Here is a 54680-nt window from a genome sequence, read left to right on the forward strand (position 1 = left end):
CCGCGCTCAAGGCTGCGGCGTTCGGTGCGGGCATCCATGCCGCCGATACAGGTCGAGATGCGCACCCCGGTCTTGCCGTAAAGCCACTCCAGCTCGCGGGCCACCTGCATCGCCAATTCGCGTGTCGGTGCGATTGCCAGAGCCAGCGGGCTTCCGGCATGATCGAACCGTTCGGCGTCGCCCAAAAGCGTCGGCGCGATGGCGAGACCGAAGCCCACGGTTTTGCCCGACCCCGTCTGGGCCGACACCAAAAGATCCGCCTCCGCAAGCTCGGGGGCGGTGACGGCGGTTTGCACGTCGGTAAGTGTGTCAAAACCGCGCTCGGCGAGCGCGTCGGAAAGGGGCGTCAGCATCAGGGGAAAATCCGTATGGGCGCCAAACACAGGCGCAAGATAGCGCCGTTTAACGGGTTTGGGCGTGGGAGTCTACAGAAAGCCGCATGGGGGATGGGGCCGCAAGCCTCGCGATATGAGTATTTTCACCACGGAAAAGATCAGGTGGGCCAATTGTCGCGCATTCTTATCGGGCATTAAGGTTAATCAGATTAAGGTTAATGCGAGGGAGTGCGCGCATTAAGAGGCGATCAGGCCTCTGCGGCTTCGATCTCGGCCCATTCCTCATCCGTAAACACCCGAGAGCGCGACAGAAAACAGGTGCCGCGTCCGGTATCCAGAGAAAATCCCGCGCCATGACCGGGGCCTGCGTCCAGGATCATCTGGCTGTGCCGCCAAATCTCGAACAGGCTCTCGGAAATCCAAACCGGCGCGCCTGCGACCTCGCCCAGTTTGATGTCACGCGACCCGATCAGGTAATCACCGTCTTTGTAACACATCGGCGAGGAGCCGTCACAACAGCCCCCCGACTGCACGAACATCACTGGGCCATGGTCCGCAACAATCTCATCGAGAAGGCTGCGGGCGGCGTCTGTGATCGTCACACGGTCGAGGGGCATTGTGTCCGGCTTTCAAAAGCGGGGCATATGCGCACCCAAGGGGGGAGGAGGTATGCGCATATGCCCCGGGATAAGCCCGGTCAGGATAATCCCTGAACTGGGCTTAGCGGAGGCTGGATTTAGAAGAAGCCCAGCTTGTTCGGGTTGTAGCTCACCAGCATGTTCTTGGTCTGCTGGTAGTGGTCGAGCATCATCTTGTGGTTCTCACGACCCACACCCGACTGTTTGTAGCCACCGAAGGCCGCATGCGCCGGGTAAGCGTGGTAGTTGTTCACCCAAACACGACCGGCCTGAATATGACGCCCGAAGCGGTAGCAGGTGTTCATATCGCGCGACCACACACCGGCACCGAGGCCGTACATGGTGTCATTGGCGATATGGAGCGCTTCTTCTTCGTCCTTGAAGGTGGTCACGGAGACAACCGGGCCAAAGATTTCCTCTTGGAACACACGCATTTTGTTGTGGCCTTTGAGGATCGTCGGCTGGACGTAGTAGCCGCCCGAAAGCTCACCGTTGAAGCGGGCTGCATCGCCGCCCACGAGAACTTCGGCGCCTTCTTCGCGACCGATGGTCAGGTAGGACAGGATTTTCTCCTGCTGCTCAGAGCTCGCCTGTGCGCCGACCATGGTTTCGATGTCACGCGGATCGCCTTGTTTGATGGCTTTCACACGGGCAATACACCGCTCGATGAACTCTTCGTAGATGTCTTCCTGAATGAGCGCGCGGCTCGGGCAGGTGCAGACCTCGCCTTGGTTGAAGGCGAAGAGCACGAAGCCTTCGACAGCCTTGTCGAGGAAAGCATCGTCTTCGCGCATCACGTCGGAGAAGAAGATGTTCGGGGATTTGCCGCCAAGCTCAAGCGTCACCGGAATGAGGTTCTCGGTGGCGTATTGCATGATCATGCGCCCGGTTGCGGTCGAGCCGGTGAAGGCGATTTTCGCGATGCGCGGCGAACGGGCCAGCGGCGCACCCACTTCGGCGCCATAGCCGTTGACGATGTTGAGAACACCATCGGGCAGCAGGTCGGCGATCAGCTCCATCATCACCATGATCGCGGCAGGGGTCTGTTCCGCCGGTTTCATCACGATGCAGTTGCCCGCAGCCAGAGCCGGCGCAAGTTTCCATGCCGCCATCAGGATGGAGAAGTTCCACGGAATGATCTGGCCCACGACGCCCAGCGGCTCGTGGTAGTGATAGGCCACGGTGTCCGCATCGATCTCGGACATCGAGCCTTCCTGACCGCGCAGCACGCCGGAGAAGTAGCGGAAATGGTCAACCGCCAGGGGAATGTCGGCGGCCATAGTTTCCCGAATCGGTTTACCGTTGTCCCAGGTCTCAGCGGTGGCGATGATTTCGAGATTCTCTTCGATACGGTCCGCGATTTTCAACAAAAGGTTGGAGCGTTCCGTCGCGCTGGTCAGGCCCCAAGCGGTTTTCGCAGCATGGGCGGCGTCCAGCGCCAATTCGATGTCAGCCGCATCAGAGCGCGCCACTTCACAAACCGCTTCGCCGGTGATCGGCGTGGTGTTGTCGAAATAGCGACCATTGACGGGCGGGGTAAACTTGCCGCCGATGAAGTTGTCATAGCGGGATTTGAAAGGCGACGCGTATTTTGCGTTGGCTTCGGTTTGTACGTTCATGGGGTCCTCCTCACGTGTTGGCATGACGTCCTCCACGTCAGCCTATGATCCGAAGGTGACCGCTCACTTAACTCGGGTCACCCCCGACTTTAGTAGACGCAGCGCAGCAATGTCTCATCTCTGAGACAGGTGCGTGTCAATTTTCGCCGTTCTCACCGATCCCGAGCCGCTTCATCCGGCGATAGAGGGTTGCGCGTCCGATCCCAAGCTCGCGCGCCGCCGCCGACATATTGCCGCCTGCGCGTGCAATGGCCCGTTTGAGTGCTGCGCGTTCGGCACGTTCGAGGGCAGAAACAGAACTGTCGCGGCCCAAAATGTCAGAGGCCGGACGCGGATCGATCACCGTGCCGAGCCCCAAACCATAGGCCCGACGCGCCGCCCGCGTCGCCCCGATCACGAGATCGTCCTGATCCACGGCCAAAAGCACAGCGCCCTCGGGGCGATCCTCGGGCCCGGCGATGATCCGGGCTTTGGGGAAAGCTGCGCGAAAGGCCTCCGATTCGATCTGTTTGGCGGTTTGCGCCACAACGCCTGAAATCAGGCGGGCGTAGGCCTCCGTCTGGTCGGCGCGGCAGGAGGAGACATCGAGTGCGGCGATCAATTCGCCATCAGGTCCGAAAATCGGCGAGTCCATACAGGACATCGCGGTGTTGCGGCTCATGAAATGCTCATCACGATGAATGATGAGATTGCGGCCTTCGGCGATACAGGTGCCGATGCCGTTGGTCCCCTCAGATTGTTCCGACCAATCGAACCCGGCCCAAAGGCCCCAAGCCTGAAACGTGTCGCTGTCGGCATCTTTCGAGCGCTGGTCCAGAATGACCCCGTCGCGATCCGTCATCAACACGGAACAGCCAGTGTTGCCGACCATCTGGAACAGGTGATCGAGCTTTGGCGTGGCCAGGTCCATGAAGCCTTCGAGCCGCGCGCGACGTTCCTGAATTTCGAGATCGGAGAATCGCTTTGGCTGCGGCGTGCGGGTCGGATCAAGCCCGTGTTTCTTCATCGAGCGTCGCCAACTGGCGGTCAGACGCGTCCCGACCGTGTCTGATTCGACGGTAGAAATGATGTGATCAGCGTGACTTGTGCGCATTTTTCGCCGCCTCCTCCCAAACGCGGCGTGTGTTAGCCTTACCATAGGCAAGCCCGCTTCGACAAATCCCGGATGCGTGAGCCATTCTGATAGGGGTCAAACCGGCAGAGCCGTCGTCTTGAACACCGTGCGCATGGCAAAGGAGGATTGCATCGTCTGAACCCCCGGCAGGCGCACGAGCTGGCGGTGCACCTCGGCGAAATGGTCGGTGTCGGCGGATACCACCTTGAGGATGTAATCCGCCTTGCCGGCCATGAGATGACATTCCAACACGTCCGGCATATTGCGCACGGCCTTCTCGAAAGCGGCCAAAATATCGTCTGCTTGGCTGGTCAGGGTCACCTCGACAAAGACGGTTGCCCGGCGATCGAGATGGCGCGGGTCCAGAAGCGCGACGTAATCGCGGATGATCCCTTCGGCCTCCAACCGTTGCACCCGGCGATGACAGGCGGAGCTCGACACATTGGCCTCCTGCGCCAGATCGGCGTTCGAAATGCGGCCACGCCGCTGCAAAATGCGCAAAATGCGGCGATCTGTGTCGTCGAGCTTGGTCATATTGCGTCTTTCTCCCAACGATACGGCACTTTCGCGCATAATCTTTCACGTTTATTTTTTTACGACAAGTGGCGACGGAAACCGGGAGGGCCAACGTACTATAGATGTGTCCCCGTTGCTGGTGGCCGTAAGGTGCCAGCAAAAAGGCCCGTTGGAGCGATCCAACGGGCCTTTCGTATCAAACGCTTGAGCAAGTCACTTTTTGAGCGAGTCGCGGATCTCGATCAGGATATCAAGCTCGGACGGGCCGGCCGGCACCTCTGGCACAACCTCTTCCGGCTTTTCGGCCAGGGACTTCACCTTGTTGACGTAGCGCACCAGCATGAAGACCACGAAAGCGATGATCAGAAAGTTGATCACGGCCATGACGAAGGAGCCATAGGCGAAAATCGACGCCCCCGCCTCGCGCGCCGCCTCCAAAGAGGTGCCCGGCGCCACATCGCCGGAGATCACGACAAAACGGTTTGTGAAATCGAGACCGCCGGTGAAAATGCCGATGATCGGGTTGATCAGATCGGCAACCATGGATTTGACAATCGCCGTGAATGCCGCGCCGACGATGATGCCGACAGCCATGTCCATGACGTTGCCCTTGGCGATGAACGCCTTGAATTCTTTTAACATTTGGAATGCCCCACACAAATTAGAAAAGTATGCCGTACCTGCGAGAGACGGCTGTGCACATTGCATAGCACAATGGCGCACATGTGCAGCGGTTTTTTTAAACTGCAAAAGCAATAGTTTGGAACCAGACAAATGCCGAACCCGCCTCGTAGGAGACCTGAATGACCCAATCCGTCACCCATCCGATCACTGCCCGCTGGCCCGCCGAAACCCCTGAAAAACTTCAACTTTATTCCTACCCCACGCCAAATGGGGTCAAAGTCTCCATCGCGCTTGAGGAAATGGGTCTCGACTATGAGGCGCATCTGGTGACGCTCGCCGACGCCGATGTCAAAAGCCCGGAGTTCCTCGCCCTCAACCCGAACAACAAAATCCCCGCGATCATCGACCCGAACGGGCCGGAGGGCGCACAGATCGAACTGTTCGAAAGCGGCGCGATCCTGATTTACCTGGCCGAGAAGACCGGCAAGTTCCTCTCGAAAGACCCGAAAACTCGCTACGAGACGATCCAGTGGCTGATGTTCCAAATGGGCGGCGTCGGCCCGATGTTCGGCCAGCTCGGCTTTTTCTACAAATTCGCGGGCGCGAAGATGGAGGACCCGACCGCACGCAATCGCTATATCAACGAGAGCAAACGCCTTTTGAATGTCCTCGAGCAACGCCTCGAAGGCCGCGATTGGATCGTGGGAGACTACTCCATCGCCGACATGGCCATTGCGCCCTGGATCAACGGCCTTGAATTCTACGGCGCGAAAGAGGTTGTGGGCTATCACGAGTTGAAAAACGTACCAGCCTATGTCGAGCGGTTCTATGCGCGCCCCGCGGTGGCCAAAGCCATCAACATTCCGCCGCGTCCCGAATAAGAGCGCGCGTTAGGTCATGGACCCTGCCTGTGTCACCGGATAGCATGTCGGCACATAGAATTTCCGATAGAGCAGATGATGACACAGGCGATTTCCGGACAGACCGCGGCCTCAGACGCCCGCGCAACCCGCCTCTTTTTCCTCGCGATCACCGCCTATTACATCTTGCAGATTGTTCAGCGTCTGGTGATGGGCGGCGGGCTTGAGGCGGATGACGGCGAAATGCTGATGATGACGCCGGGGATGCAGTGGGGATATGGCCCGCAGCTTCCGTTCTACAACTGGCTGCAAGTCGGCGTCTTCGCGGTGACGGGCAAGACCCTTTTGGGCATCACCTTTCTCAAACATTTCATGCTTTGGGCCACGTTTGCGCTGCTTTTTGTCGGGCTGCGCGCCTGGCTTCCGGCGAAACAGGCGGCGATCGCGAGCCTGTCGCTGTTCCTGATCCCTGACATCGCCTGGGAAGCGGAACGGATCACCACGCATTCGAATGCCATGCTCGCCGCCATTTCCGGCACTTTCGCGGGGTTTCTCTGGGTGATGCGCAGGGGCCGCTGGCGGGATTGGCTTCTGCTCGGGCTGGCGGTCGGGATCGGCGGCATTTCCAAATATAATTATTGGGTCGTCCCTCTCACACTGGCTCTGGTTGCCCTGACCCTGCCCGCGCCGCGCAAAGCGCTCTTGAGCCCGCGCGCGCTCGTCGTGCCGGTGATCGCCGCCGCGATCTGTGTTGGTCCCTATCTCTGGATGCAGGCCAACAAGACCATCGCCATGGCCTCCGCGAGCAAGTTCGGCATGAGAGAGGCGCCCGCAGCACGGATCCCCGAAGGCGTCATCGAATACCTTGGCGGCCTCGTGGCGCTTCTGGCTCTGCCGATGATCGTCGCCGGGATCATGCACCTCCTGTCGCGCAAAGCCCCGCGCGCTCCAAACCCGGCCCCATGGTTGCCCAAGCTGATGATGCGCATCGCCGTATTCAGCATGATCGCAGGGCTGGCGGTGGTCTGGCTGTCCGGCGCGGGCAATGTGACCACGCGCTGGCTTTTGCCCATCGTGATCCCGCTTGTGCTGGCGATCTACATGACGTTGTCTGACCGCATCAGCCGCAAAGCGACCCTTACCGCGTGCCTGTCCGTGGGCCTGTTGGCCTTGGGCGTGTTCGCCGGTCTGGCCCATGATCGCTACAAGGACGGCGCGCGGCGCGACTACGATTTCGAAGGGCTGGCCCAGCACATCGAATCCCTGAACCTGCCGCCCGACACACTGATCGTCAGCGGGTTTTACCTCGGTGGCAACCTCGCCCTGCTGCGCCCGGACTGGGACATCGCCTCGACGCTTCCGACCGCGATCCGTGATCGCGAGGCCGCGCATGTGCTTTTTGTCAGCCGCTATGACGAAGACCTGATCGCACGCGCAGAGTTTGTCGGCTGGTCGCATGTCAACGACGCCATCTTTGATCCGCGCGTCCAGATCGACCTGCCGGCGCACCACAGCGATGCGACGATTTCGGTCTATTACCGTTTTGCACACCGGCAATGAAAAGAGCCTCAAGGCCATGACCACAGCCCCCTCCACCCCTGACACGCTCACCCGGCAGGATCGCCTGTTTCTCGGCCTTGTCTTTGGCTATTTCGCGATCCAAACCGCGCTGCGCACCGCCCTCGGCGGGTCCTTAGAAATGGATGAAGCCGAAATGATCGCCCTCGCGCAGGATTTCCGGCTGGGTTACGGCCCGCAGCTTCCGCTGTTCAACTGGCTCCAGGCCGCGGCGTTCAGCCTCTTCGGCGTCAATACCTTTGCCCTGACTGTTCTCAAAAACCTCTTGCTCTGCCTGACCTATGCCGGTGTCTACCTTGGACTGCGCCACAAACTGACGGTGCGCTTGTCAGTCCTGGGAACGCTGGGGCTATTGCTCTTGCCCAATCTATCCTGGGAAGGACAACGTGCCGGTTCTCATACAATCGCAATGTTGGCGGCGATGGCGTGGAGCTTTTGGGTTTTGATGCGGCAATGGCGTACCGCACATCTCTGGCACTGGATCGCCTTTGGGCTGCTGCTCGCTGCAGGAGGACTATCGAAGTATAATTTTTGGCTCTTCCCCCTCACCTTATACCTCTCCGCCATCTGGCTCCCGGAGCTGCGCAAGGCCCTTTGGCGGCGCGAGGCGCTTCTCAGCCTTGTTCTCGCCAGCCTTCTACTCGTCCTGCCCTATGGCTGGATTGTCTCCCATCTGGACACAGCATTTTCTTCTGCCCAGAAGCTCTATTATTTCTCCGACGACTCCGCGCTTTCTCCGCGTCAGCAGGGGCTTTTGGAATTTGTCACCCAAAGCCTCGTAGCTCTGCTCCTGACCCTGCTCACCTTGCTCCTCGCGTGGCTTCCTGCCCGCAAGCCGCTTGGCAGCGCAGGGAATGATTTCGGCATCGGTGTCTGGCTCATGCGCGCGGGCGTCTTTGGCCTTCTGCTGTCCCTCATCGGTGTCATCGCCTCTGGCACCAGCGACATTCAGGCGCGCTGGCTTCTCCCCGCCCTGATCCCTCTGTCGGTCGGGCTTATGGTCCGGGTCGGCACCGCTTTGACGCTGCGTGCCAGCCGCAACGTCATGCGGTTCTCTGCTCTCCTCGCCCTCCTGCTCGTTGCGGCGATGGCCGACATCCGACTGCGTGGTGCGGGCTCAGACTCGATGCGTGTCGATCTTCTGGCCGAGGACATCGAGCGCCACTGTGATCCCGATGCGCCCGTGCTGATTGGATCGACGGGCTATTATTTCCTCGGCAATCTGAAATTTCACCGTCCCGACTGGATCGCGCTGCCCAGCCTGAAAGACAGGATTCTTCCCGAAGCGGCGGCCTGTCTCGTCGTTGTGAACACCGATGACCCCGCGCAGGCCGAGGCCGTGCTGCAACAGTATGATGCGACCTCGCGCGTGATCGGCACGCCCGAACGCGTCACCGCAGCGCTGCCCTATCGGTTCGAGCCGCCCGAGCGCACAAAAGACGTCAGCTATTTTGTCCACAAATTGAAAAACGGCGCCCGTTAAAGGCGCCGTTTCTGTTCAGGGTCACGGAAGCGGAATTCAGCCGCGCAGCGTGCCGCCAGTGGCTTTTTCGACTTTCGCGATGATTTTCGCAGAAAGCTCTTCGAGATCTTTCTCTTTGAGCGTGCCGCCCGTGGGTTGAATGCGCACGGTGATCGCGAGCGATTTCTTGTCTTCGCCAAGAGAGCCGCCGATGAACTCGTCAAAGATGCGCACCTCTTCGATCAGTGCCTTGTCGGCCCCGCCAGCGGCATTCACCAGATCAAGCGCGTTGACGCCCTTGTCGACGACAAAGGCAAAATCGCGCTCAACAGCTTGCAAGTCATTGGTGAAGAACGCGGACCGCGCGATTTTATTGCCACGCGGCATCGGGGCCTCTTCGAGGTAGACGGTAAAGGCCACGGCGGTGCCTTTGACGCCCATCTCCTTGAGAACCTTCGGGTGCAGCTCGCCGAATTCGGCCAGAACCTTTTTCGGACCAAGGCAGATTTTGCCCGAGCGACCCGGATGGAACCACGGCGAGGTGTCGCGCAGGATTTGTGCCTTGGCAGGCGCACCGATGGCGGCCAAAACGGCCTCCGCATCGGCTTTCGCGTCATAAAGATCATAGACACGGCGCTCGCCATGCACGTCTTTCGCCCCCGTCGCACCGACCCGCAGGCCAGAGATTTGCGCACGCTGTTCGCCCGGCTCGCCGCCAAAGAACGCAGGACCGCATTCGAACAGGTTCAGATCGGCAAAACCGCGCGCCTGATTGCGCGTCGCCGCCGCCAGAAGACCGGGCAGAAGGTCCGGGCGCATATGGCTCATCTCAGATGAGATCGGGTTTTCCAGACGCACCGCATCGGTGCCCCCGCCGAAGAGTTCCGCGGATTTCTGGTCGATGAAGCTGTAGGTCACGCATTCGTTGAACCCGAGGCCTGCCGCCTGATGCCGGGCGGAAGATTCACGCACCTGCATCGGCGTCAGGATTTGCTTTGCCACACCAGCCGGACGCGTCATCGGCTTCGGCTCGAGATGCGTCAGGCTTTCGACACGGGCGACCTCTTCGACCAGATCCGCTTCACCCAACACATCGGGACGCCAGCTCGGCACTTGCGCCATATCCCCGTCCATCACAAAGCCAAGGCTTTCGAGGATTGCGACCTGACGCTCCGCCGGGATGTCCATGCCGACAAGCGACTGCACCCGGTCGGTGTCGAGGTGATAGGCGCGGGACACGTCCGGCATCTCGCCCGCGACGACAACCTCAGAAGCTTCGCCACCGCAAAGCTCGAGGATCATCGCGGTCGCATCGTCCAGAGCTTGCATGTTGTAGGCCGGGTCGATGCCGCGTTCGTTGCGGTAGCGCGCATCCGAGTTGATCTTGAGCGCGCGGCCGCCTTTCGCGATGTCGAGATGGTTCCAGAACGCCGCTTCGACAAACACATCCGTGGTCTCATCCGTACAGCCGGTCTCTTCGCCGCCCATAATGCCGCCGATGGACTCCACTTTGCCACCGGAGAAAATGCACATCGCACCTTCGGGCATGTTGTAGGTCTTCTCGTCGAGCGCCAGCAGTTCTTCGCCGCCTTTCGCGCGGTCGATCACCAGACCGCCCTCCACCGTCGCCGCATCAAAGACGTGCAGCGGGCGGTTGCGGTCATAGGTGAAGAAGTTGGTGACATCGACCAGAATCGAAATCGGACGCAGGCCGATCGCGGTCAGGCGATCCTGCAACCATTTCGGCGAGGGACCGTTTTTGACGCCTTTGATCAGACGCCCGGCAAAGACATGACAGCCGTCTTTCGCGGGTTCGGTGATCTCCACCGAGATCGGGTTCGGGAATTTCGCTTCGACCGTTTCCACTTTGAGCGGTTTCAACGTGCCAAGCCCCCGCGCCGCAAGGTCACGGGCGATGCCGTGCACACCCAACGCATCCGGGCGGTTCGGCGTAATCGCAATCTCGATCACCGGATCGACCTTGGCAGGCTGATGTTTCGCCAGCCAATCGGCGAACTCCATGCCGATCTCTCCGTCTTCCAGCTCGATGATGCCATTGTGCTCGTCCGACAGTTCCAGCTCGCGCTCAGACGCCATCATGCCGTGGCTCTCAACGCCGCGAATTTTGCCGACGGAAATGGTGATATCTAGGCCGGGGATATACATGCCAGGTTTGGCCAAGACGGCGGTGATCCCCGCACGGGCATTGGGCGCGCCACAGACGATCTGGGTCATGCCCTCGTCGGTCTCGACCTGACAGACCCGCAACTTGTCGGCGTCGGGGTGTTTCTCGGCCTCTTTGACTTTGACCAGCTTGAAGCCCTTAAGCTTATCGCGCGGGTTCTCGACGCCTTCGACCTCAAGCCCGAGATCGGTCAGCGCGTAAAGGATGTCATCGAGGGAGGCCTCGGTTTCCAGATGCTCTTTGAGCCAGGAGAGTGTGAATTTCATCTTAGGGGTCTCCCTAGGTTTCTTCGCGCTCGGCAAGATCGGCGATGCGACCCATTTTGAGCAGTTTGATTTCGCGCATCAGGCGCAATGTCGGTTTGGCGGCGAACAGGATCGAACCGATGAGGAAAAACCATGTCCCCGCCCGTACAAGACTGTCGTAGAAAAAGAACACGGACCCGATGATGAAACAAAACGCCGCGCCGAAATCGACCAAGGTATGCACCAACTCATAGGCCGCGTAGACGCGATGGGTTTCGGCATTCTTGGTCCGGTTTCTGTTGTCGAAAAGGGTCATATCCGTCTCTTATCGTTCAGCGCAGGCCTAAATCTTCGACCAGTTCAAAGGTTTCAAACACCAACATCGTGTCGCGGTCCAACACGCCTTTGGTGCCGAATGCCTTGGCGGTGCGCTTGCGCCACGCCTCGATGTCTTTGTCTTCGCCCTCAGCCATGGCCATTTGCGGCGTCACATGGCGGAATTTGACCTTATCGACGCTCACAGTGCGCACCACCATGGCGGGCGTGCCGTCCCAATTGGCGACGATGTCACAACGCCCCACTTGCGGCAGCGCGTCTTGGTCATTTTCAAACTCGGACCACGGCAGACAGGTGGCGGTTTTCTGTTTGGCGGCGACCAATTTATTGAGATGCTCCACCCGACCTTTGGTCGCGCCCAACAGAAACGTCCCCGCCCCCGGATAGGTGACTTGGAGATCTTCCATGGTGTCGTTTTGGTCGGTCATTTTGTGGGTTTTTCCTTAGAGTGTCAGGTCAGGCAGCGCGTAAAGGATGTCATCGAGGGAGGCCTCGGTTTCCAGATGCTCTTTGAGCCAGGAGAGTGTGAATTTCATAGCTGAGCCTCATCCTTTGTGTGCCAAGCTTTTTTCCTTATATACTTGGCCCATTCCAGTAGCATTGAATATGGAGTGGGTTGCTCCAAATCCCAAATTTCTCCGTATTCCTCAGAAACTTTACCTGTCGCAACAGAAACAAAGGTGGTTTCGGTTAGCTCAAATTCCCTGTCACTCAGATAAAGACGCATCTTCAACATCTCTCGTTCAAAAGAGACAAGTTCAGAAAATGCATCCCGGTCTTTGTCTCCGACAGCATTGTGCGCCACATGCCCCGCATGAAGAAAGCGCTCAGCCGCCGCTAGCAATTGTGCACTCACCCGTGAATCCCACCAGCCAGCGTCGGCGTGCCCAGCGCACTAAACCCATAGTGGCGCAGCCAGCGCAGGTCGGAGTCAAAGAACGCCCGCAGATCCGGGATGCCGTATTTCAGCATCGCGAGGCGGTCGATCCCCATGCCAAAGGCAAAGCCTTGCCACTCTTTCGGGTCGATGCCGCCGGCGGTCAGGACTTTGGGGTGCATCATGCCGGAGCCTAAGACTTCGAGCCAGTCGTCGCCCTCGCCCACGGTCACGGTGCCGTTTTCCCATTTGCACTGCACATCCACCTCGGCGGAGGGTTCCGTGAAGGGGAAATGCGAGGCGCGGAAGCGGGTTTTGACCTTGGTGCCGAAAAACGCGGTGTAGAACTCTTCGAGCACCCATTTCAGGTTCGCCATGGAGATGTCCTTGTCGATGGCCATGCCTTCGACCTGGTGGAACATCGGCGTGTGGGTCTGGTCGTAGTCGGAGCGATACACACGGCCCGGCGCGATGATGCGGATCGGCGCGCCTTGGGAGATCATCGAGCGGATTTGCACCGGCGAGGTGTGGGTCCGCAGCACGTTCGGCGGACGATTGTCGCCCTCTCCACGGTGCATGTAGAAGGTATCATGCTCTTGGCGCGCCGGGTGGTTCGGCGCGATGTTGAGCGCGTCGAAATTGTGCCAGTCATCCTCGATCTGCGGACCTTCGGCGACGGCAAAGCCGAGATCGGCGAAAATGGCGTAGATTTCCTCAGACACACGCGAGATCGGATGAATCGTGCCTTGCGGACGCTGACGGCCCGGAAGCGTCACATCCAGCCATTCCTCGGCCAAACGCGCGTCCAGAGCGGCGTCTTCCAGCGCGACCTTTTTGGCGGCCAGCGCAGAGTTGATCTCGTCTTTCAAGGCGTTGAGCTGCGGCCCCATGACCTGACGCTCTTCCGGGCTCATCTTGCCCAGTTCGCGCATCTTGAGCGCCACTTCGCCTTTTTTGCCGACCGCCTGAAGACGGATGTCTTCCAGCGTCGCCTCGTCCCCGGCCGCGAGAATGGCGGTGAGGTATTTGTTCTTCAGATCAATCATCTGAACCCCTCGTATTCATTGGTCCCCGCCTCGATACCACGAGAGACCCAAAAGACAAGAAGCCGCGAGACCCCATGAGGTCCGCGGCTTCAAAAATGTTCGTTCTCTAAGAGGTAGAGAGCTTACGCGAGCGCGGCCTTCGCCTTATCGACGATGGCACCAAACGCATCCGGCTCGTGGATGGCGAGATCGGCGAGGACTTTACGGTCCACTTCGATGCCAGCCAGCGCGAGGCCGTTGATGAATTTGGAGTAGGTCAGCGCTTCATCATGCGAACGCACGGCAGCATTGATACGCTGGATCCACAGGGCGCGGAAGTTACGCTTGCGGGCTTTACGGTCGCGGGTCGCGTATTGGTTCGCCTTGTCGACGGCCTGAGTCGCGGTGCGGAAGTTCCGGGAACGGGCGCCGTAGTAACCTTTAGCGGCCTTCAGAACTTTTTTGTGACGGGCGTGGGTAACGGTACCACCTTTGGTGCGGGACATGTGTCTCTCTCCCTAATTAGCGGTTGTAGGGCATGTAGGACTTCACGATCTTCGCATCGGGTGCGGAGAGCGTGGTCGTGCCACGTGCGTCACGGATAAATTTCGTGGTGCGTTTGATCATGCCGTGGCGTTTGCCGGCCTGACCCGCTTTGACCTTGCCAGTGGCGGTCATTTTGAAGCGCTTTTTGGCGCTCGACTTCGTCTTCATCTTAGGCATTTCCATCTCCTTTGGTTCGATGGTTGATCGCGCGACTCGGCATGCCATATCGCCGGACGCGCCCCATGAGCGGCTGCCATTACAGCCGATAGGACCATTTGGCAAGCCTTGTGACGCTTACGTGCGGAAAAAAGCCCGGATTCGCGAGATCACGCGCAGAACAGCCTCCGGGATGTCCTCGAACCGGTAGCCTTCCGGGTGCAGCACGAGGGCCGAGACGAACATCACGCCGCCGACCACGACCATGCCGGTCGCGACCCGAGGGGAACGCACCTCGGAGTAGGCTTTGATGGCATTGGGCACAGCGAGCAAAATGAGCACCGCGCCCAACACAAGAAGGAAATCCGTATCCACGTGACCGTGCCGTTATTCCGGGTCGGTGTTAAAGATCAGCCGCTCTTCACAGGGCGCAACCCGCAGAATGTTGGTCGAGCCCGCATGGTTGAACGGAATCCCAGCCACCACGACGATCTTGTCGGCCTCGGTCGCAAAGCCCGAGGTGCGCGCGGCGCGCGCGGCATTGACCACAGCCATTTTGAACCGCTCCACTTCACCGGTCATGACGCAATGCATGCCCCAGTAGAGGCAAAGCTTGCGCGCGGTGTTCCGGCGCGACGTCATGGCGATGATCGGCACATGCGGACGTTCGCGGGCGGTCAAAGCGGCGGTGGTGCCGCTCTCGGAATAGCAGACCACGGCTTTGACATCGGTGGTTTCCGCGATCTCACGCGCCGCCGACACGATGGCGTCGGCGGTGGTGTTGCGCTTGATCCCGGCGCGCGAGGCGTCGAGCACGTCGCGATAAACCGGATCGCTTTCGACCGACACGGCCACGTTGTTCATCGTGGTCACGGCCTCAATCGGGTAATTGCCCGCCGCGGATTCCGCCGACAACATGATCGCATCGGCGCCCTCGTAAATGGCGGTCGCCACATCGGAGACCTCGGCGCGGGTCGGCATCGGGCTTTCGATCATGCTTTCCAGCATCTGCGTCGCGACGATCACCGGCTTTGCCACCGCACGACAGCGGCGCGTCAGGCGTTTCTGGATCGGCGGCACGGCCTGCACCGGCAATTCAACGCCCAGATCGCCACGGGCCACCATGATGCCGTCGGACACGGCGAGGATGTCTTCAAAGGCCTCAACGGCGGAAGGTTTTTCGATTTTCGCCAAAACAGAAGCGCGACCTTTGACCAAGTCCTTGGCTTCGAGCATGTCTTCGGGACGCTGCACAAAGGACAAAGCCACCCAATCCACGCCCAGCTCGCAAACGAATTCCAGGTCTTTGCGGTCTTTCGGCGACAGAGCGGCGAGCGGCAGCACCACGTCAGGCACGTTCACGCCTTTGCGGTCGGAAATCGTGCCGCCGACGGTGACCACGCAATTGGCGTAATCCGGGCCACAGTCCTCGACCTTGAGACGGATTTTACCGTCATTGACCAGAAGCGACGAACCGGGTTGCAAGGCCGCGAAAATCTCGGGATGCGGCAGCTGCACGCGGATGCTGTCCCCCGGCGCATCGTCGAGATCGAGGCGGAACTTGTCACCCTCTTCGAGGTCATGCGCACCGGAGCCAAATTTGCCGACTCGAAGTTTCGGGCCCTGCAAATCCGCCAGAATGGCGATGGGGCGCCCGAGATCGGTCTCGATCTTGCGGATGATGGCATGACGGGCACGAATTTCCTCGTGGTCACCATGGCTCATGTTCAAACGGAACACATCGGCGCCGGCCTCTGACAGCGCGCGGATGGTGTCGTAATCATTGGATGCGGGGCCCAGCGTGGCCACAATTTTTACGTTCCGAAGGCGTCTCATGTCTGCCAAAAGTCCTTTTCTTTCCATCGCTTCAATTTCGCGGGCCATTTTCTCTATGCAGCAAATGTTAGCGCCATACAACTGGCACCCCGCCAAGAAACCGCTTAATGGAGATATGATAGCGAAAGGTGACGCAAAAATGACCTTATCTGCCTCTTATCACGTTCAGGGCGAAAACCGAAGCGGCCGTTGGCTTGTCACCTGTGATCACGCCACCAATCGCGTGCCAAGTGAAATCGGCCCCGATCTTGGCATTGGCGCGGACGACATGGCCCGCCATATCGCCTATGACATCGGCGCGCTGGGGGTGAGCCGGGAGTTGGCGCGTTTGCTCGACAGCCCGATGATCCACACGGATTTCTCTCGTCTCGTGATCGACCCGAACCGGGGCGAGGATGATCCGACGCTGGTGATGAAGCTCTATGATGGGACAATCATTCCGCGCAATCGCCACGCCGATGCGGCAGAGGTCGAGCGGCGCCTCGCGCTGTTTCACCGCCCCTATCACGACGCCTATGAGGCGCTCTGTGCCGCGCGCGACGATGTGGTGATCTGCGCCATCCATAGTTTCACGCCACAGCTCAAGAACCGCCTGCGCCGCCCGTGGCAGATCGGCATTCTCTCGGCCTATGACAAACGCTTTACCGATCCCTTCATCAAAGCGCTCGAAACCTCTGAGGCCTTGCACGCAGAGGCCGACAAGATCGGCGAACGTTTGGTCATCGGCGACAACGAACCCTATGACGGCCACCTGCCGGGCGATGCCATCGACCGCCATGCGCTGCACCACGGACGGCTGAACCTTTTGATCGAACTGCGCTCCGATCTCATTGAAACGCCCGAAGGCCAGGCCCATTGGGCCGCGCTTTTGGCGCCTATCCTCACCGACACCCTGACCAAAAACGGATTATAACCATGCCCCATGTTGTCATCGACTTTTCCGAAGGCTTAGAGCGCACCCACGATATCCAAGCGCTCTGTGAAGCCGTCTTCGACGCGCTTATTCTCGACGTGGAAGTCAACGCCCCCGCATTGAAAACCCGCGCACGTCCCCAGCCCTATTTCAAGATCGGCACCGAGCCCGACACCTTCGCCCATGCGACGCTCTACCTTCTCGAGGGCCGCGATGACGAGACAAAGGCGCGGCTGTCGGATATTGTCCTGAAGGCGATGGACAAGATCATGCCGACGGTCGGCAGCCTGTCTGTCGATGTGCGCGACATGAATGCGCCCGCCTATGCCAAACGCGTGAGAGGATAAGCGATGCCCGAGATTGACGAAAAAACCATGATGGAAATCGAAGCAGCCGCCTTTCGCACGCTGCGTGATCACCTCATGACCAAACGTCCCGATGTGCAGAACATCGACATGATGAACCTCGCCGGGTTTTGCCGCAATTGCCTGTCGCGCTGGGTGCAAGAGGCCGCAGGCGAGCGAGGCATCGACATGTCGAAAGAAGAGGCACGCGAGCTGTACTACGGCATGCCCTATGACGAGTGGAAGACGCAAAGCCAGACCGAGGCCTCGCCCGAGAAACAGGCCGCCTTCGAGAAAGCCTTTGCCGAGAATGTCGGGAAAGACCCGAACGCATGAAGCCGACTGAGCAGCTTGCGCAATTCACCCGCGAGGCGCTGATTTCCGGCCAAAGTCGTGACGAGATCGCCACCGCCCTGCGCGAGGCGGGGTGGGCCGACAGCGAAGTGCGCGATGCGCTGAGCGCCTGGTCTGACACGGATCATATCCCGCCGGTGCCACGTCCGCGCCCCTATGTCTCGGCCCGGGAAGCGTTTTTCTACGCCTTGATGTTCGTCGCGCTGAGCATGACCGCCTGGCACATCGTCGATCTCGGCTTCGACCTGATCAAACGCTGGCTCTCCGACACGCCGCGCGCCTATGTGAGCAATCGCTCCATGCGCTGGTCCATCGCCGCACTGATGGTGTTCTTCCCGCTCTTCCTGCTAATGCAACGCGCCGAAGTCCGCAAACTTGCCCGCGACCCAAGCCACAAACGCTCCATCGTGCGCAAATGGTTCGGCTATTGCGCCCTGTTCTTTTCCTCTCTGGCGCTTCTGGGCGATCTTTTGGGGGCTATCTATTCGCTTTTGAGCGGCGAGCTGACTCTGGAATTCATCGCGCAGCTTCTTTTGGTTGCGGCCGTCGCGGGCACGGTGTTCGGCTATTTCCAAGGCGCCATGAAAGAGGCCGAAGATGGGCACTAGGCTTTGGCCGCAATTGGCGCTCACCGCTCTGGCTTTGCTCGTCATCATTGGCGGGATCGCCACCGTGGGAGGCCCCGAAACCGCGCGCGTCGAACAGCGCGACGATCAACGATTTGCCGAATTGCGCCGCCTGATCTGGCAAGCACGCTGCCTGAGTGGCGAGGATGGCGTACCGCCGGAAACGCTCGCGGAAACCGAAAGCTGTCAACTGCCTCTCGAAGATGACGCTCTGTTGCGCGAGGAAGGCTATTCTTACGAGAGAGGGCAAGGCAGGGATTTCAAGATTTGCGCCGAGTTTGAGAATCTGGAATCCACCCGCCATCGCCAGACCTATGGTCGCCTCGACGCCGATGGGTGTCTGGATGGAAAGCCCTGACCTGAGCGCAAAGGAAACAATGCGTCCAGAACTTTTAGATTGTCTCGGGCGGCGACATTAACCTTTCGTTAACCTTGACCGCTCCATGCGAGCCACAGTACTGCTCCCGTATATATATATTGGACGTATTGGACCCTCCCGATGTTATACGCATTGCTTTTCCTTCCCGCCTTTTTGGGAATGGCCTTTTTGATCGACAGCGACGACGACGATCATGAGACCGACCACGACAGCGGCACCCCGCCCGAAGACACGGATGATGGCGACACAGGCAACGGTGGTGGCTCCGGGGATGACACAGATGGCGACACAGGGGATGACACGGGGGATGACACAGGGGATGACACAGGGGATGACACAGTCGATGAGCCCCTTATCCCAATCAGCGTTTTGGATGGCATCTTCCTAGGCACCGACGCAAACGAAGAGGTCGCGGGCTCAATGGGCAATGACACGATCGACGCGGCCGGCGGCGATGACGTGGTCCAAGGCTATGCCGGTGACGACGACATCACCCTGGGCAGTGGCGATGACTGGGTGCATGCCGGTTCCGGCAACGATTACGTCGAAGGCAATGGTGGCAACGATGTGCTCTACGGTGGACGTGGCGACGACATCGTCGAGGGCGGCTATGGCGATGATGTGATTTCCCTCGGGGATGGCAATGACATGACCGGCGTGTCTTCGGGAGACCCGAACGTCATTGGCTCGCAATTCCTGGAGACCGGGGATGACACAATTCACGGCGGGGCTGGCTCGGACATCCTGGTCGACCGCATCGGGTCGAACACGCTCTATGGCGACGAGGACACCGATTGGCTCAGCGCCCTCGATGCCGATGGCACACATGCGCCCGACACGCTGGATGGCGGATCTGGCAACGATGTGCTCGTCGGCGATGACGGCGATACGATGATCGGTGGCACAGGCGCGGATTCGTTCAATCAAATGTTTGCCAGCGGCGACGATCCCATCGTGGTCCGGGATTTCAACATGGCCGAGGATGAGATCAACATCTACCTCGAAGACATTGCGACCGCAGACGTCACCGCCGAAGCCGAAGAGACCGCGACCGGCGTGAATTTGTACTTCAACGGGGAACTGACCTGTGTCGTCGACGGGCTGACGCTCGAAGATGTCTACACCGCCGAGATTTACTACTACACGGACGACTGAAGCGCGCCACGCGAACGCCCCGGAGGCATCAAGGAGACATCAAAAAGCCCGCCGGTTTGGCGGGCTTTTTCATTTGCATAGCAGATCGGCTCAAAGCGCCGTTTTCGGCATTTCGTCGATGTAAATCTCACGCAGGCGCGTGGACACCGGACCCGGTTTGCCGGTGCCGACCGTCACGCCGTCGATCTCCACGACCGGCTGGGTAAAGCCCGTGGCCGAGGTCGCGAAAGCCTCATCCGCGTTCTGGGCCTCTTCGATGGTGAAGGGGCGCTCCTCGATCTGCATCTGGGCTTCTTGCGCGAACTTGAGGATCGCGGCGCGGGTGATGCCATGCAGGATGTCGTTGGACAGCTCGCGGGTGATGATCACGCCGTCTTTGACGATATAGACGTTGTTGGCATAGCCCTCGGTCACATAGCCATCTTCGACGAACCAGGCGTCGGTCGCACCGGCTTTCTTGGCCTGCATCTTGGCGTAGGACGGCCACAGAAGCTGCGTCGTCTTGATGTCGCGACGGCCCCAGCGCAAGTCCTCGACGGAGATCACCTTGATGCCTTCATCGAGGTTCTTGTTCGAGGTGATTTTCTTGGCAAAGGTAAAGAGCACGATGCCGCCTTTCACCTCTTCGGGGTCCGGCCAGACGAAATCGCGGTCGGCGCCCGCACCACGGGTCACCTGAAGGTAAATCCCGCCCTCTTCGAGGTTGTTTTTCTCGATCAGTTGGTGGTGGATCTCCAACAGCTCGTCCATGGTCACCGGCGACACCATGTCGAGTTCGGCCAAGGACCGCTGAAGACGGGCGACGTGGCCCTGAAAGTCGATGAGCTTGCCATTCAGAACAGAGGTCACCTCATAAACCGCGTCCGCCATCAGGAACCCGCGGTCGAAAATGGAAATTTTTGCCTCGGTTTCCGGCAGGTAGTCGCCGTTCACGTAAACGGTGCGGGTCATGGTGGTCTCCTTGAGATACAGGTCTTTAGCTTATCAGCCCCAAAGCGCGCGCGCAGGCGGGTGAACGCCCTCTGCGTCATAGTGCAAAGGTTCAGGTCGGTCTTCTGCCAAAAGCAATGGTCCGTCAAGGTCCACCACGCGCGCGCCCTGCGCCACGATCACAGCGGGCGCCATCGCCAAAGATGTGCCGACCATACAGCCGACCATGATGCCATAGCCCTCGGCACGTGCCGCCTTGCGCAGTTCCAAAGCCTCGGTGAGCCCGCCGGTCTTGTCGAGCTTGATGTTGATCACATCATATTTGCCCTTGAGATCCGGCAGGCTCGCCCGGTCGTGACAGGACTCGTCGGCGCAGACCGGAAGGGGTCTCTCAATCTCCGCCAACATATCGTCCTGCCCCGCGGGCAAGGGCTGTTCCACAAGCTGCACGCCAAGCCGCACCAGATGCGGCGCGAGATCTGCATAGACCTCCGCAGTCCAACCCTCATTCGCATCCACGATAATCTTCGATGTCGGCGCGCCGCGACGCACGGCCTCCAGACGTGCCATGTCGTCGGGCGTGCCGAGTTTGATCTTCAACAGCGGCCGATGCGCGTGTTTGGCCGCCGAACGCTCCATCTCCTCGGGAGAGGCCAGCGACAGCGTGTAAGCCGTGATCATCGGGATGGGCGCAGGCAGGTCGAGCATCTCCCAGACGCGCTTCCCGGCCTTGGACGCCTCCAAATCCCAAAGCGCACAATCGACCGCATTGCGCGCGGCGCCTGCGGAGAGCGCCTCTTGCAAACTCGCCCGCGTGATGTTTTCGGGCAGACCTTCGATCTCGGCGGCAACACTCTCAAGGCTCTCACCATAGCGCGCATAGGGCACGCATTCGCCCCAGCCGGTCTGATCGCCCTCCGTGGCGCGCACCGTGATCACCTTGGCCTCCGTGCGCGATCCGCGCGAGATGGTGAACACTTCGGCGAGACGGAAACTCTCTGCGGCGACGGTCAGTTTGGGCATGGGATGTCCTGAATTTGGTCCGTTTCATGAAAAGGGCGCCCGAAGACGCCCCTCACTCTTAGAGCGCTGCCAAAGCATCGGCCAGACGGTCCGCACCCTGACGGAACGGATCGACGGTGGGCAGGCCCATTTCTTCTTCGACCTTGGCGAGATAGGCGAGCGCCTCCTCCTCGGACAGGTGCTGGGTGTTGATCGAAATGCCGACCACCTGACAGTCCGGGTTCGCCACTTTCGCGAGGTTCAGCGCGGTATCGCGCAGCGCCTCAAGCGACGGCAGGGAGAACCCCGGCAGGCCGCGCATATGCTCGCGGGTCGGCTCGTGGCAGAGGATCAGCGCATCCGGCTGACCGCCATGCACCAAGGCCATGGTCACGCCCGAGTAAGACACGTGGAACAGGCTGCCCTGTCCCTCGATCAGGTCCCAGTGATCCGCATCGTTGTCCGGCGTCAGATATTCGATGGAGCCCGCCATGAAATCGGCGATCACCGCATCGAGCGGCACGCCGTCGCCGGTGATCAGAATGCCGGTCTGGCCGGTGGCGCGGAAGGTGGATTTCATGCCCTTTTCGCGCATGGATTTGTCCATCGCCAGAGCCGTGTACATCTTGCCCACGGAACAATCGGTGCCGACCGCGAGGCAACGCTTGCCGCTGCGTTTCACGCCATTGGCGATCGGGTATTTCACAGAGGGGATGCGCACGTCATGCAGCGTGCGACCAAAGGTCTTGGCAACGGCCACCAAATCCTCTTCGTCGCGCAGAAGGTTGTGCAGGCCGGAGGCAATGTCGAATCCCTCTTCGAGCGCGTCGATCAGAACCTTTTTCCACGCCTGGCTGATCACGCCACCGCGGTTGGCGACTCCGATGACCAGGGTCTTGGCGCCCGCCTCTTTCGCGGCTTTCAAATCCATATCCGGCAGCTTCATATCGGCTTTACAGCCCTCCATGCGGAACTGGCCGAGGGCGAATTCAGGACGCCAATCCTTGATCCCTTGCGCCACTTTCGCAGCCAATTGGTCAGGGGCGTCGCCGAGGAAAAGAAGATACGGTGTTTCGATCATGGTGCAGCACTCCGGTTGCGTTTGTGCCAGAGTGACCGAGATTCGATGCAAGGTGCTTCGGATTTTGTGTCAGAGCGACTGACAGAATGGGAGAATATCCCGCAACAAGCCAATAAACCGGGACATAAATTTCATTGTTTAGGAAATAGGCAGTTTGAAAACTTTATTTTTCGGCAAGAGACGGGATATGCCGCAGGCGCAAAAACCTCCTTGCCACAGATCGCGCAAGATAATAACAATGCATTCGACGTTTTGGAAATATCATTGCGAGAGGAGCACCAATGTCCTTCCGACTCCAACCCACCCCCGTGGATCGCCCGAACCGCTGTCAGCTGTTCGGCCCAGGATCGAACACGAAACTCTTCCCGAAAATGGCCGCCTCCGCAGCGGATGTGATCAATCTCGATCTCGAAGATTCCGTGGCGCCCTCCGACAAGGACGTGGCCCGCGCCAATATCATCGAGGCGATCAACACGATTGATTGGGGCAAGAAAACCCTCGCCGTCCGCATCAACTCGCTCGACACGCCCTATTGGTATCGCGATGTCGTGGACCTCTTGGAACAGGCGGGCGAGCGGCTCGATCAGATCATGATCCCGAAGGTGGGCTGCGCCGAAGACATCTATGCGGTCGACGCGCTGGTCACCGCCATCGAGCGCGCCAAGGGCCGCACGAAAAAGATCAATTTCGAAGTCATCATCGAATCCGCCGCCGGCATCGCCCATGTCGAAGAGATCGCAGCCAGCTCTCCGCGTCTCGTGGCCATGAGCCTTGGGGCGGCGGATTTCGCGGCCTCGATGGGCATGCAAACCACCGGCATCGGCGGCACGCAGGAGAATTACTACATGCTGCACGGCGACACCCGGCATTACTCCGACCCGTGGCATTGGGCACAGGCCGCCATCGTCGCCGCCTGTCGCACCCACGGCGTGCTGCCGGTCGATGGTCCCTTTGGCGATTTCTCCGATGACGAAGGCTACAGGGCACAGGCGCGGCGTTCCGCGACGCTTGGCATGGTCGGCAAATGGGCGATCCACCCGAAACAGATCGCGCTCGCCAATGAGGTGTTCACCCCGTCCGAGGAGGCCGTCACCGAAGCCCGCGAAATCCTTGCCGCCATGGAACAGGCCAAGGCGAATGGCGAAGGCGCCACCGTGTACAAAGGCCGACTGGTCGATATTGCGTCGATCAAACAAGCCGAAGTCATCGTGGCCCAGTCCGAGTTGATCGCGAACAGCTAATCCCCTCCGTTAATCCCCTCCGTCCGTGCGGGGAGGCACGGTCGTTGAGGTGAGAACGCCCCGAGGCACAGGCATCGGGGCGTTTCTTTTAGCTGATCGGCGCGCAGATCAGCGTCACCAACTCCTCCGGGGAAGTGTCCATCGGCGTATTCTCGTAGATCTCGAACGGCGGACCATCGCGCGGCTCCTCACCACTTTCGGGCAACCATTTGCCGTAGAGGTAATCATAGGCCTGACGCAGCCCGGTATAGGGCCCGACATGACGCAGCACGGCATAGCGTCCGCCCGAGAGTGCGAAGGGTTCGAGCGGCGGCTCAAGCGTCGCGTCCCCCGTCAGGATGAACCCCGCCATGCTTTGCATCTCTTCAACCGGCACCTCACCGGGGTTGGAAAAATACACCCCGACCATCGGCCCAAGCACCGGCCCCATCCCCCGCGACAGGGCGGTTTTGGCAGCCACTTCGAACGCCTGTCCGATCTCCATATAATCGCCTTTATGGGCAACACCCGCGAAAGGCGCAGGTGCCCGGTCGTCGATCGTGATCTCATACATAACGTAGTCTCCTTTTTCCGTGAGCCGCAGAGGCGGCATGTCGACGCCGCGCGCCCGAAAGGCGGTGGGCGTCAGTCCAAAGGCATCCTGAAAAGCACGGGCGAAACTGCGCGGATTAGGATAGCCGCAAAGCTGCGCGATGCACTCGATCTCATCTTCGCCGCGCACCAGAAGATGCGAGGCCTTGTAAAGCCGCACCCGCCGGATGAACCCCGCCACCGTCTCGCCGGTCATCGCCGAAAACACCCGATGGAAATGAAACCGGGACAAGGCCGCGACATCCGCCAAAGTGTCGAGCGAAAGATCGCCATCGAGATGGGCATAGACATAGTCCAAAACCCGCAAGAGCCGATCTTCATAAGCGTGCCGCACCATTTTTGCCGTTTCCTTTCAACATGTCCTTGGTGGGAGAGATACCGTTTCAGCAGATCACAAATCTTGCTGAGTTGCACCCGCGCGCGAAAATAGCCATATACGGGGTCGAAACCGTTCGGAGGTCCGCATGACTCACTATCTCGAATTCGAAAAACCCTTGGCCGAGATCGAGGGCAAAGCCGAAGAATTGCGTGCCTTGGCCCGCAGCAACGAAGAGATGGACGTCGAAAAAGAAGCCGCCGCTTTGGACAAGAAAGCCGCGGATATGCTCAAGGATCTGTACAAGGGTCTGACGCCCTGGCGCAAATGTCAGGTCGCGCGCCACCCCGACCGGCCGCATTGCAAGGACTATATCGAGGCGCTGTTCACCGAATATACGCCGCTGGCCGGCGACCGGAACTTTGCCGATGATCACGCTGTCATGGGTGGCCTGGCGCGGTTTAACGATCAGCCCGTGGTGGTGATCGGTCAGGAAAAAGGCCATGACACCAAATCCCGCATCGAACGCAATTTCGGCATGGCCCGCCCCGAGGGCTATCGCAAAGCCATCCGCTTGATGGATCTGGCGGATCGTTTTGGCCTGCCTGTGATTGCGCTTGTCGACACCCCCGGCGCCTATCCGGGCAAGGGCGCAGAAGAGCGCGGACAGTCGGAGGCCATCGCGCAATCCACCGCGAAATGTCTCAAACTGAAAGTGCCGATGATTTCCGTGATTATTGGCGAGGGCGGCTCTGGTGGCGCGGTTGCATTCGCGTCGTCCAACAAGCTCGCGATGCTCGAACATTCGGTCTACTCGGTGATTTCGCCGGAGGGCTGTGCCTCGATCCTCTGGAAAGACGCCGAGAAAATGCGCGAGGCCGCCGAAGCGCTGCGCCTGACCGCACAGGATTTGCAGAAACTCGGTGTGATCGACCAGATCATCCCCGAACCGCTGGGCGGCGCGCAACGCGACCGTGAGGCGACGATTGCCGCCGTCGGCAAAGCGATCGAAGCCATGCTCGCCCCGCTGCAAAAGAAAAAGCCGGAGACCATCCTCAAGGACCGTCGCAAGAAGTTCCTTGAGATGGGGTCGAAGGGTCTGGCTGCGTAAGGCTCATTTTTGAGTATTTGATCTGCAATGAAGAGGCCGTGCGAGAAGCGCGGCCTTTTTTACCACATGCTTTTTGCGGCGCGTTCGGGCCAGTCCTCGTCATAGGCTTTGCCACCGACCCGGCCTTCGGTGAGAGCCGCAAGGATTTGTCCGACGCTCGGCAGGCCCTCGCTGTCGTCGCGCCCGTCCCAAAGCCCGGCTCGCATCAGGGCGCGGGCGCATTGGGTGTAAATCTCCTTGATTTCAAAGACGATGACGGAGCGCGGATGTTTGCCATTCACGTCAAAGGACTGGCGCAGCTCGTCGTCCAGCGTCACGAAAGCGCGCCCGTTGATCCGCACCACATTGTTCGAGCCGGACACAAAGAGCATGAGAGAGGCGCGCGGGTCGCGGACGATGTTGCGCAGACTGTCGATGCGATTGTTGCCCATCCAGTCGGGCAGCACGAGCGTGCCGGGGTCCAATTCGCGCAGCACCGGATCTTTGTCGCCGCGCGGTGTGGCGTCCGTGCCCTCGGGGCCGACAGTGGAGAGGATGCAAAAGCGGCAGCGTTCGAGCCAGACACGAAACTCCGGCGTCATGCGGCGCGCGATCTTGTCGGTGGCGGCAGGCCCCGGCGTGCCATAAAGGGCTTCAAGATCGGAGATGTCTGTGACAGGTTTCATCATGCCCTCCATTTAGCCCGACAAGATCACTGATCTATGACGTTTTGACCGAAACCTCGAATCCAGCCTCGGACATCAACCGATCCGAGGCGCTTTCAACGGTGGTCTCCAGTTCCGCCATCACCTCTTTCATCTCGCGACCCGCCTCGATCCGGGGCAGAAATTCCACCACAGCAAGGCCCGGTTTGCGATAGATGCCATGGCGCGGCCAGAACACGCCCACATTGGTGGCAGCAGGCACAAGCGGCTGTCCGGTCTGTTCATAGAGCACGCCGGTGCCGATTTTATACGGCAGATGCGCGCCCGCCGCGACACGGGTGCCTTGTGGGAAAATGATCAGCTGACCGGGCAGAGAGGCGCCTGATTTCACGTCCGCGATCATCTTTTTGATCGCCTGACCACGTTTACCACGATCCACGGCAACGCAGCCGATGCGCTTGGCGTAATAGCCCACGATGGGGGTCCATACGAGTTGCTTTTTCATGATGAATTTCGGACGCGGCACCGCCGAGACAATCAGGATGATGTCGAAAAAGCTCTGGTGTTTCGCGCCGATCAGCACCTCGTCGGTGGGCACGTCGCCCCGGATTTCGGACTTGAGACCCACGAGAAAACGCGCGGACAGGCGCACCCAGTGGCAATAGGTCCAGCAGGCCAGATAGGCATATTCGCGTTTGAGGATGGCCAGAGGCGTGAAGACAATCGCCAAAAGGGCCATCGCCAGATACATCTGGATCACGAAGATCAGGGACAAAATCCACTGGATCGGATAGGGCATCACATGAGCCTTCTCAGGGTTTGGGTTGCGGCGACCCGCGTGGCCACAAAGGCCACGAGCGCGGCCAGAGCGGGGATCAACAGGGGCCAGAGCCATTGCATCCCGGAAAAGCCGAGACCCGTCAAGAAGCCACCCGCTTCATCAGCGCTTGGCAAAAGTGCGATGGCGATCATACCAAAGAACGTGCCTATCACAGCGCCAGAAAACCCACGGAAGGTAAAGCGACGCACAAAGGCGCTGGCGATGAAGCGATCCGTGGCGCCGACGAGACGCAGGGTGCGGATCACCTGCGCCGTAGCGGCCAGAGCGGCGTTCGCGGCCAGAGTGATCATGCCACCGGTGACGCCCGCGATCAACAAAAGGGACACCACGCCCAAAAGGCGCAGACGCTCGGCAGCGTGCACCAGAGGGCGTCGCCAACGGGTGTGATCGTCGAGCACGGCCCCCGGCGCTTCGCCCGCCAGACGCAAACGCAGGCCTTCGGCATCGAAACCATCGGAAGTCTCCTGAACATCGATCAACACCGGCAAAGACAGCGTGTCGAGCGGCAGATCGGGACCGAACCAGGGCTCCAACAGGGCGGTCTCTTCCTCGGCGGTCAAGAGCCGCGCTTCACGCACGCCCGGTGTGGTGTCCAAGACCTTGAGGGCGGCGGCGGTTTGCGCCTCGATCTGATCGGCGGGAGCGGAAATGCGCACGGTAGACCCGCGCGCCAACTCGGTGCCCCAGCGATCTGCCAAACGCCCCGTCGCCATAGACAAGGCCAGCGCAAAGACCGCGAGAAAGGCCATGGCCGCCGCCGTGATCACGGTCAGCTGCGCGGTAAAACCGGAAGGCGGCACCACGCGACCCGAGGTCGTTTCGGTAAAATTCAGAAAGGGCAAGAGAATGGTTTTCACAGATCCGCCCCCGATTGCTGAATGCGGCGATTGGAAATCCGCAACACGCGGGCTTGCACCTGGGCCTTGGCCTGACGAATGAGGTGCAGGTCATGGGTGGCGATCACCACGGTTTTGCCCATGCGATTGAGTTCAATCAACAATTGCAACAGACGCAGGGACATCTCCCAATCGACGTTGCCGGTGGGTTCATCCGCCAAGATGATCTCCGGCGACATGATCACGGCGCGCGCAAGTGCGGCACGCTGACGTTCACCGCCGGACAATTCGGGTGGACGCGCCTTGGCTTGCTCCGACAGACCGACCCAGTTCAACAGATCGTCCAGATCCTGATCATCGCGATCGCGCCCCGACACGGAAAGCGGAAGCGCGACGTTTTCAACCAAGCTCAGATGATCGAGAAACTGGCAATCCTGATGGACAACACCGATCCGACGTCGCAACTCGGCCACCTCGTCACGTTCCATCTGGCGGGTGTCTTCGCCAAAGATCGACACGCGTCCGGCGGTGGCCTGAAGCTCGCGGTAACACAGTTTAAGAAAGGTGGTTTTCCCGGCCCCCGACGGCCCCGTCAGGAAATGAAACGACCCCGGCGCCAGCGTCAGGGACATTTCTGTCAAAAGCTCTCGCCCGCCGTAGCCGTAGCCTGCATCATGAAACTCGATCACATGTCACCTCTGCAAACCCATCCCGTTTTTTCCGCGCCGCCTCTTCGCGACAGTTTTGCCTCACCGGTCAAAACCTTTCAATGCAACTGTCGCAAAAACATGGACAATCTCCCTCTGAACGTTAAGAATTCCGAAAAACAGCGCGATTATGCTTGGGGGAGCACGCGCCTATCTGTGCGGCAGGGGAAGAAATGCGGTTAATTTGTCCCAATTGCGGAGCTCAATATGAGGTCGATGCGCGTGTCATACCTGACACGGGCCGTGACGTGCAATGTTCAAACTGCGGGCACACCTGGTTTCAGAACCCTGCGCATATGGACAACGAGCTGGCCGATGAGCTGGGCTATGAAGTCCCGCATGAGGACGACGCTCTTGACGAGAGTGCAGATGCCGCGCCGGAGGTTCCCGAGTTTGAGACGGCGCCTGACCCCTTGGCCGAAGCCGAGGAGAGAGCGACCGACATTGAGGATGCTGTCTCTGCGCTGACGCAGGCTGAAGATGAGACCGAAGACTTGCCTCAGACGGAACCAGAGCCTGAAGAAGCCCCTGAGCCGATCGGGACATCCATCGAGACAGAGAGCTTTGAGACCAACGAGATCGAAGAGGTCGAGGAACCCGTCGAACCACCGTTCGAAGAAGAAGATGAGAACGAACCCGAAGTCGCCGCGCAGCCCGGTTCCGCGCTGAAGGACAGCGTTCGTGACATCCTGCGCGCCGAGGTCGAATTCGATCAGTCCATGCGCCATAGCGAAGGTGAAACGCTGGAAACCCAACCCGATCTCGGGCTGGAAGAGCCGGCTCAGGACGCCGCCAAGAAAAGCTTGCGCGACCGCATGGCGCGTCTGCGCGGGTTGGACCCCTCGGACCCCGGCATCATCGCGGGCGGTGTCGCGGCGGCCAGCGGCAAGCGGCGCGATCTTTTGCCCGACATCGAGGAAATCAATTCGACGCTCAGCGCCGCGTCTGAGCGGGACGAAGATGGCACGGTCCCGGACGAGGACACCCGTCGCACCCGTGCCGAACGGTCCGGCTTTCGCAGCGTCTTTCTGGCGCTGGTGCTGACGGCAGTTGTCCTTGTGGTGCTCTACCTTCTCGCTCCCATGATCGCCTCCAAAGTGCCCGCACTTGCGGGCGTGATGGAGTCCTACATCATTCTGGCGAATGGATTCCGCGGCTGGCTGGATCAGCTTCTGGCCGGGGCCAGCGCGCGATTGACCGCGCTCTTGGGCCAGATCAGCGGCACCTGAGATTTCAAATCTTTAGAACTGATCGAGCAGACGGTTGAGGTAATCGCGCTCTTCCGCCGTGCGCTCACGATCCTCGGTGCGACGACGGATTTCGTCCAAAAGCTCTTCGGCGCGGCGGTACACATCCTCGCCCTCGTAAAACTCCTCATCGGACCCAAAACGCCCCGTGTCACCGGGTCTGCGCCCCAAGGGATCACGTCCCTGCGGTTCACCGCCCGAGTTGCCTTGGCCGTCTTGGCCCTCTTGATCTTGTTGCTGTTGCGCCTGTTGCTCGCCGAGCTGGCGCATGCCTTCACGCAGCGCTTCCATCGCCTCGGCCTGACCGTCGAGCGCGCCGGAGAGATCGCCCTCGCGCAGCGCCCGCTCGGCCTCTTCCATGGCACGATCCGCACGGTCCAAGGCGCCGCCGAGGCTGTCTTCGCCGCCACTTTGACCACCCGGAATGTTGCGGCGTTGCTGGCGCAGTGCATCGCGCAGGGCTTGTTGCCGTTCGGACAGCGTGCCTTGATCCCGACCAGAGCCCTCACCCTGATTTTCACCCTGGCTCTGGCCTTGGCCCTCTGAGCCACTGTCCTGACCGGACGGAGCATCTTGACCCTGCCCCTCTTGACCGGGCTGATCCTCACCAAACTGGTTTTGCAGATCGGAGAAGGTGTCGTCGTTCAGCTCCTGTTGATCGCGCAGCGTGTCTTGCAGGCCTTGCATGCCCTGATTGCCTTGGCCGCCCTGCCCCTGGCCCTGGGTCACCCGCATGTTCTCCAGCATTTCGGCCAGCATATCCATGAGCTGCTGCGCCTCGGCCATGCGGCCCTGCTCCATCAGCTCCTGAATGCGGTCCATCAATTCCTGCAACTGATCCTGGGTGATCTGTTGGCCTTGGTCCTGCCCCTGATCGGGCATATCCGTGCCGTCTTCTTCGGGACCCTGCTGTTCGGCGAGTTGTTGCATGTAATCGCGGGTCGCCTCGCGCAGCTCCTGCATCAGTTCTTCGATCTCCTCGGGCGTGGCGCCGTCGCGCATCGCTTGGCTCAGACGCTCCTGCGCACGTTGCAACCGGGCCAGCGCCTCTTTCAGCTCGCCATCTTCCAAATCGAGCGCGATGTCCCAAAGCGTCGCGGCGATCTCCTCGACCTGTTCGTCGCTCAAAAGCCCATCGCGCCCTTCGATCTGACCGATCACCTCGCGCAGGCGGATGTAGCTTGTCATCTCGTCAAACACTTCGCTGGGGTTCACCGAGACCGCGCGCAGAACCTGCGCCGCACGCGTTGCATTTTCGCGGTTCCACAACAGCTCGCGCCGCTGATCCACGATGGCCGCCGCCAACGGGTCAAAGAACCGCCGCGTCGGCAGGACGCTCTCCGCGAGAGCCGCCGTGCTTTCCTGACCCGCCTCGTCCCAAGCGCTCAGCGACAGGCGCACGGGCAGCCCCGCAAAGGGATGCTGGGCGAGGTTTTCCGCGATCAGCCCCTCGATCTCATGGCGATCCCCGGTTTGCGGCAACATGACCGGCACCGAAATTTCCTCGCGCGGTTCGGGCGGCAGGACATAGCCATATTGCCTTGCGGTTGCGTCGAGATCGCGGGTGATTGTCAGGATAGCGCGGCTGATGCCGAAGTCGTCGGTGAGGCGAAACTCCTGTCGGGCTTCGCCCGAAGGGGCGCGTGTCATCGGACCAGTGAGTTCGGCCACGGGGGGCGTATCCGGCTGCAACGCCACATCCCAAAGCCGCCCGGTGGGGCCGTCAATCTCGATCTCGCCGGGCTGTTCGATTTGAAAATCAGGACGATCCGCAGGCGCATCGCCGGAGACGGTTTCGCGCAGGGTCAACACACCGTCTTCGCCATAAAACCGCAGGGTCACATCGGCGCCTTTCGGCACCTCGAAATTCGGATCGAGATCGCCCAGATAAAGCGTCGGTTTGCCGGAATAGGCAGGCGGGCGCACCCAGCCTTCCCAAATCGGCCCCATCGCGACCTCAGACCCCGTGTCGCCGAGATCGGTGACGGAGCCCATCCTCTCAAACGAGCCGAACACAAGCCCCATGCCCAGGGTCGTCAGGGCGATGAGCCTGAGCGCAAACGGGTCGCGCGGCGCAAGGTTGAGCGTCGGGGCGACGGCGCGGATCGGCGCCAGCCTTTGGATCATGCGGTTGCGGTGGGCGGTCCAGATCGCCTCAGAGGCTGCATCACCCGCGCCGACCAGCGCGTGATCGGAAAGCGCCTGCAACGGTCGCCCCGGCAGATGCGCATCGACGCGCGCCATGGCCTCTCCCTGTGCCGGGAGCCGCAGACGGCGAAGGCCGAAGACAAGAGACAGGATGAGAGCAAGGCCAAAGACGGCAATCACGACCCAAAGCGCCCCAAGCGGAAGCGCGTCTTGCACGCCCAACATGGCGAGGCCGACCGCGAACACCACGAGAGAAAACGCCGGCCAGAAAGCCTGCGCCAGACGCTCAACAACGAGCCCGGCGCCCGTCGCAAGCAGCGCAGTGGACACGCGCCGCGCGAGCGGGCGGTCGAGCGTCTCCGTCAGGTGTCGAGCTGGGTCGCGGTCAGGTTCCATACATCTCGATTCGGCGGTTCAGTTTTCGTTCGAAACACCCGCGCCGAACCGCGCAGGCGTCAGAGCCACACAGGGATGCTATCGCGATTTATCATCTCGTCATAGCTCGGACGCGGCCGGATGACAGCGAATTGATCGCCTTTCACCAGAACCTCCGGAATGAGTGGACGGGAATTATATTCCGACGCCATCACTGCGCCATAAGCCCCGGCGGACCGAAAAGCGACCAGATCGTCTTCGCTGAGCTTCGGCATGTTGCGCGCCTTGGCAAAGGTGTCGCCCGTCTCACAGACCGGACCGACGATGTCGATCGGTGCCTGTTCGGCGGCGGCCGCAGGTTCGAACACCGGAATGATGTCGTGATAAGCGTCATACATCGAGGGGCGCACAAGATCGTTCATCGCCGCGTCCACGATCAGGAAATCACGGCCCTCGCCATGTTTGAGATAGATGACGGAGGACACAAGAATGCCCGCATTGCCCGAAATCAAGCGACCAGGCTCGATCTCGATCTCGCAGCCCAGATGTCCGACGGTGCGCTGGATCATCTCACCATACTCAACGGGCAGCGGCGGCGCTTCGTTGGAGCGCTCGTAGGGAATGCCAAGCCCGCCGCCCAGATCGAGACGGCGAATGTTGTGGCCATCGGCGCGCAGTGTCTCGGTCAGCTCGGCGACCTTGGTGAAGGCCTGCTCAAAAGGCTCAAGCTGCGTCAGCTGCGAGCCGATATGCACGTCGATGCCGACCACGTCGATGCCGTCCATCTTGGCGGCGCGGGCGTAAACCTCGCGGGCCGCGGCAATCGGAATGCCGAATTTATTCTCGGATTTGCCGGTGGCGATTTTCGCGTGCGTCTTGGCGTCGACATCCGGGTTGATGCGGAGCGCGATGGGGGCTTTGACCCCCAGCGCCATAGCGACCTCATTCAGAGCCTCAAGCTCCGGTTCGCTTTCCACGTTGAACTGGCGAATACCGCCCTCCAAAGCCTGACGCATTTCGGAACGGGTTTTGCCGACGCCCGAAAACACGATGCGCTCGCCCGGAACACCCGCCGCTTTCGCCTTGAGATATTCGCCGATGGAGACCACGTCGATGCCTGCGCCTAACTCGCCCATGAGTTTGAGAACGGCGAGATTCGAGTTTGACTTCATCGCGAAACACACGAGGTGATCCATCCCAGACAGCGCCTCGTCGAAGAGGGTGAAATGCCGGGTCAGCGTGGCCGTGGAATAGACATAGAACGGCGTGCCGACCTGCGCCGCGATTTCAGACACCGGGACGTCTTCGGCGTTTAGCACGCCGTTTTTGTAGAGGAAGTGATCCATAAGAGGAGGTCTTTCGATAAGCGCGTCCGGCGCAGGAATTAATTGGCCGGGAAATGGATATTGATGGAGGTGTCCGTGTAGGAGCCGCCACGGGAATTCACACCCACGGTGGTCGACATGCCAACATCCGGCTTCACCGGCTCACCATCCACACCGCAGGCGGCCAGACCTGTCAGCATCAGCAACATCACAACACGTTTCATCCAAGCACCTCTTTCCAACGCTTGACCTGCGCGCGCACCTGAGCGGGCGCGGTCCCCCCGTAGCTTGTGCGAGAAGCGACAGAGTTTTCAACCGTCAAGACATCGTAAACGCCTGTTGTGATGGCGTCGTGAACGGATTTCATCTCATCAATGCTCAAATCCGGCAGATCGACGCCTTTTTTCTCCGCCATGGCGACAAGTGCGCCGGTGACGTGGTGCGCATCGCGGAACGGCAGCCCCGCCTCACGCACCAGCCAATCTGCAAGATCGGTCGCCGTGGAGAAACCTGAGGCGGCGGCTGCCCGCAGGTTGTCGATATTGGCGGTCATGTCAGACACCATGCCGGTCATCGCAGCGAGCGCCAGCATAAGGTTATCGGCGGCGTCGAAGACTTGCTCTTTGTCTTCCTGCATGTCCTTGGAATAGGCGAGCGGAAGCCCCTTCATCACCGTCATCAGCGCGACATTGGCGCCGAAAATGCGCCCGATCTTGGCGCGGATCAGTTCCGCGGCATCGGGGTTTTTCTTTTGCGGCATGATGGACGAGCCGGTGGAGAAGCGATCCGAGAGCGTCACAAAGCGGAACTGGGCGGAGGACCAGATCACCAGCTCTTCGGCAAAACGCGACAGGTGCATGGCGCAGATCGAAGCACAGGACAGGAACTCGAGCGCAAAATCGCGATCCGCCACGGCATCGAGAGAGTTCGCCGTCGGGCGATCAAAGCCCAGCGCCTCTGCCGTCATGTGACGGTCGATCGGGAAGCCGGTGCCTGCGAGCGCTGCAGACCCCAGCGGGCTTTCGTTCATCCGGGCGCGGGCGTCTTTAAAGCGCGACAGGTCGCGGCCCAGCATTTCGACATAGGCCATCATGTGGTGACCCCAGGTCACCGGTTGCGCCGTTTGCAGGTGGGTGAAGCCCGGCATGACCCAATCGGCACCGGCCTCGGCCTGAACGATCAGGGCACGGATCAGCGCCTCGATGCCGGAAATTGCGGCGTCGAATTGGTCACGTGTCCAGAGTTTGAAATCGGTCGCCACCTGATCGTTGCGCGAGCGCGCCGTGTGCAGACGCCCGGCGGCCTCGCCGATGATCTCTTTGAGGCGCGCTTCGACATTCATATGGATGTCTTCGAGTGCGGTGGAAAAGGTGAACTCACCCGCCTCGATCTCTGACAATACCGTGAGCAGGCCTTCCCGAATGGCCTCGGCATCGGTATCGGTAAGGATGCCCTGTTTGGCGAGCATTGCCGCATGGGCGCGTGAGCCTGCGATATCTTGGGAGGCCAGCCGTTTGTCGAAATCAATGGAGGCGTTGATGGCTTCCATGATGGCGTCAGGTCCGGCAGCGAACCGGCCGCCCCACATCGCGTTTGATTTCTTATCGGTCATGGACGTGTCCCGCATGTTGAAAAAGCTGATTGTCGCCACCCTTTATACGGCCCTGAGCCTGGGTGCAATTCCTGCCACCGCGCTTGATCTGGACGCAGTGATGGCTCTGCGCGAAGGCAGCATGCAGAAACTGGGGTTTCATTCGGAGCCGAAAGAGGTCAGCGCCCTGCCCTTTGCGGACCTCGACGGCAATGAAGAAACGCTTGCGGACTATCAGGGGCAGTATGTGCTTTTGAACTTTTGGGCCACCTGGTGCGCCCCCTGTCGCAAGGAAATGCCTGCGCTAGATGCGTTGTCTGCGGAATTCGGCGACCGCGGTCTGACCGTCCTGCCGATTGCCACAGGTCACAATCCGGTTCCTGCCCTAAAGAGTTTTTTTGAGAAGGCGGAAATCAAGACCCTCCCCCTGCGCGTCGATGCCAAAGGCGCCATGGCGCGTGAGATGGGGGTTTTGGGTCTCCCTGTCTCCATCCTGATTTCACCCGAAGGCCAAGAGATCGCGCGGATGACCGGTGATGCAGAGTGGTTTTCCCCCTCCGCTCAGGCGATCATGTCCTATGTGACGGACGCTCCGTCGTCGCATGATATTGAAGAGAGCCATTAAAGCTACGTGGCATGGCCCCCTCGACGAGGGTTTTGATTTTGTCGGCCAGTTCCAAAATGTGCTCCAACGTCTTGTCGATCTCGACATGAAATGTGTCGAGCTGATCAATGACCGGAGTCAGTGAAGCAGACTGCGTCCCAAGACGCCCTGCCTCGACACGACACAACACGCGGATCGAATCCAACCCGGTGACCAGTTGACGTAGGTCCTTGGCGGAACGTGACAAAGCGGTCACATCATTGAAAACGGACAATAAAACACTTCCCGATTCGAGCGTGTACTCATCCAGAAGCTTGGTCAGTACCTCCACCTCATGGTGAAAGCCTTCTTTTTCAGCCCCCCGTGTCATCGCTTCCGAAGCGACAGTCTTAACCTCTCGCTGAAGACGGGAGGCCGCCATCATGAACACCCCCTGATACACCCGCGCCATCACGGATTCGGCCAAGCTACGGCTTCCGTTTTCGACCCGGAAACCACCAAGATGGTTCGTCACCTCATCAGACATCAGACGGTAGTTCTGTGAAATCGCCGAAATCGGCCCACCAGCCGGCTCAAGTCGGGAGGCCACGATCCGCATGTTCGAGGGAATACCCCGGATTTTGGCAAAGGACGCGAACAGGGATTGCTGTTGCTCATCCAGAGACTTCAGGGTCGGAAGCAAGTTTTTGAGACTTTGCAGGCGACCATCCTCAGACCGTGACAAAGCTTGATCGCGGGCATGCATTTCCTGAGCGATCGCATAGGAACTGTACGCCCCATAGCTGGGAAACCCAAGGTCGCGCAATTTCGCCCGGATGGCCACCGCACTTTGTTCGGGTGTCAGGCCGTCCTCTTCTTCACATTTCAAAAATTCGGCATATGCAACCTTGGCGCTATCGAACACTTTCGACGTTGGTTTCAGGCGCACGGAAACATAGCCACCTGAGATCGGGGAAACGATGGCGTAAACCCAATAATACCGGCCATCCTTGGCACGGTTTTTGACATAGGCGCCAGTGGCCAACCCTTTTTTGATTCGTTCCCAGAATATGTAAAAAACACCCTTGGGCATATCAGGGTGACGGATGACCTTATGCGGCGCGCCGACGAGTTCATCCCAAGAATACCCGGAGATGCGCCGAAAGACCTCATTGCCGGCTGCGATCACACCACGCTCGTCCGTGCGCGAAAAGAAAAGTTCTTCGATCTCAAATGGAGCTTCGTCTTTATGTGCAGCAAAGCTGGTTGTGGAATATTGGAGCGACATGTCAGTTCCTATTGTCCTGTTTGCAACAGAGAACCAAAGCTTGCTTTCCATCTGGTTAAACCCGACGGCCCTTCACAACATTTCTCATGAAAAGCGATGCCTGCGACAGATTGACCTCAGGGGGGCTTCAGGCAAATTGCTGCGACATATTGAACCGACAATTCTACGCAAATCTAAATCATATTACGCCGATCAGCGTGCTCAGATACAAACTGCCATATATCTCAATGCTTTAGGCAATTTATAAGTTATTTACGACATTTCTTATCAAATTCGGCAATTTACCCGTCGTTATCCCAAACCGTTCAAATTCAATCCTGCAATGCGAATGCGATACAAGGTGACGGGATGAACGACTCTTTCTATGACCATAACGATTTGGGAAGCCCGCTGTCTGCAGCGATCGCGAGCCGGGATCGGAACACCATGGATATGGTCCAGGAGGCTTTGCGCAAAAAGCAGGTGATGCTGGCCTATCAACCTATCGTCCAGACCTTGCGCCCGGATCGACCTGCCTTTTACGAAGGCCTCATCCGCGTGCTCGACAAGACCGGACGCGTGATTCCCGCCCGAGAATTCATCGATGTGGCGGAAACCACCGAAACCGGCCGACAGCTCGATTGTCTTGCCCTTGAACTCGGCCTGCGAGCCCTTGACGAACATTCGGATCTGCGGCTGGCGATCAACATGTCCGCGCGCTCCATCGGCTATCCGCGCTGGAAGGAAACGCTGACGACCGGCCTGGCCAAGGGGCCAACCATTGCAGAACGGCTCATTCTTGAAATCACCGAAAGCTCAGCAATGGTGATGCCGGATATTGTGTCCGTCTTCATGTCTGACTTGCAAGCCATGGGCATCTCCTTTGCTTTGGACGATTTCGGCGCAGGCTACACGGCCTTCCGCTATCTCAAGGAATTCTATTTCGATATCGTGAAAATCGACGGCGAATTCATCCGCGGCATTGCCTCGAATCCAGACAACCAGGTGCTGACTCAGGCTCTGGTCTCTGTCGCGAAACATTTCGATATGTATACGGTCGCCGAATTCGTCGAAAACTCTGCGGACGCAGAGTATCTGACCGAAATCGGCATCGACTGTATGCAGGGTCACTATTTCGGCGCGGCGACCATCGATCCAGTTTGGCGCAATCGTGACGAACAGCGCAAAACAGGCTGAGTATAGGCGTAAAAACGGCGGCAAAGCGCCTCAGAGCCCCGATGAAGGTTGATTGTGCTGCGCGCGCAGCATAGACCTGACGCGGGGAGTCGAGCAACTTTGTTGCAAATTTCACGCCCTTTGGGCAATCTCCCCTTAAAACAATGGGAGAGAGATTGTCACCATGACCAACGTCGTTATCGCATCCGCAGCACGGACCGCCGTCGGAAGTTTTTCCGGTTCCTTCGCCAACACCCCGGCCCATGAGCTGGGCGCTTGCGTCCTTGAGGCGCTTGTTGCCCGTGCAGGCATCGAAAAGGGGGAAGTGTCCGAAACCATTCTCGGCCAGGTTTTGACCGCTGGTCAGGGCCAGAACCCGGCGCGCCAAGCGCATATCAACGCTGGCCTGCCGCAAGAATCGGCCGCGTGGAGCATCAATCAGGTCTGTGGCTCCGGCCTGCGCACCATCGCTCTCGCCGCACAGCACATTATGCTTGGGGATGCAGAGATCGTCTGCGCGGGTGGTCAGGAAAACATGTCCCTCTCCCCCCATGTCGCCAACCTGCGCGCGGGTCACAAGATGGGCGATATGAAGTTCATCGATTCGATGATCAAGGACGGCCTTTGGGATGCGTTCAACGGCTATCACATGGGGATCACCGCCGAGAACGTCGCCAACCAATGGCAGATTTCCCGCGAAATGCAGGATGAATTCGCTCTCGCCTCACAAAACAAAGCCGAAGCCGCTCAAAAAGCCGGCAAATTTGCAGATGAGATCACGCCCTTCACCGTGAAAACCCGCAAAGGCGAAACCACCGTCGACCAAGACGAATACATCCGCCACGGCGCCACCATTGAAAACATGCAGAAACTGCGCCCCGCCTTCGATCGCGACGGCTCGGTCACCGCAGGCAACGCCTCCGGCATCAACGATGGCGCCGCCGGTGCGCTTTTGATGTCGGCTGAGAACGCCGAGAAACGTGGCATCAAACCGCTCGCCCGCATCGCGTCCTACGCCACCGCCGGTCTCGATCCGTCGATCATGGGTGTCGGGCCGATCTTTGCCTCCCGCAAGGCGCTCGAGAAAGCCGGCTGGAAAGCCGAAGATCTGGATCTCGTCGAGGCCAACGAAGCCTTTGCGGCTCAGGCCTGTGCCGTGAACAAGGATATGGGGTGGGACCCGGCCATCGTGAACGTCAACGGCGGGGCTATCGCCATCGGTCACCCGATCGGAGCCTCCGGCGCGCGCATTCTCAACACTCTGCTCTTTGAAATGCAGCGCCGCGACGCCAAGAAAGGCCTCGCCACGCTCTGCATCGGTGGCGGCATGGGTGTGGCCGTCTGCCTCGAGCGCGATTGATTTTGAGGGGGCCGTCATGGCCCCTTCATCCAGCCTCGCTATGTGAGGCTGGATGAAGCGTTGAAAATATTCTGCGGCCGCATAAGTAATATTGTTGCGAATGCATAATATTTTTAATAATAAGATTGCCAACAGACTATTGATAAGGAGGAGTATCATGTCGAGAGTCGCTCTTGTGACCGGAGGATCACGCGGGATTGGCGCAGCCATTTCCATGGCCTTGAAAGAGGCTGGCTACGCCGTGGCCGCGACCTATGCCGGCAATGACGAAGCAGCCGCGAAATTCACCGAGGAAACCGGCATCAAGACCTATAAATGGTCCGTCGCCGATTATGACGCCTGCGCCGAAGGCATCGCCAAGGTCGAAGCAGACCTTGGGCCGGTCGACGTCCTCGTGAACAACGCGGGCATCACCCGTGATGCGCCGTTCCACAAAATGAGCCGCGAACAGTGGCAGGAGGTCATGGACACCAACCTGTCGGGCGTGTTCAACATGACTCACCCGCTCTGGCCGGGCATGCGCGAACGCAAGTTTGGTCGCGTGATCAACATCAGCTCGATCAACGGTCAAAAAGGCCAATTCGGCCAGGCCAACTATTCCGCGGCCAAAGCCGGTGACATCGGTTTCACCAAAGCACTGGCGCAGGAAGGCGCGCGAGCGGGCATCACCGTGAATGTGATCTGCCCGGGCTATATCGCGACCGAAATGGTCATGGCCGTGCCGGAAAAAGTGCGCGAGTCGATCATTTCGACCATCCCGGTGGGCCGTTTGGGTGAGCCGGAAGACATCGCGCGCTGCGTTGTGTTCCTCGCCTCGGACGAGGCCGGTTTTATCACCGGCTCGACCATCACCGCGAATGGCGGTCAGTATCTGACCTGATCGGGACTGCAAAAGCCATAAGCGATTGGGGCTGCATGATTGCGGCCCCTTTTTTATTGCTCTCCCGAAAAAATCCGCCTTAATCGCCGACATGACCAAAACAACCGCCACCGCCATCGGATTTATCGCCGTCCTGCTTTGGGCCCTTCTGGCGCTCTTCACCGTGGGCGCACGCGAGGTGCCCGCTTTGCAACTCAATGCAGTGTGCTTTGCCATCGGTGGCGCAATCGGGGTGATCTGGACGACAGTCAGCAAACGCTGGCATGAGCTGCGCAATGTGCCGCTGTCGATCTATGCCTTTGGGACCGTGGGGCTTTTTGGCTACCACTTTCTCTATTTTTCCGCCCTCAAAGCCGCGCCGCCCGCCGAAGCCGGGCTGATCGCCTATCTCTGGCCTTTGCTGATCGTGCTGTTTTCGGGGTTCCTGCCGGGAGAGCATCTGCGCCCGCTGCATCTGGTGGGGGCTGCAGTGTCGTTCCTTGGCGCCGCACTCATCGTTGCGAAAGGCGCCTCTTTTGCCGGGGAGTATACGCTGGGCTACCTGCTCGCAGCGGCCTGCGCGCTGACCTGGTCGAGCTATTCGGTGATCTCGCGCCGGTTTCAAACGGTGTCCAGCATGGTCGTCACCATCTATTGTCTCGCGACGGCTGTGCTGTCGCTCATCGCGCATCTCGCCTTGGAAGACACAGTCTGGCCCTCGACCCAGCTTGGATGGGCAAGCATGATCGCGCTCGGGCTGGGGCCCGTCGGCGCCGCGTTTTATGTCTGGGATATCGGGGTGAAGCGTGGGAATATTCAGCTTTTGGGAACCGCGTCCTATGCCGCGCCATTGCTGTCCACGCTTGTTTTGGTCGGCGCGAAGATCGCAGAACCCCGCGCCACCTTGATTGTCTCAGCCCTTTTGATCACAGCGGGCGCAGGGCTGGCCGCCTATCAAAGCCGCCAGTCCCAGTCCTAAAGCGCCTCAGGTCGTGGACAGACGGGCGATTTCTTCTTTGATACGGAGTTTCTGTTTCTTCAGATCGGCGATCCGAAGGCCGTCGGAACCAGGCGAACGCTGGGCGTGTTCCACGGCCTCCGAGAGGGATTGGTGCTTTTTCTTCAGTTCCTCAATGTGGGACGTCAAGCTCATGTCTTCTCCTCTCTGTTAGGGTGCAGCTTTGTAAAAGCTATGTAACAAGTGCACCATAGATTTTGAGTCGTGTCACGGCTTGTTTTTGCAACAATGTGACCAATACAGGGTCGCATGCGAAATATTGCCAAAACCTTAAACCGACCACGGCAAGGACGCGCCATCTCGCAAAATCGTTAACACATCGTCAGCGTAGCTCTCGCCATCGTGTTCGTGACGCACGCCTTTGTGCATTAGAAGCGCGGGCTCGAGGACAAAGGCAGCCCGCCCACCCTTGCGCGCCTGAATCAGAACCAACTCGGCGACACGCCCGACACGAGGCTGGATCGGGCGCACCCGGATCGAGCCCAGGCGGCCCTCCATCGCGCAGATCAGCTCCGGCAAACGATCCGCTTTCTGGATCATCGTCAGATACCCTTTGGGCTTGAGCCGCCGCGCAGCGACATCGACCCAGTCGCCCAAAGGCGTCTCTCCGGCCAAGGCCAGATCACGCCCGGCATCCTCGGCTGCCGTCGAGCGACGGCGCTCGTAATAGGGCGGGTTCGCGATGACGTGATCGAAGCTCCGGGCGCGCAGCTCTGACGGCAAATACCGTAAATCTGACGTGAAAACAGAGAGATCCGCGCGGTTTTCCTCGGCGTTGCGGCGCGCGAGATCGGCGTAGAAGGGCTGAAGCTCCACCCCGGTCAGGCGTAGGTTTTCAACGCGCGCCTGCAGGCACAAAGAGGCGACACCTGCCCCGCAGCCCAATTCCAGAACGCTTTCACCGGAGCGCGCCGGCGTGGCCGCGGCCAAAAGGACTGGATCGACGCCGGCACGATACCCTTTGACGGGTTGATGGATGCTGAGCAGACCACCCAGAAAAGCGTCACAGCTCAGATCAGCTGTCGTGCTCACAGATCCTCCAATTCAAAGTCATTGTCTTTGAGGATGCGGCGCGCCTGAGTGAGGTCATCGTCGCGCACCATGAGACGGCGCGGCAAAATGCCGATACTGCCTTCAAGGACGCTCATATGGACGTCCATTTCAAAGCAGTCTATATCCTCCCCGGACAGAAGGGCTTTGGCATAAACGATCTGGGTCGGGTCGGTGGTGCGGAGAAGCTGTTTCATCACGTTGATTTAACGGCAGTCCGAAAGGTTTGTCGAGCAAAGCAAGCGGGGGATCGCACATGGGGCTGGAGAAAGTGGATCTGGAGAAAGCTGCCGTCAAGCCGCATGAGAAACTGGCCCTGGCTTTGGCGCCGGAGCTGGACGCCGTGAATGCCCTGATCCGTGACCGCATGTCCTCGAAACACGCGCCACGTATCCCCGAAGTGACCGCGCATCTGATCGAAGCGGGCGGAAAGCGCCTGCGCCCGATGCTGACGCTGGCGGCGGCGAAGGCCTGTGGCTATGACGGCCCCTATCACGTGCATCTCGCCGCGACTGTGGAATTCATCCATACCGCAACGCTGTTGCATGACGACGTGGTGGACGAAAGCGCTCAGCGTCGCGGGCGTCCGACAGCAAACCTGTTGTGGGACAACAAATCTTCGGTTCTGGTCGGAGACTATCTCTTTGCCCGTGCGTTCCAGTTGATGACCGATGCGGACAACATGCGCGTGCTGCAAATCCTGTCAAACGCCTCGGCGACGATTGCCGAGGGCGAGGTGCTTCAGCTCACTGCAGCGCAGGATTTGAAGACGGATGAGAGCATCTATCTGCAAGTGGTGCGCGGCAAAACGGCGGCGCTGTTTTCGGCCGCGACCGAAGTGGGCGGCGTTCTGGCCGAAGCGGATGAGACCATGGTCAAAGCCCTGTTCGACTATGGCGACGCGCTTGGGATTTCTTTCCAGATCGTCGACGATCTGTTGGATTACTGGGGCTCCGAGCAGACCGGCAAGAACATCGGCGACGATTTCCGCGAACGCAAACTGACCCTGCCCCTGATCAAGGCGATTGCCAAAGGCGACGATGAAGAACGCGCCTTTTGGGTGCGCACGATCGAGAAGGGCAAACAGGAAGACGGCGATCTCGACCATGCGATTGCGCTGTTGAACCGGCACAACGCGCTGGACGACACACGCGACGTGGCGCTTGCATGGTCCGCAAAAGCAAAGGACGCGCTCAAGGCTCTGCCGGCAGGCGAGATTGTCGAGATGTTGTCAGATATTGCCGATTACGTGGTCGCCCGCGTGCGCTAACGGATTGATTACTTGACGAAACGGAGCGCCAAGGCGCCGGTTTCGTCGCTGATCCATTGCCGTGACTGGACGATCTGACGGCTGCCACGCTCGACCCAAAAGAAATTCACAAAATCCGTCTCGCCGTTCCGACAGGTCTCAAAGAACAGATCTGTGTTGGCGGTATAGGCTTCGCTCAGTTGCACGGCATCCTGTTTTTGGAACGCCACGTCGCAACGGAAGGCGAGCGTATGCGCCTGGTTGTCGCCATCGAGACGGGTGACGAAATGCTCGGTGATCCGGTTTTGCCCCGCTTTGAGCGCGGCCAGGGTCTGACGCGCATCTGCCGCCATCTGATCGTCGCCAAAGCCACGGGTCGCGATGATCATGCCATCGGTCATCCCCAGAGACAGGTTGTCCGGCGACACCCAGGTGGATTCACCTTTGGCATTGGTGGTTTGCCGGGCGAACAGCGTATAGGCGTTATCTTGCGTCTGCAGCGAGCCGATATAGGTCGGCGCATTGGCGTCCCGTGCAGCCACGAATGCGGCATTCGGCTCGGCCTCATCGGCGCCCTGAAAATAGTCCTTGAGCAAGCGGCTATCCTCGGGGTTGGAGGAACAGGCGGCCAGCCCCGCGCAGAGAACAGCAAAAAGAGGGATGCGGCGGAACATGTCGGTCATCTCCAGAACTTGCCCCAACGGTCTTCCAACTCGTTGGTTTGAGAGCCGCGCACGACCTCATAGAGGCGATTGCGCACATCAAGACGCGCGCCACCGTCCCGAAGAACCGGGCGGATCGTCGTGCCATAGCCGCCTTGCGTCGCGGCACCGCTGAGCCAATCGATCGGGACCGTAAAACGGATGCCCTTGTCGAAAGAGCCTTCGCCGAAATCATCGAAGGAGACATCAGTGAGGGTAAAGAAGGCGCCGACCCGGAAGCCGTTGTCGAATTCGCGATCCAAGGAGAAGGTCGCACCATAATCGCCCGCGAGATAACGTCCGACATCGACCTGACCCAGATAGCCCCCGCCGAAGTCATAATAGGCAGAGGCATGGCCGGTCACGATGTCATAATCCTGAAAGCCGAACAGCTGATCGAACTCGCGTTTCTTGGCGTAGTTGAGCTCGGCGCCCAGTGCGAGTGGCCCGTTGACGGGCTTCCAAAGCACCTCACCGGAGACGCCACCATACATGGTTTCAAGATAGCCCGCCGTCACGCGGCCAAAAAGGTTTGTGCCGGGGCGGAAGAAATACTCCGCGGTCAGATGTTTGATCTCGAGGTCGGATTGCGTCGCATAGGACACGCTGTCGGTGCGCACATGCGGCAGGACAGAGTTCGAAGGCCGCGTGCTTTGATCGAGGTTGCCGACGACCGGCTGACGCACTGTGCCTGAAAAGATCAGACCGCGCATGGGCGTAAAGGACGCTTCTGCCTGAAGACCCAGGTCGGCACGCACAGGATCGTCGGGATCGAACAGGGCCGGGTCGAGATAGGGGGTAAGGCGCCAGTCGAATTTCGGATAAATCCCAGCGATGGCTTGGGTTTCCGTCCGGGGCGCATCCTCGATCCGGGCGCGCGCGTAAGACCGCCATGTGCCATCCAGATCGTATTCCAACTCCTCGAGATCGGACCGGCGCAGCGTGGTGCGCGAGGTGGTCATGCCGTTCGCGGTGGCTTCGAGACGAAAGGTCATGATCTCCGCCGGCAGGGTGTTGGCCAAAACCCGCGCGGTGCGTCCAAGCGCCTGAGCCGTCGCGGGGTAGCGATCATTGGCGAAGCGCACGGTGGCGGTGGTGCCCGCGACCGAAATGCCCTCAAGAGCGATCCCCTCGGCCTCAAGCGCGGCATAGGTGCGGCTGTTCCGGGTTTGAATGCTGGCCTCATCCCAGGACAGCGCGGCCGCGGTGCGACGCGGCAAAAGGGCGGGAGGTGCGTCTTCGATCCCGCTGCTATATTGCGGTCTTTGCGGATGGATCGGGAGGCTGGCCATAAACCCGATCTCGGAACCATGCAGCGCATAAGCCGTTAGGGCGCCGCCGTTTTTGAGCCCATAAGAGAGCGCGGCATTGATCGGTGTCTTATGCTCGAACCCGGCATTGGCGACTTCGGTGATATAAGCATCGGAGGAATATTCGAGCGCGACAGAGAGGCGCGGACTGATCTGATAGGTGAAACCGCCGAACAGAGCCGCATCGCCATGGAACCATTGATCGATATCCAATTGCCCGGTATCGCCGCCCGCACCGAGATTTTCGGACCGGTTGTCAAAAGCGTCGGAGAAAAAGCTCAGCGGGTTCTGAAACCCGCCGTAGCTGCCTAGACGCCCCCAGCCGATGCCACCGGTCACAGAGAGGCGATCCTCCATGAAGTGCTTGGTCGCGGCGACATATTCGGAGCCATAGACGCCGGTGCCCCCGAAATCGCGCAGCCCCACAACCATGGAGGGTCGAAGCCCGGTTTCCTCGGCCAGCAAATACCCGAAATCGAAACTGCGGTCATAGCGCGTGTCATCGCCGCCATCAAAGCTGTCCACGATCGCATAGCGGAAGGTGCCGAAGATACGAGGCGTAAGCTGGAAACTCAGGTTGTATTTTTGAACACCGCTGTGGAAGGCTGAGGACAAAAGCAGCGTGCCGTCCTCGAAGACCTCACCCGTCGGCATGTCGATCAGGCCGGGGGTCCCGAATTCCGAAACGGGGAAACGCAGTTCAACATCCTGAGCCTGAGCGGCGCCCATACTCAAGATCAGCAGAGAGGTCGAAAGTCCGAAGCTTTTGTGCAATACGGTCACGGTTCCACCCACACGCGATGATTTTGCATTGCAGCATAGATGATCTGGACTCTCTGTGAACCCCAACCTTGAGTTGAGTGGCACCTCTGAGACGATCTGTGTCAGAATTGCAGCGTGTTGCGCCTCCTGCGCACGCTGGTTTTCACATTTGATAAAGGATTTTCTTTAGCTCTTGGGCGAACCGCATCGAAGTCTCGGCTTTCGATGTGCGTGGCCTGAACCATGAGCAAAGGATCCTACCATGTCTGACCCCTTCAAAAACCGCACACCGTCCCTGAACGGCCCGGCAACCGATCTCAGCCCGGTGACGCCCTCTGACACCACTGATTTGGAGACTGTCGCGGTTGCATTGTATATCGAAGGTGCCGGGACTCTGTCTTTGGAAACCCAAAAGAACGAAACGCGCACCGTCGCAGTTGGAGACTTTGCCATTTTGCCTGTGGGCGTGCGGCGCGTGAACGCAACGGGCACCACCGCGACAGGCATTCACGCATTTATCGTGGGGTGAACTGATGTTTGGCCTCGATTGGAATATCTCGACATTGTCAGCCAAACGACGAGAATCGGAGTTTTCTCCGGCGTCATTGGCTGGTCTTGTCGCGTGGTATGATGCAAGCGACCTGTCTGCTTTGTATCAGGACACGGCCATGACAACTGCGGTGACCCAAACGGGCGATCCGGTCGCAGCGATGTTGGATAAGAGCGGCAATGGCAATCATATGACGCAAACCTCAGCGGCCGCCCGGCCGCTATATGGCACCAACACTGATCAGCATTGGCTCGCATTTGACGGGGTGGATGACTTTATGTCCGTGGCGGCCCCGATCAGCGACTATAGCTTTACAATGGTCGTGGCTGTTGAAGATGTCGGGAGTTCACGCGGCCTGGCCACGCTGAACCAAGACGGCAGCCGTTATTGGAGTATACACGCCGGGGACTTAGGGGACCCAACCACATATCGTGTGCTTGATCGTCAAGGGGCAGCGACAACCTATGAAACATCACAAAATGTGCCAAGCGGCCCTGCCGTTGTTTTAGGACAATGGATCTCTGGCGCGACGTCCATTTCGGTTGACGACGCGACTTTCTCGTCCGTTGCGACAAGCGGGACCTACGGTCCGGCTGTCGATCTCCGCCTATGTTCATTCAGAGCGGGCAATTTTACAGCAGGGAAAGTGCATGGCCTGGCAGTGTATGACCGCGTGCTGACGGCCAGTGAGCGCACCCTCTTGGTCTCCTTTATGGCCCAGAAACAGGGCCGGAGCTTGGTGTGAGGGGCGACGAAGGGAAGGCTAACGCCTTGTTCTCGACACGAGATAAGACAAGGTGTATTTCCATAGGCCATTCTCAGGAGGTTTTCCGATGCCTGCCACGCCCCCCGAAAAGAACGCTCTATCAGCCTCTGTGGTGGCTGATAGAGACGCGCCGAATTTTTCCTTTGGTCACCGCCTGAAACGACTGATTTGGAGTATCTTGTGGACGCTCCTTGCCTCCTGGACCCCTCCTCAGATGGGCGCGTGGCGGCGGTTTCTGTTGCGCTCATTTGGCGCAAAGATTGATCGGACCGCGAGCGTGCGGGGCGGCGCAAAAATTTGGTATCCGCCCAATCTTGAAATGGCCGCGAACTCCGTTCTGGCAGATAGGGTTCAGTGCTACAATATGGCCCCGATTTCCATCGGAGAAGGGACAATTGTCTCGCAGGGCGCCTTTCTATGCGGGGGCACACATGATTTCCGGCTCGCATCGAATCCCCTTCAAACCCGGCCCATTGTTTTGGGCCCACAAGTCTGGGTCGCAGCGGATGCATTTGTTGGCCCCGGCGTGACGGTGCCTGAAGGCTGTGTCATAGGGGCGAGGGCTGTCATCTCCGGCACGCTCGAACCCTGGAGTGTTTATGCCGGCAATCCCGCCAAACGGATCAAGGCGAGGCCGTTTGATCCCAACGCGTGATCTTGGCTACAAAACACCTTCGTCCTGCAACAGAGCGTAGGCAGTTTTATTGGCTTTTTCTGCACGTTTGTTCAATTCGTACAGCTTGGCCTCTACGAGGGTGCGATACCAATAGGCCTGAAGAAAGTGGAAAAAGAAGCCTTCCTTCCCATCCAGAAACCCCCGGCCCAGCACATAGCGATAAAAAAAGTACAAACTCGCCCGCAGCGTCGAAGGAATACGCGTGTAAACCTTTTCCTTGAGCCATCTTTTGCGTGCGGCCTGGCCTGAGAGTTTCTCCTCTGACGTACGCTTGCCCTCTTCAGCTTCGATCCGCGAAATGGCTTCGAGTGAGGCATACCCATTGTGCTTCTCAACCCACCAACTCAGTGGATTGAGATTTTCATCGACAAGATCGCCACCTTCGAGCACCGCAGTACGCGGCGACTTGAGAACGATATGCTCGTCCATGCGCCGCTGTTCCATCCGGCCTTGGCCCGTGCGCCACAGACGCATGATCTTGAGCGGGTAGAAAAACCCATGCGTGATAGGGCGCCCGAGAAAGACAATTTTGCGGCGTAGATAATACCCGTTGAGGGCTTCATCTGCCCAATCGCGAGACAGGGCCGACCGCAATCCGGCATCCAGATACTCATCCGCGTCGATCCGCAGCGTCCAATCCGACGAAACCCCGACCTCATCTAGCGCCCACTGGAACTGAGCCGCATGGCCGGGCCAAGGATTTTGAAACACCTCTGCGCCGAGACCTTCGGCAATTTCTACGGTACGATCCGTGGAAAAACTGTCGATGACGCAAACCCGCTCCACAACGTCCTCAAGAGAGCGAAGGCAACGTTCAATATGTTGTTCTTCATTGAACGTGAGAATAATGGCCGTAATGGACTGTGCCATGCTCAAATCCTATCCTCTGGGCCAAACATTATTCCTGCCTCAACTATACAATGTTGCACCATTTGTTCAAAGCTGTTTGAATACTTTGTATCATCCCCACACAAGCCGATAGACCTCGTTCATATGATTGTTTCCAAATCGAAAAATCTTATCTACTGTCGTGTGCCGAAATCCGCGAGCACGAGCGTCTCTGCAGCTCTTGAGCCCTATGCCGACCCCTTCCCCGCAACAGGCGTCGCGCGGGCTCTGCGCAAGATCGGCTTGGGCGGCTTGCACCATCGATTGTTCAACTTTCGCAATCACAGCCATTTGAGTTTCAAGGCCGCGGAACAGATCTTGCCCTCGCGGTTTTTTGACGGCGCCCTGAAATTCACCGTCGTACGTCATCCGCTCTCATGGAGCGTTTCCTATTACAATCATGTTCTAAGAGATAATTTGCCTCCGCAATATAAGGAGGTCTTCAAAGAGGTGCGCACCGCGCAATCTTTCGACTATTTCCTGGATTGGCTTAAAGACAAGCCCAGACGCCCGATTTCCACACAGCTTATTGATGAAAAAGGGGACTACCTTACCGATCACGTCGTTCGATGTGAGAATTTGATGGCAGAAGCCTCGGAGCTTTTGCAGGGGCACGGAATTCAAATATCCGTTCCGCGCCTGAATGCCGGGCAATATCGTGAACTGGAACTTTCTTCCTCTCAAAGAGAAAAAATATTCGATCTTTACGGGGATGACATGAAGGCCTTCGGCTATGACGAAAGCGGCGCCCTGAGCCAACCTCACCTCAGCGCGACGGAGACAACACGTGCCGTTGCGGCTCAGCTAGGGGCTTCTGGTCTTGCCAAATACGATTGCTGGAACCCGTTCTAAAACAAATTACGACGGAGCATGATCCCTGATCGCGCCTTCGAGTTGCTCCTGCAAGGCCGAATAGGCGCTTTCGAGGGAGAAAAACCGATCATAGGTCGGGCGGGTTGCCTGCTTCATCGCGGTGTAATCCCCCTCCGGCATGGAGAGGAAAGTTTCAAGCATTTCCCCGGTGCTATCGGTTGTGTCTTCGCACACCAGACCGGCCCCGTTTTCAATGATCTCCTTGTAGATATTCACCTTGTCGGAAATCAATACGGGCGTGCCAGCCGACAAAGCTTCCGCGACAACCTGGCCAAAATTTTCCTGATGCGACGGCAGGACAAAGGCCCGAGCCCGCGCGAAGAGCGCCTTTTTGGCATCCCCGGAAACCGCCCCGGTCCAAATGACGCGATCGCTTAGCCCCATATCCTGAACCATGTCCTTGAGGGTGTCGCCGTATTCATTCCGATCCGGCCCGGCAAGAACAAGGTCCACATCCGGGAAACGATCCGCAAGACCCGCAAAGGCTTGGAGCAAATTGTCGATGGCTTTCTTTGGATGAATGCGGCTGAGAAACAGCAGGTAAGGACGCGTCATGTCACGCCCTTGAAAACACTCCAATCCGATCTCCTGCGGGGCCTCGATGGATTGATCCGCGGCACAATACGAAACCGCAAGACCATTGTAAGTGTTATGCCCAAAAAACGCATTTCTGGCGAGTGTCTGTTCTTCCTGACAGGTGAACAACACCTGCGAAGCCCCACTCAACATCCGGCCCTGCCATAGCGCCCAATACACATGTTTGATCAGGTTTTTTATGGGCTTAATCTTCTTGAAATAGGGGTCCAGCATCCCGTGTGGGTAAAGAACCCAAGGCACGGCATTTTTACGCAGAGCGGGATACCCGCCGATAACGGCCGTATTCCAAAGTCCGTGCACGATGGCGACATCGCATGTCGCACAGGCGTCATTGACAGCGCGCTGGACACCGCTGCGGGATTTCGACGCAAGGATGACGGGGAAAGGAAACTCCTCCAGCCAGGATGAACTTGCCGGATCGGTCGAGACAAAAACTGAGCTATGCCCGTGCCTCGCGCGCTCTTTGGCCATGTTCATTGCGAAGGCTAAAGGTCCGCCCTGATCAGGGTTCACTGAGTCGATTATGTGTAGGACCCTCACGAAAACACCTCACTCATTGCGCACGCGATGCGTGAATTTCTAAATATTTGTCGTACAAACGGTTCGCCCGCTCCAGATCGCTGCGAAATGTCGGGCTTTCCTGCTCAAGGGTCCGCAATTCAGCCTCAAGCGTTTCTTTAATCCGGTTTCTCAACGGGTTCGGTTTTGCGTGATATCCCAGTGTCCGGGCTTCCTTTCCGTCCGGGAATTCCGTCACAAATTGTGTCCCAAACTTACGGTTCACATTCGTGATCACGGTTTCAACCGACTTGGTCGCCTCTGAAAAAGGCGCAATGACGACACGATCCAAATGGGGCTCCAAAGCCTCATAGAACGTGAGCCAGGCCTTGATCGTATCTTCGAAGGGCTCCACATTTTTGTCACCGCCTTCGCGCTCGGCGGCTTCAGCGACCAGCGACTTCATGGACAAAATCGCGCTTCGGGGCTCCCGGATCAGAGCGACGCAAGGCAGGTTGAGCTCGATCCCTCTCAAAAGCTGGGCGACGTGATGCAGATGATGCGCAACTTGGATGTCTTCCGGTTGACGATCAATGAAAGCATGCGCGGTGGAGCTGTTCGCCGAACGCGGGAACCCCTCGATGACGATATCGGAAGCCGCGGTGACACACCGGTCATTCATCCGTCCCGTCAAACGCCGCAATGCGTAATACAGGCTTGGCGTCCTTGTGGACCAAATCGTCAGATTATATCTCAAACGACGTATAACTGAGGTCTTGAGCATAGGGTCTCTCACTTGGTTATTTTGGTTTCTGAACGATGCCACTGACAATCAGATCGACACTTGCCGCGATAGCGATAATGGCCGCGAACCCCAGCTGAAGCTGGAACGCGCCAACGATCGTTGAGATGTCCAGCGAAAAGATCGCGGCGACAATCCAAACGAAGAAGAGAGGTATCTGAAGAAGATTGAACCTTATCCACCCACGGCTGCCAATCAGATTTCGGTAGATGGTCGCAAGCCGTGTTGCGGCCGAGACGCTGACTGCCCAAAGAACTTCCACTTGCAGCCCGGCATAGTTGTCACCGATGAGCCAAAGCATTGCGTCGGGATACAGATAGGTCAACGCAATCAGGACCAGACACGGAAGAGCAGCCAGAAAAACGAGTCCAAAAAGCAGCGAAATCAAATGCTCTTTTGCGCGCGTGTAGATCGGAATGAGGAAGGCGGAAGAGAACATCATCAAAGGCACAAGGATGAAACCGATACGCCCCAAAGCCCCAAAGCCCGCGACATCCGTGCCCGTGCCAAAAAGGCTCAACAGAACCAGAATGATCTGGGCCTGAAGAACCATGTAAATTTCAACAGGCAGCTGTTTTCGAACACTGTCTTTGATGATGTCGATATCGGATTGGTCAATTGCGGCCTCCCGCACAGGCACAAGGCGATGCACCCAACGCACAATGAATGGCACACGAGAGAGCGACACAAGAACGCTGAGCACCACGGCAGAAATCACGTTCAGAAAACTGAGAAGATAGAGAGCCGTTGCGCCCGTCAGGCGCAAGGCCGCAAGTATCGTATCGAGCATTTGAACGCGCGTGGTGAGATGCGCATAGAACAGGATTTGATCGACGAGCCGGGTCTGCATGTCCGCCCACCACATCGCGAATAAAAGACCGCATAAAGCGACGATTTCCCCGAAAGATGCGCCGTTCTTGTGCAGCAGCCAGGCCGTCAGAAACACCACCGGAGGAAGGGTCCAAAGAGAAACAGAGCGGCGCACGGTCAAAACCGCCTTCACCGCCTGAGCGGCGCGCGCCTTGTCGGGCCAGACTCGGCCTAGGATGGATGCATATCCAAAATGTGTTCCACCCTTGGTGATCACATTCATGGTCCCGATCAATGTGATCATCACCGTGTAGAGCGCGTAATCGGGCACGGGCATCCAGCGCGCCAGGAAAAGCCCAGTGACCGCCGCAAGCCCCTGCGCCCCGGCACTTCCAGTTAGGAAAATGAGGGCCCTTGGCGCATGTTGGGCCATCTTGCGCGCAAGCGAACTCATGTAGCGCGGCCCCGAGCGCGCAGAGCCTCGCCGTAAATCTCTATCATCTTCTTGCCATACTCATCCCACCCGCCCAGGGTTCGGATGGAGTTTTCAGCAGCCTCGGACATCGCCCGCTGAACATCCGGTGTCCGCGCGAGATATTCGAGCTTTTCGCGAAGAATTTCGGGGCTGCGGATCGGGATGACGAAGCCGTTTTCCCCCTCTCGCACAATATCCGCAGCACCTGCATTCGAAGAGACGATGACCGGACAACCACAGGCCAGAGCCTCGCCGACAACCATCCCAAAACCATCCTCGATGCTGGGCATCGCCATCACATCGGCACGTGACATATGCTCTTTGAGCTGGTCATGCGCGACATGACCGAGACAGCGGACCGACGGCGCAGTCAGCCGGTCTTTCAGAAAGGTTTCAACCTGCGGATCGATCCGGCCGATGATGGTCAGGCGTTTGTTCGCGATCTCGGCCGCCTCAAACGCGTCAAAAAGATCGGCCGCCCCTTTGCGAAAAGACAAACCGCCAACGAACAACACCTCGAAACAGTCGTCTTTCGGGACATCCACGCGGTGAAAGCGTTCAAAATTCACCCCATAGGGGACGACTTTTATCTTCTCTTCCTCAAACCCTTTGGCCAGAAACGAGCGCTTCGCCATTTCAGAGGCCACCACGATCAGATCGGCCCGATCATATTCCTCGATCTCACGGCCATAGGTCTGGGG

The 54680-nt window shown here is 59.0% G+C and carries 60 protein-coding genes and 1 pseudogene (2 of these 61 cut by a window edge); 23 read left to right on the forward strand and 38 right to left on the reverse strand.

The genetic code is table 11. The features are described 5' to 3' along the window. From HCZ23_RS15515 to mscL, 6 genes are all read right to left on the reverse strand, one after another. Positions 1-353, reverse strand: partial view of a DEAD/DEAH box helicase gene (locus tag HCZ23_RS15515; RefSeq protein ID WP_167602657.1) — the 5' portion only. It extends 1621 nt beyond the left edge of the window; the window shows 353 of its 1974 coding nt (coding positions 1-353); the start codon lies at positions 351-353; its stop codon lies beyond the left edge, outside the window. A 230-nt stretch (positions 354-583) separates the two neighbouring features. Beyond that, a complete protein-coding gene (locus HCZ23_RS15520; RefSeq protein WP_167602658.1) occupies positions 584-952 on the reverse strand; it encodes a DUF779 domain-containing protein in 369 nt (122 codons plus the stop codon). Between the two features lie 119 nt (positions 953-1071). Beyond that, positions 1072-2592 carry an aldehyde dehydrogenase gene (adh, locus tag HCZ23_RS15525; protein WP_167602659.1) on the reverse strand — a complete coding sequence of 507 codons (1521 nt, stop codon included), beginning with the start codon at positions 2590-2592 and terminating at the stop codon, positions 1072-1074. 136 nt (positions 2593-2728) lie between these two features. Beyond that, positions 2729-3685: a GAF domain-containing protein gene (locus HCZ23_RS15530; protein WP_175580912.1), complete on the reverse strand. Its 957-nt coding sequence runs from the start codon at positions 3683-3685 to the stop codon at positions 2729-2731. A gap of 96 nt (positions 3686-3781) precedes the next feature. Beyond that, positions 3782-4240 carry an Lrp/AsnC family transcriptional regulator gene (locus HCZ23_RS15535; protein ID WP_167602660.1) on the reverse strand — a complete coding sequence of 153 codons (459 nt, stop codon included), beginning with the start codon at positions 4238-4240 and terminating at the stop codon, positions 3782-3784. Positions 4241-4435: 195 nt separating this feature from the next. After that, on the reverse strand, positions 4436-4864 hold the full coding sequence (mscL, locus tag HCZ23_RS15540) for a large conductance mechanosensitive channel protein MscL (RefSeq protein ID WP_167602661.1): 429 nt from the start codon (positions 4862-4864) through the stop codon (positions 4436-4438). A gap of 161 nt (positions 4865-5025) precedes the next feature. On the opposite strand from mscL, the gene HCZ23_RS15545 reads away from it, so the two are divergent. The 3 genes from HCZ23_RS15545 (at position 5026) to HCZ23_RS15555 (ending at position 8767) form a co-directional block, all read left to right on the forward strand. Next, positions 5026-5727, forward strand: a complete 702-nt coding sequence (locus HCZ23_RS15545; RefSeq protein ID WP_167602662.1) for a glutathione S-transferase N-terminal domain-containing protein — start codon at positions 5026-5028, stop codon at positions 5725-5727. Between the two features lie 78 nt (positions 5728-5805). Beyond that, positions 5806-7266 carry a glycosyltransferase family 39 protein gene (locus HCZ23_RS15550; RefSeq protein ID WP_167602663.1) on the forward strand — a complete coding sequence of 487 codons (1461 nt, stop codon included), beginning with the start codon at positions 5806-5808 and terminating at the stop codon, positions 7264-7266. Positions 7267-7282: 16 nt separating this feature from the next. Further along, positions 7283-8767: a glycosyltransferase family 39 protein gene (locus HCZ23_RS15555; protein WP_167602664.1), complete on the forward strand. Its 1485-nt coding sequence runs from the start codon at positions 7283-7285 to the stop codon at positions 8765-8767. 36 nt (positions 8768-8803) lie between these two features. Here the strand turns inward: HCZ23_RS15555 and pheT are convergent, their stop codons facing one another. The 9 genes from pheT to pyk all read right to left on the reverse strand — a co-directional run bounded on the left by pheT (position 8804) and on the right by pyk (position 15952). Next, entirely contained in the window at positions 8804-11197 is a 2394-nt protein-coding gene (gene pheT, locus HCZ23_RS15560; RefSeq protein WP_167602665.1) for a phenylalanine--tRNA ligase subunit beta, read from the reverse strand. Positions 11198-11210: 13 nt separating this feature from the next. Further along, positions 11211-11492, reverse strand: coding sequence for a YrhK family protein (locus HCZ23_RS15565; protein ID WP_167602666.1), 282 nt, complete (start codon positions 11490-11492; stop codon positions 11211-11213). Between the two features lie 16 nt (positions 11493-11508). Then, positions 11509-11940, reverse strand: coding sequence for an ASCH domain-containing protein (locus HCZ23_RS15570; protein ID WP_167602667.1), 432 nt, complete (start codon positions 11938-11940; stop codon positions 11509-11511). 104 nt (positions 11941-12044) lie between these two features. Beyond that, entirely contained in the window at positions 12045-12368 is a 324-nt protein-coding gene (locus HCZ23_RS15575) for a hypothetical protein (RefSeq protein ID WP_167602668.1), read from the reverse strand. After that, entirely contained in the window at positions 12365-13435 is a 1071-nt protein-coding gene (pheS, locus tag HCZ23_RS15580; protein WP_167602669.1) for a phenylalanine--tRNA ligase subunit alpha, read from the reverse strand. The genes HCZ23_RS15575 and pheS overlap by 4 nt, the downstream gene beginning before the upstream one ends. 122 nt (positions 13436-13557) lie before the next feature. Further along, positions 13558-13920, reverse strand: a complete 363-nt coding sequence (gene rplT / locus HCZ23_RS15585; RefSeq protein WP_167602670.1) for a 50S ribosomal protein L20 — start codon at positions 13918-13920, stop codon at positions 13558-13560. Between the two features lie 16 nt (positions 13921-13936). Next, a complete protein-coding gene (gene rpmI, locus HCZ23_RS15590; protein WP_009572394.1) occupies positions 13937-14137 on the reverse strand; it encodes a 50S ribosomal protein L35 in 201 nt (66 codons plus the stop codon). 117 nt (positions 14138-14254) lie between these two features. Further along, positions 14255-14491 (reverse strand): hypothetical protein, encoded by a 237-nt coding sequence (locus HCZ23_RS15595; protein ID WP_167602671.1) that lies wholly within the window; start codon positions 14489-14491, stop codon positions 14255-14257. A gap of 12 nt (positions 14492-14503) precedes the next feature. After that, positions 14504-15952: a pyruvate kinase gene (gene pyk, locus HCZ23_RS15600; protein WP_167602672.1), complete on the reverse strand. Its 1449-nt coding sequence runs from the start codon at positions 15950-15952 to the stop codon at positions 14504-14506. Positions 15953-16091: 139 nt separating this feature from the next. Here pyk and HCZ23_RS15605 point away from each other — a divergent pair, with 139 nt between their 5' ends. The 6 genes from HCZ23_RS15605 (at position 16092) to HCZ23_RS18250 (ending at position 19723) form a co-directional block, all read left to right on the forward strand. After that, positions 16092-16865, forward strand: coding sequence for an N-formylglutamate amidohydrolase (locus HCZ23_RS15605; protein WP_167602673.1), 774 nt, complete (start codon positions 16092-16094; stop codon positions 16863-16865). A gap of 2 nt (positions 16866-16867) precedes the next feature. Then, complete coding sequence (locus HCZ23_RS15610) at positions 16868-17212, forward strand: 5-carboxymethyl-2-hydroxymuconate Delta-isomerase (protein WP_167602674.1); 345 nt, start codon at positions 16868-16870, stop codon at positions 17210-17212. 12 nt (positions 17213-17224) lie between these two features. Further along, positions 17225-17545: a DUF1244 domain-containing protein gene (locus HCZ23_RS15615; RefSeq protein ID WP_167602801.1), complete on the forward strand. Its 321-nt coding sequence runs from the start codon at positions 17225-17227 to the stop codon at positions 17543-17545. Further along, positions 17542-18171: a DUF5671 domain-containing protein gene (locus HCZ23_RS15620; protein WP_167602675.1), complete on the forward strand. Its 630-nt coding sequence runs from the start codon at positions 17542-17544 to the stop codon at positions 18169-18171. Before HCZ23_RS15615 ends, HCZ23_RS15620 begins: the two co-directional genes overlap by 4 nt. Next, positions 18161-18547 (forward strand): hypothetical protein, encoded by a 387-nt coding sequence (locus HCZ23_RS15625; protein WP_167602676.1) that lies wholly within the window; start codon positions 18161-18163, stop codon positions 18545-18547. The genes HCZ23_RS15620 and HCZ23_RS15625 overlap by 11 nt, the downstream gene beginning before the upstream one ends. Before the next feature lie 180 nt (positions 18548-18727). Next, positions 18728-19723, forward strand: a complete 996-nt coding sequence (locus tag HCZ23_RS18250) for a calcium-binding protein (RefSeq protein ID WP_303048545.1) — start codon at positions 18728-18730, stop codon at positions 19721-19723. A gap of 90 nt (positions 19724-19813) precedes the next feature. On the opposite strand, the gene HCZ23_RS15635 is transcribed toward HCZ23_RS18250, so the two are convergent. The 3 genes from HCZ23_RS15635 to dgcN are packed head-to-tail and all read right to left on the reverse strand — an operon-like array spanning position 19814 to position 22736. Next, the gene (locus tag HCZ23_RS15635) at positions 19814-20674 is read right to left on the reverse strand and encodes a D-amino-acid transaminase (protein WP_167602678.1); all 861 of its coding nucleotides are present in this window, start codon (positions 20672-20674) and stop codon (positions 19814-19816) included. Between the two features lie 33 nt (positions 20675-20707). Next, a complete protein-coding gene (dgcA, locus tag HCZ23_RS15640; RefSeq protein ID WP_167602679.1) occupies positions 20708-21676 on the reverse strand; it encodes an N-acetyl-D-Glu racemase DgcA in 969 nt (322 codons plus the stop codon). 58 nt (positions 21677-21734) lie between these two features. Then, positions 21735-22736: an N-acetyltransferase DgcN gene (gene dgcN / locus HCZ23_RS15645; protein ID WP_167602680.1), complete on the reverse strand. Its 1002-nt coding sequence runs from the start codon at positions 22734-22736 to the stop codon at positions 21735-21737. Positions 22737-23017: 281 nt separating this feature from the next. On the opposite strand from dgcN, the gene HCZ23_RS15650 reads away from it, so the two are divergent. After that, entirely contained in the window at positions 23018-23977 is a 960-nt protein-coding gene (locus tag HCZ23_RS15650) for an L-malyl-CoA/beta-methylmalyl-CoA lyase (protein WP_066702574.1), read from the forward strand. A gap of 88 nt (positions 23978-24065) precedes the next feature. On the opposite strand, the gene HCZ23_RS15655 is transcribed toward HCZ23_RS15650, so the two are convergent. After that, positions 24066-24905 (reverse strand): GyrI-like domain-containing protein, encoded by an 840-nt coding sequence (locus HCZ23_RS15655; protein ID WP_217703230.1) that lies wholly within the window; start codon positions 24903-24905, stop codon positions 24066-24068. 127 nt (positions 24906-25032) lie between these two features. Here HCZ23_RS15655 and HCZ23_RS15660 point away from each other — a divergent pair, with 127 nt between their 5' ends. Further along, positions 25033-25995 carry an acetyl-CoA carboxylase carboxyltransferase subunit alpha gene (locus tag HCZ23_RS15660; protein ID WP_167602681.1) on the forward strand — a complete coding sequence of 321 codons (963 nt, stop codon included), beginning with the start codon at positions 25033-25035 and terminating at the stop codon, positions 25993-25995. A 59-nt stretch (positions 25996-26054) separates the two neighbouring features. On the opposite strand, the gene HCZ23_RS15665 is transcribed toward HCZ23_RS15660, so the two are convergent. From HCZ23_RS15665 to HCZ23_RS15680, 4 genes are read right to left on the reverse strand one after another with little or no spacing between them, the layout of a single operon-like run. Next, positions 26055-26660: a pyridoxamine 5'-phosphate oxidase family protein gene (locus tag HCZ23_RS15665; RefSeq protein WP_167602682.1), complete on the reverse strand. Its 606-nt coding sequence runs from the start codon at positions 26658-26660 to the stop codon at positions 26055-26057. Positions 26661-26694: 34 nt separating this feature from the next. Beyond that, on the reverse strand, positions 26695-27438 hold the full coding sequence (locus HCZ23_RS15670) for a 1-acyl-sn-glycerol-3-phosphate acyltransferase (protein WP_167602683.1): 744 nt from the start codon (positions 27436-27438) through the stop codon (positions 26695-26697). Beyond that, positions 27438-28337 (reverse strand): FtsX-like permease family protein, encoded by a 900-nt coding sequence (locus tag HCZ23_RS15675; RefSeq protein ID WP_167602684.1) that lies wholly within the window; start codon positions 28335-28337, stop codon positions 27438-27440. The genes HCZ23_RS15670 and HCZ23_RS15675 overlap by 1 nt, the downstream gene beginning before the upstream one ends. Next, a complete protein-coding gene (locus HCZ23_RS15680; RefSeq protein WP_167602685.1) occupies positions 28334-29005 on the reverse strand; it encodes an ATP-binding cassette domain-containing protein in 672 nt (223 codons plus the stop codon). The genes HCZ23_RS15675 and HCZ23_RS15680 overlap by 4 nt, the downstream gene beginning before the upstream one ends. A gap of 191 nt (positions 29006-29196) precedes the next feature. Between HCZ23_RS15680 and HCZ23_RS18360 the strand changes: the two are divergent. Together HCZ23_RS18360 and HCZ23_RS15685 are read left to right on the forward strand one after the other, a co-directional pair. After that, positions 29197-29292: pseudogene (locus tag HCZ23_RS18360) on the forward strand (zinc-ribbon domain-containing protein); the annotation flags it as partial. A 27-nt stretch (positions 29293-29319) separates the two neighbouring features. After that, a complete protein-coding gene (locus HCZ23_RS15685; protein WP_254870338.1) occupies positions 29320-30252 on the forward strand; it encodes a hypothetical protein in 933 nt (310 codons plus the stop codon). Between the two features lie 12 nt (positions 30253-30264). Here HCZ23_RS15685 and HCZ23_RS15690 read toward each other — a convergent pair whose 3' ends face one another. Genes HCZ23_RS15690 through argH form a run of 4 tightly spaced genes read right to left on the reverse strand, consistent with a single transcriptional unit; the run spans position 30265 to position 35730 of the window. Next, positions 30265-32814 carry a DUF4175 domain-containing protein gene (locus HCZ23_RS15690; protein ID WP_167602687.1) on the reverse strand — a complete coding sequence of 850 codons (2550 nt, stop codon included), beginning with the start codon at positions 32812-32814 and terminating at the stop codon, positions 30265-30267. Between the two features lie 59 nt (positions 32815-32873). Next, positions 32874-34139, reverse strand: coding sequence for a diaminopimelate decarboxylase (gene lysA / locus HCZ23_RS15695; protein WP_167602688.1), 1266 nt, complete (start codon positions 34137-34139; stop codon positions 32874-32876). Positions 34140-34177: 38 nt separating this feature from the next. Then, positions 34178-34342, reverse strand: a complete 165-nt coding sequence (locus tag HCZ23_RS15700) for a hypothetical protein (RefSeq protein ID WP_167602689.1) — start codon at positions 34340-34342, stop codon at positions 34178-34180. Continuing rightward, positions 34339-35730 (reverse strand): argininosuccinate lyase, encoded by a 1392-nt coding sequence (gene argH / locus HCZ23_RS15705; RefSeq protein ID WP_167602690.1) that lies wholly within the window; start codon positions 35728-35730, stop codon positions 34339-34341. The genes HCZ23_RS15700 and argH overlap by 4 nt, the downstream gene beginning before the upstream one ends. A 13-nt stretch (positions 35731-35743) precedes the next feature. Between argH and HCZ23_RS15710 the strand changes: the two genes are divergently transcribed. Further along, the gene (locus tag HCZ23_RS15710) at positions 35744-36334 is read left to right on the forward strand and encodes a TlpA disulfide reductase family protein (RefSeq protein WP_167602691.1); all 591 of its coding nucleotides are present in this window, start codon (positions 35744-35746) and stop codon (positions 36332-36334) included. Here the strand turns inward: HCZ23_RS15710 and HCZ23_RS15715 are convergent. After that, positions 36279-37631 carry a PAS domain-containing protein gene (locus HCZ23_RS15715; protein WP_167602692.1) on the reverse strand — a complete coding sequence of 451 codons (1353 nt, stop codon included), beginning with the start codon at positions 37629-37631 and terminating at the stop codon, positions 36279-36281. The two genes, HCZ23_RS15710 and HCZ23_RS15715, sit on opposite strands and share 56 nt — an antisense overlap. Positions 37632-37928: 297 nt before the next feature. Between HCZ23_RS15715 and HCZ23_RS15720 the strand changes: the two genes are divergently transcribed. The 4 genes from HCZ23_RS15720 (at position 37929) to HCZ23_RS15735 (ending at position 41933) form a co-directional block, all read left to right on the forward strand. Next, positions 37929-38756 (forward strand): EAL domain-containing protein, encoded by an 828-nt coding sequence (locus HCZ23_RS15720; protein ID WP_167602693.1) that lies wholly within the window; start codon positions 37929-37931, stop codon positions 38754-38756. A gap of 163 nt (positions 38757-38919) precedes the next feature. After that, positions 38920-40095 carry an acetyl-CoA C-acetyltransferase gene (locus HCZ23_RS15725; RefSeq protein ID WP_167602694.1) on the forward strand — a complete coding sequence of 392 codons (1176 nt, stop codon included), beginning with the start codon at positions 38920-38922 and terminating at the stop codon, positions 40093-40095. A gap of 157 nt (positions 40096-40252) precedes the next feature. Then, entirely contained in the window at positions 40253-40975 is a 723-nt protein-coding gene (locus HCZ23_RS15730) for a beta-ketoacyl-ACP reductase (RefSeq protein ID WP_167602695.1), read from the forward strand. A 91-nt stretch (positions 40976-41066) separates the two neighbouring features. Beyond that, on the forward strand, positions 41067-41933 hold the full coding sequence (locus tag HCZ23_RS15735; protein ID WP_167602696.1) for a DMT family transporter: 867 nt from the start codon (positions 41067-41069) through the stop codon (positions 41931-41933). 6 nt (positions 41934-41939) lie between these two features. On the opposite strand, the gene HCZ23_RS15740 is transcribed toward HCZ23_RS15735, so the two are convergent. The 3 genes from HCZ23_RS15740 to HCZ23_RS15750 form a co-directional block, all read right to left on the reverse strand. After that, positions 41940-42107 (reverse strand): YdcH family protein, encoded by a 168-nt coding sequence (locus HCZ23_RS15740; RefSeq protein WP_167602697.1) that lies wholly within the window; start codon positions 42105-42107, stop codon positions 41940-41942. Between the two features lie 135 nt (positions 42108-42242). Further along, the gene (locus HCZ23_RS15745) at positions 42243-43004 is read right to left on the reverse strand and encodes a methyltransferase (RefSeq protein ID WP_167602698.1); all 762 of its coding nucleotides are present in this window, start codon (positions 43002-43004) and stop codon (positions 42243-42245) included. Continuing rightward, positions 43001-43219, reverse strand: a complete 219-nt coding sequence (locus HCZ23_RS15750; RefSeq protein ID WP_167602699.1) for a DUF2007 domain-containing protein — start codon at positions 43217-43219, stop codon at positions 43001-43003. The genes HCZ23_RS15745 and HCZ23_RS15750 overlap by 4 nt, the downstream gene beginning before the upstream one ends. Positions 43220-43278: 59 nt before the next feature. Between HCZ23_RS15750 and HCZ23_RS15755 the strand changes: the two genes are divergently transcribed. After that, positions 43279-44292 (forward strand): polyprenyl synthetase family protein, encoded by a 1014-nt coding sequence (locus HCZ23_RS15755; RefSeq protein WP_167602700.1) that lies wholly within the window; start codon positions 43279-43281, stop codon positions 44290-44292. Positions 44293-44300: 8 nt separating this feature from the next. Here the strand turns inward: HCZ23_RS15755 and HCZ23_RS15760 are convergent, their stop codons facing one another. Then, a complete protein-coding gene (locus HCZ23_RS15760; RefSeq protein WP_167602701.1) occupies positions 44301-44954 on the reverse strand; it encodes a YjbF family lipoprotein in 654 nt (217 codons plus the stop codon). Then, complete coding sequence (locus HCZ23_RS15765; protein ID WP_368487359.1) at positions 44951-47065, reverse strand: YjbH domain-containing protein; 2115 nt, start codon at positions 47063-47065, stop codon at positions 44951-44953. The genes HCZ23_RS15760 and HCZ23_RS15765 overlap by 4 nt, the downstream gene beginning before the upstream one ends. 241 nt (positions 47066-47306) lie before the next feature. Here HCZ23_RS15765 and HCZ23_RS15770 point away from each other — a divergent pair, with 241 nt between their 5' ends. From HCZ23_RS15770 to HCZ23_RS15780, 3 genes are all read left to right on the forward strand, one after another. After that, on the forward strand, positions 47307-47573 hold the full coding sequence (locus HCZ23_RS15770; RefSeq protein WP_167602702.1) for a hypothetical protein: 267 nt from the start codon (positions 47307-47309) through the stop codon (positions 47571-47573). Positions 47574-47577: 4 nt separating this feature from the next. Further along, positions 47578-48339 (forward strand): LamG domain-containing protein, encoded by a 762-nt coding sequence (locus tag HCZ23_RS15775; RefSeq protein WP_167602703.1) that lies wholly within the window; start codon positions 47578-47580, stop codon positions 48337-48339. 88 nt (positions 48340-48427) lie between these two features. Further along, the gene (locus HCZ23_RS15780) at positions 48428-49015 is read left to right on the forward strand and encodes a putative colanic acid biosynthesis acetyltransferase (RefSeq protein WP_167602704.1); all 588 of its coding nucleotides are present in this window, start codon (positions 48428-48430) and stop codon (positions 49013-49015) included. A gap of 6 nt (positions 49016-49021) precedes the next feature. On the opposite strand, the gene HCZ23_RS15785 is transcribed toward HCZ23_RS15780, so the two are convergent. Next, a complete protein-coding gene (locus HCZ23_RS15785; protein WP_167602705.1) occupies positions 49022-49906 on the reverse strand; it encodes a glycosyltransferase family 2 protein in 885 nt (294 codons plus the stop codon). Between the two features lie 123 nt (positions 49907-50029). Between HCZ23_RS15785 and HCZ23_RS15790 the strand changes: the two genes are divergently transcribed. Next, the gene (locus tag HCZ23_RS15790; RefSeq protein ID WP_167602706.1) at positions 50030-50776 is read left to right on the forward strand and encodes a sulfotransferase family 2 domain-containing protein; all 747 of its coding nucleotides are present in this window, start codon (positions 50030-50032) and stop codon (positions 50774-50776) included. Between the two features lie 6 nt (positions 50777-50782). Here HCZ23_RS15790 and HCZ23_RS15795 read toward each other — a convergent pair whose 3' ends face one another. The 4 genes from HCZ23_RS15795 to HCZ23_RS15810 all read right to left on the reverse strand — a co-directional run. Next, complete coding sequence (locus HCZ23_RS15795) at positions 50783-51865, reverse strand: glycosyltransferase (RefSeq protein ID WP_167602707.1); 1083 nt, start codon at positions 51863-51865, stop codon at positions 50783-50785. An 82-nt stretch (positions 51866-51947) separates the two neighbouring features. Further along, on the reverse strand, positions 51948-52676 hold the full coding sequence (locus tag HCZ23_RS15800) for a hypothetical protein (protein WP_167602708.1): 729 nt from the start codon (positions 52674-52676) through the stop codon (positions 51948-51950). Between the two features lie 16 nt (positions 52677-52692). Then, positions 52693-53958: a hypothetical protein gene (locus tag HCZ23_RS15805; protein WP_167602709.1), complete on the reverse strand. Its 1266-nt coding sequence runs from the start codon at positions 53956-53958 to the stop codon at positions 52693-52695. After that, a protein-coding gene (locus HCZ23_RS15810; protein ID WP_167602710.1) for a glycosyltransferase crosses the window boundary here: on the reverse strand, positions 53955-54680 show its 3' portion. The gene runs 447 nt beyond the window's last position; only the last 726 of its 1173 coding nucleotides appear in the window; its start codon lies beyond the right edge, outside the window; its stop codon occupies positions 53955-53957. The genes HCZ23_RS15805 and HCZ23_RS15810 overlap by 4 nt, the downstream gene beginning before the upstream one ends.

The sequence above is a fragment of the Celeribacter sp. HF31 genome (assembly GCF_011806455.1).
Classification (GTDB): Bacteria; Pseudomonadota; Alphaproteobacteria; order Rhodobacterales; family Rhodobacteraceae; genus Celeribacter.

Coding starts and splice junctions, on each gene's coding strand:
- HCZ23_RS15805 (WP_167602709.1), bottom strand. CDS start 53,958: ATGAGTTCGCTTGCGCGCAAGATGGCCCAACATGCGCCAAGGGCCCTC.
- HCZ23_RS15795 (WP_167602707.1), bottom strand. CDS start 51,865: ATGGCCAAAGAGCGCGCGAGGCACGGGCATAGCTCAGTTTTTGTCTCG.
- HCZ23_RS15750 (WP_167602699.1), bottom strand. CDS start 43,219: ATGAAACAGCTTCTCCGCACCACCGACCCGACCCAGATCGTTTATGCC.
- HCZ23_RS15520 (WP_167602658.1), bottom strand. CDS start 952: ATGCCCCTCGACCGTGTGACGATCACAGACGCCGCCCGCAGCCTTCTC.
- HCZ23_RS15665 (WP_167602682.1), bottom strand. CDS start 26,660: ATGAAACCTGTCACAGACATCTCCGATCTTGAAGCCCTTTATGGCACG.
- adh (WP_167602659.1), bottom strand. CDS start 2,592: ATGAACGTACAAACCGAAGCCAACGCAAAATACGCGTCGCCTTTCAAA.
- HCZ23_RS15530 (WP_175580912.1), bottom strand. CDS start 3,685: ATGCGCACAAGTCACGCTGATCACATCATTTCTACCGTCGAATCAGAC.
- lysA (WP_167602688.1), bottom strand. CDS start 34,139: ATGGATCACTTCCTCTACAAAAACGGCGTGCTAAACGCCGAAGACGTC.
- HCZ23_RS15710 (WP_167602691.1), top strand. CDS start 35,744: ATGTTGAAAAAGCTGATTGTCGCCACCCTTTATACGGCCCTGAGCCTG.
- HCZ23_RS15610 (WP_167602674.1), top strand. CDS start 16,868: ATGCCCCATGTTGTCATCGACTTTTCCGAAGGCTTAGAGCGCACCCAC.
- HCZ23_RS15725 (WP_167602694.1), top strand. CDS start 38,920: ATGACCAACGTCGTTATCGCATCCGCAGCACGGACCGCCGTCGGAAGT.
- HCZ23_RS15775 (WP_167602703.1), top strand. CDS start 47,578: ATGTTTGGCCTCGATTGGAATATCTCGACATTGTCAGCCAAACGACGA.
- HCZ23_RS15790 (WP_167602706.1), top strand. CDS start 50,030: ATGATTGTTTCCAAATCGAAAAATCTTATCTACTGTCGTGTGCCGAAA.
- HCZ23_RS15545 (WP_167602662.1), top strand. CDS start 5,026: ATGACCCAATCCGTCACCCATCCGATCACTGCCCGCTGGCCCGCCGAA.
- rpmI (WP_009572394.1), bottom strand. CDS start 14,137: ATGCCTAAGATGAAGACGAAGTCGAGCGCCAAAAAGCGCTTCAAAATG.
- HCZ23_RS15720 (WP_167602693.1), top strand. CDS start 37,929: ATGAACGACTCTTTCTATGACCATAACGATTTGGGAAGCCCGCTGTCT.
- HCZ23_RS15800 (WP_167602708.1), bottom strand. CDS start 52,676: ATGCTCAAGACCTCAGTTATACGTCGTTTGAGATATAATCTGACGATT.
- mscL (WP_167602661.1), bottom strand. CDS start 4,864: ATGTTAAAAGAATTCAAGGCGTTCATCGCCAAGGGCAACGTCATGGAC.
- HCZ23_RS15670 (WP_167602683.1), bottom strand. CDS start 27,438: ATGCCCTATCCGATCCAGTGGATTTTGTCCCTGATCTTCGTGATCCAG.
- HCZ23_RS15655 (WP_217703230.1), bottom strand. CDS start 24,905: ATGGTGCGGCACGCTTATGAAGATCGGCTCTTGCGGGTTTTGGACTAT.
- HCZ23_RS15735 (WP_167602696.1), top strand. CDS start 41,067: ATGACCAAAACAACCGCCACCGCCATCGGATTTATCGCCGTCCTGCTT.
- HCZ23_RS15625 (WP_167602676.1), top strand. CDS start 18,161: ATGGGCACTAGGCTTTGGCCGCAATTGGCGCTCACCGCTCTGGCTTTG.
- pheS (WP_167602669.1), bottom strand. CDS start 13,435: ATGATTGATCTGAAGAACAAATACCTCACCGCCATTCTCGCGGCCGGG.
- HCZ23_RS15660 (WP_167602681.1), top strand. CDS start 25,033: ATGACTCACTATCTCGAATTCGAAAAACCCTTGGCCGAGATCGAGGGC.
- HCZ23_RS15685 (WP_254870338.1), top strand. CDS start 29,320: ATGGACAACGAGCTGGCCGATGAGCTGGGCTATGAAGTCCCGCATGAG.
- dgcN (WP_167602680.1), bottom strand. CDS start 22,736: ATGATCGAAACACCGTATCTTCTTTTCCTCGGCGACGCCCCTGACCAA.
- HCZ23_RS15715 (WP_167602692.1), bottom strand. CDS start 37,631: ATGGAAAGCAAGCTTTGGTTCTCTGTTGCAAACAGGACAATAGGAACT.
- HCZ23_RS15565 (WP_167602666.1), bottom strand. CDS start 11,492: ATGACCCTTTTCGACAACAGAAACCGGACCAAGAATGCCGAAACCCAT.
- HCZ23_RS15690 (WP_167602687.1), bottom strand. CDS start 32,814: ATGGAACCTGACCGCGACCCAGCTCGACACCTGACGGAGACGCTCGAC.
- HCZ23_RS15700 (WP_167602689.1), bottom strand. CDS start 34,342: ATGAAACGTGTTGTGATGTTGCTGATGCTGACAGGTCTGGCCGCCTGC.
- HCZ23_RS15780 (WP_167602704.1), top strand. CDS start 48,428: ATGCCTGCCACGCCCCCCGAAAAGAACGCTCTATCAGCCTCTGTGGTG.
- HCZ23_RS15755 (WP_167602700.1), top strand. CDS start 43,279: ATGGGGCTGGAGAAAGTGGATCTGGAGAAAGCTGCCGTCAAGCCGCAT.
- HCZ23_RS15605 (WP_167602673.1), top strand. CDS start 16,092: ATGACCTTATCTGCCTCTTATCACGTTCAGGGCGAAAACCGAAGCGGC.
- pyk (WP_167602672.1), bottom strand. CDS start 15,952: ATGAGACGCCTTCGGAACGTAAAAATTGTGGCCACGCTGGGCCCCGCA.
- HCZ23_RS15570 (WP_167602667.1), bottom strand. CDS start 11,940: ATGACCGACCAAAACGACACCATGGAAGATCTCCAAGTCACCTATCCG.
- HCZ23_RS15785 (WP_167602705.1), bottom strand. CDS start 49,906: ATGGCACAGTCCATTACGGCCATTATTCTCACGTTCAATGAAGAACAA.
- HCZ23_RS15535 (WP_167602660.1), bottom strand. CDS start 4,240: ATGACCAAGCTCGACGACACAGATCGCCGCATTTTGCGCATTTTGCAG.
- HCZ23_RS15770 (WP_167602702.1), top strand. CDS start 47,307: ATGTCTGACCCCTTCAAAAACCGCACACCGTCCCTGAACGGCCCGGCA.
- HCZ23_RS15620 (WP_167602675.1), top strand. CDS start 17,542: ATGAAGCCGACTGAGCAGCTTGCGCAATTCACCCGCGAGGCGCTGATT.
- HCZ23_RS15550 (WP_167602663.1), top strand. CDS start 5,806: ATGACACAGGCGATTTCCGGACAGACCGCGGCCTCAGACGCCCGCGCA.
- HCZ23_RS15635 (WP_167602678.1), bottom strand. CDS start 20,674: ATGACCCGCACCGTTTACGTGAACGGCGACTACCTGCCGGAAACCGAG.
- HCZ23_RS18250 (WP_303048545.1), top strand. CDS start 18,728: ATGGCCTTTTTGATCGACAGCGACGACGACGATCATGAGACCGACCAC.
- dgcA (WP_167602679.1), bottom strand. CDS start 21,676: ATGCCCAAACTGACCGTCGCCGCAGAGAGTTTCCGTCTCGCCGAAGTG.
- argH (WP_167602690.1), bottom strand. CDS start 35,730: ATGACCGATAAGAAATCAAACGCGATGTGGGGCGGCCGGTTCGCTGCC.
- HCZ23_RS15555 (WP_167602664.1), top strand. CDS start 7,283: ATGACCACAGCCCCCTCCACCCCTGACACGCTCACCCGGCAGGATCGC.
- HCZ23_RS15730 (WP_167602695.1), top strand. CDS start 40,253: ATGTCGAGAGTCGCTCTTGTGACCGGAGGATCACGCGGGATTGGCGCA.
- HCZ23_RS15650 (WP_066702574.1), top strand. CDS start 23,018: ATGTCCTTCCGACTCCAACCCACCCCCGTGGATCGCCCGAACCGCTGT.
- HCZ23_RS15740 (WP_167602697.1), bottom strand. CDS start 42,107: ATGAGCTTGACGTCCCACATTGAGGAACTGAAGAAAAAGCACCAATCC.
- rplT (WP_167602670.1), bottom strand. CDS start 13,920: ATGTCCCGCACCAAAGGTGGTACCGTTACCCACGCCCGTCACAAAAAA.
- HCZ23_RS15760 (WP_167602701.1), bottom strand. CDS start 44,954: ATGACCGACATGTTCCGCCGCATCCCTCTTTTTGCTGTTCTCTGCGCG.
- pheT (WP_167602665.1), bottom strand. CDS start 11,197: ATGAAATTCACACTCTCCTGGCTCAAAGAGCATCTGGAAACCGAGGCC.